At 70.1% G+C, this 56,175-nt stretch carries 52 protein-coding genes (1 of these 52 only partly in view); 22 read left to right on the top strand and 30 right to left on the bottom strand.

The window, feature by feature from the left end; translation table 11 throughout:
- From folD to VF592_RS08865, 7 genes are all read right to left on the bottom strand, one after another.
- Positions 1–844 carry the 5' portion of a bifunctional methylenetetrahydrofolate dehydrogenase/methenyltetrahydrofolate cyclohydrolase FolD gene (gene folD, locus VF592_RS08895; RefSeq protein WP_331005264.1) on the bottom strand. Its footprint begins 32 nt before the window's first position, so only the first 844 of its 876 coding nucleotides appear in the window; it begins with the start codon at positions 842–844; its stop codon lies beyond the left edge, outside the window.
- A 1-nt stretch (position 845) separates the two neighbouring features.
- A complete protein-coding gene (locus VF592_RS08890; protein WP_331005263.1) occupies positions 846–1,148 on the bottom strand; it encodes a YggT family protein in 303 nt (100 codons plus the stop codon).
- A gap of 175 nt (positions 1,149–1,323) precedes the next feature.
- Complete coding sequence (gene argB / locus VF592_RS08885) at positions 1,324–2,223, bottom strand: acetylglutamate kinase (protein ID WP_331005262.1); 900 nt, start codon at positions 2,221–2,223, stop codon at positions 1,324–1,326.
- 82 nt (positions 2,224–2,305) lie between these two features.
- Complete coding sequence (locus VF592_RS08880) at positions 2,306–3,034, bottom strand: class I SAM-dependent methyltransferase (protein ID WP_331005261.1); 729 nt, start codon at positions 3,032–3,034, stop codon at positions 2,306–2,308.
- Positions 3,031–4,158, bottom strand: a complete 1,128-nt coding sequence (gene prfB, locus VF592_RS08875; protein WP_331005260.1) for a peptide chain release factor 2 — start codon at positions 4,156–4,158, stop codon at positions 3,031–3,033. The genes VF592_RS08880 and prfB overlap by 4 nt, the downstream gene beginning before the upstream one ends.
- Positions 4,159–4,250: 92 nt before the next feature.
- Entirely contained in the window at positions 4,251–6,758 is a 2,508-nt protein-coding gene (locus VF592_RS08870; protein WP_331005259.1) for a penicillin-binding protein 1A, read from the bottom strand.
- Between the two features lie 47 nt (positions 6,759–6,805).
- Positions 6,806–8,032 carry an N-acetylmuramoyl-L-alanine amidase gene (locus VF592_RS08865; RefSeq protein WP_331005258.1) on the bottom strand — a complete coding sequence of 409 codons (1,227 nt, stop codon included), beginning with the start codon at positions 8,030–8,032 and terminating at the stop codon, positions 6,806–6,808.
- Positions 8,033–8,498: 466 nt separating this feature from the next.
- Between VF592_RS08865 and VF592_RS08860 the strand changes: the two genes are divergently transcribed.
- From VF592_RS08860 to VF592_RS08840, 5 genes are all read left to right on the top strand, one after another.
- Positions 8,499–11,291, top strand: coding sequence for a ribonuclease E/G (locus VF592_RS08860; protein ID WP_331005257.1), 2,793 nt, complete (start codon positions 8,499–8,501; stop codon positions 11,289–11,291).
- 136 nt (positions 11,292–11,427) lie between these two features.
- Positions 11,428–12,768 (top strand): M48 family metalloprotease, encoded by a 1,341-nt coding sequence (locus VF592_RS08855; RefSeq protein WP_331005256.1) that lies wholly within the window; start codon positions 11,428–11,430, stop codon positions 12,766–12,768.
- Positions 12,768–13,472, top strand: coding sequence for a DsbA family protein (locus tag VF592_RS08850; RefSeq protein WP_331005255.1), 705 nt, complete (start codon positions 12,768–12,770; stop codon positions 13,470–13,472). Before VF592_RS08855 ends, VF592_RS08850 begins: the two co-directional genes overlap by 1 nt.
- A gap of 8 nt (positions 13,473–13,480) precedes the next feature.
- Complete coding sequence (locus VF592_RS08845; RefSeq protein WP_331005254.1) at positions 13,481–14,422, top strand: ABC transporter ATP-binding protein; 942 nt, start codon at positions 13,481–13,483, stop codon at positions 14,420–14,422.
- On the top strand, positions 14,419–15,183 hold the full coding sequence (locus tag VF592_RS08840) for an ABC transporter permease (RefSeq protein ID WP_331005253.1): 765 nt from the start codon (positions 14,419–14,421) through the stop codon (positions 15,181–15,183). Before VF592_RS08845 ends, VF592_RS08840 begins: the two co-directional genes overlap by 4 nt.
- A 4-nt stretch (positions 15,184–15,187) precedes the next feature.
- Here the strand turns inward: VF592_RS08840 and VF592_RS08835 are convergent, their stop codons facing one another.
- From VF592_RS08835 to VF592_RS08805, 7 genes are all read right to left on the bottom strand, one after another.
- Positions 15,188–17,035, bottom strand: a complete 1,848-nt coding sequence (locus tag VF592_RS08835; protein ID WP_331005252.1) for a M61 family peptidase — start codon at positions 17,033–17,035, stop codon at positions 15,188–15,190.
- A 60-nt stretch (positions 17,036–17,095) separates the two neighbouring features.
- A complete protein-coding gene (locus tag VF592_RS08830) occupies positions 17,096–17,845 on the bottom strand; it encodes a CPBP family intramembrane glutamic endopeptidase (protein WP_331005251.1) in 750 nt (249 codons plus the stop codon).
- Positions 17,845–18,825 (bottom strand): class II fructose-bisphosphatase, encoded by a 981-nt coding sequence (gene glpX / locus VF592_RS08825; RefSeq protein ID WP_331005250.1) that lies wholly within the window; start codon positions 18,823–18,825, stop codon positions 17,845–17,847. The genes VF592_RS08830 and glpX overlap by 1 nt, the downstream gene beginning before the upstream one ends.
- A gap of 61 nt (positions 18,826–18,886) precedes the next feature.
- Entirely contained in the window at positions 18,887–19,645 is a 759-nt protein-coding gene (locus tag VF592_RS08820; protein ID WP_331005249.1) for a hypothetical protein, read from the bottom strand.
- Positions 19,642–20,211 carry a DUF1993 domain-containing protein gene (locus VF592_RS08815; RefSeq protein ID WP_331005248.1) on the bottom strand — a complete coding sequence of 190 codons (570 nt, stop codon included), beginning with the start codon at positions 20,209–20,211 and terminating at the stop codon, positions 19,642–19,644. Before VF592_RS08815 ends, VF592_RS08820 begins: the two co-directional genes overlap by 4 nt.
- Positions 20,212–20,492: 281 nt before the next feature.
- A complete protein-coding gene (locus tag VF592_RS08810; RefSeq protein ID WP_331005247.1) occupies positions 20,493–21,290 on the bottom strand; it encodes a 2,3,4,5-tetrahydropyridine-2,6-dicarboxylate N-succinyltransferase in 798 nt (265 codons plus the stop codon).
- Positions 21,287–21,952, bottom strand: coding sequence for a pyrimidine 5'-nucleotidase (locus VF592_RS08805; protein WP_331005246.1), 666 nt, complete (start codon positions 21,950–21,952; stop codon positions 21,287–21,289). The genes VF592_RS08810 and VF592_RS08805 overlap by 4 nt, the downstream gene beginning before the upstream one ends.
- Before the next feature lie 90 nt (positions 21,953–22,042).
- On the opposite strand from VF592_RS08805, the gene VF592_RS08800 reads away from it, so the two are divergent.
- Complete coding sequence (locus VF592_RS08800; RefSeq protein WP_331005245.1) at positions 22,043–23,041, top strand: LLM class flavin-dependent oxidoreductase; 999 nt, start codon at positions 22,043–22,045, stop codon at positions 23,039–23,041.
- On the opposite strand, the gene VF592_RS08795 is transcribed toward VF592_RS08800, so the two are convergent.
- The 3 genes from VF592_RS08795 to VF592_RS08785 form a co-directional block, all read right to left on the bottom strand.
- Positions 23,038–24,345 carry a HAMP domain-containing sensor histidine kinase gene (locus VF592_RS08795; RefSeq protein WP_331005244.1) on the bottom strand — a complete coding sequence of 436 codons (1,308 nt, stop codon included), beginning with the start codon at positions 24,343–24,345 and terminating at the stop codon, positions 23,038–23,040. The two genes, VF592_RS08800 and VF592_RS08795, sit on opposite strands and share 4 nt — an antisense overlap.
- Positions 24,346–24,418: 73 nt before the next feature.
- Positions 24,419–25,081: a response regulator transcription factor gene (locus VF592_RS08790; RefSeq protein WP_331005243.1), complete on the bottom strand. Its 663-nt coding sequence runs from the start codon at positions 25,079–25,081 to the stop codon at positions 24,419–24,421.
- 13 nt (positions 25,082–25,094) lie between these two features.
- Positions 25,095–25,397, bottom strand: coding sequence for a PepSY domain-containing protein (locus VF592_RS08785; protein ID WP_331005242.1), 303 nt, complete (start codon positions 25,395–25,397; stop codon positions 25,095–25,097).
- Positions 25,398–25,495: 98 nt separating this feature from the next.
- On the opposite strand from VF592_RS08785, the gene VF592_RS08780 reads away from it, so the two are divergent.
- Positions 25,496–27,271, top strand: a complete 1,776-nt coding sequence (locus VF592_RS08780) for an ABC-F family ATP-binding cassette domain-containing protein (RefSeq protein ID WP_331005241.1) — start codon at positions 25,496–25,498, stop codon at positions 27,269–27,271.
- Here the strand turns inward: VF592_RS08780 and VF592_RS08775 are convergent.
- The 5 genes from VF592_RS08775 to VF592_RS08755 are packed head-to-tail and all read right to left on the bottom strand — an operon-like array spanning position 27,268 to position 34,803.
- Positions 27,268–28,065: a DUF815 domain-containing protein gene (locus VF592_RS08775; protein WP_331005240.1), complete on the bottom strand. Its 798-nt coding sequence runs from the start codon at positions 28,063–28,065 to the stop codon at positions 27,268–27,270. The genes VF592_RS08780 and VF592_RS08775 overlap by 4 nt on opposite strands.
- A 49-nt stretch (positions 28,066–28,114) precedes the next feature.
- Positions 28,115–30,064: a tetratricopeptide repeat protein gene (locus VF592_RS08770; protein ID WP_331005239.1), complete on the bottom strand. Its 1,950-nt coding sequence runs from the start codon at positions 30,062–30,064 to the stop codon at positions 28,115–28,117.
- The gene (gene prsR, locus VF592_RS08765; RefSeq protein WP_331005238.1) at positions 30,057–31,409 is read right to left on the bottom strand and encodes a PEP-CTERM-box response regulator transcription factor; all 1,353 of its coding nucleotides are present in this window, start codon (positions 31,407–31,409) and stop codon (positions 30,057–30,059) included. The genes VF592_RS08770 and prsR overlap by 8 nt, the downstream gene beginning before the upstream one ends.
- Positions 31,406–33,418, bottom strand: coding sequence for an XrtA/PEP-CTERM system histidine kinase PrsK (gene prsK / locus VF592_RS08760; RefSeq protein WP_331005237.1), 2,013 nt, complete (start codon positions 33,416–33,418; stop codon positions 31,406–31,408). The genes prsR and prsK overlap by 4 nt, the downstream gene beginning before the upstream one ends.
- On the bottom strand, positions 33,415–34,803 hold the full coding sequence (locus VF592_RS08755; protein WP_331005236.1) for a TIGR03013 family XrtA/PEP-CTERM system glycosyltransferase: 1,389 nt from the start codon (positions 34,801–34,803) through the stop codon (positions 33,415–33,417). Before VF592_RS08755 ends, prsK begins: the two co-directional genes overlap by 4 nt.
- 154 nt (positions 34,804–34,957) lie before the next feature.
- Here VF592_RS08755 and VF592_RS08750 point away from each other — a divergent pair, with 154 nt between their 5' ends.
- The gene (locus tag VF592_RS08750) at positions 34,958–36,001 is read left to right on the top strand and encodes a mannose-1-phosphate guanylyltransferase/mannose-6-phosphate isomerase (protein WP_414714189.1); all 1,044 of its coding nucleotides are present in this window, start codon (positions 34,958–34,960) and stop codon (positions 35,999–36,001) included.
- A gap of 132 nt (positions 36,002–36,133) precedes the next feature.
- Positions 36,134–36,478 (top strand): hypothetical protein, encoded by a 345-nt coding sequence (locus tag VF592_RS08745; RefSeq protein WP_331005234.1) that lies wholly within the window; start codon positions 36,134–36,136, stop codon positions 36,476–36,478.
- Positions 36,479–36,664: 186 nt separating this feature from the next.
- Here the strand turns inward: VF592_RS08745 and groL are convergent, their stop codons facing one another.
- The 3 genes from groL to VF592_RS08730 all read right to left on the bottom strand — a co-directional run bounded on the left by groL (position 36,665) and on the right by VF592_RS08730 (position 40,202).
- On the bottom strand, positions 36,665–38,311 hold the full coding sequence (gene groL, locus VF592_RS08740) for a chaperonin GroEL (protein WP_331005233.1): 1,647 nt from the start codon (positions 38,309–38,311) through the stop codon (positions 36,665–36,667).
- A 70-nt stretch (positions 38,312–38,381) separates the two neighbouring features.
- Complete coding sequence (gene groES, locus VF592_RS08735) at positions 38,382–38,672, bottom strand: co-chaperone GroES (RefSeq protein ID WP_331005232.1); 291 nt, start codon at positions 38,670–38,672, stop codon at positions 38,382–38,384.
- A gap of 126 nt (positions 38,673–38,798) precedes the next feature.
- Complete coding sequence (locus tag VF592_RS08730) at positions 38,799–40,202, bottom strand: MATE family efflux transporter (protein WP_331005231.1); 1,404 nt, start codon at positions 40,200–40,202, stop codon at positions 38,799–38,801.
- 274 nt (positions 40,203–40,476) lie between these two features.
- Between VF592_RS08730 and sppA the strand changes: the two genes are divergently transcribed.
- Positions 40,477–42,357 (top strand): signal peptide peptidase SppA, encoded by a 1,881-nt coding sequence (gene sppA, locus VF592_RS08725; protein ID WP_331005230.1) that lies wholly within the window; start codon positions 40,477–40,479, stop codon positions 42,355–42,357.
- A 16-nt stretch (positions 42,358–42,373) separates the two neighbouring features.
- Positions 42,374–42,889 carry an arsinothricin resistance N-acetyltransferase ArsN1 family B gene (locus VF592_RS08720; protein ID WP_331005229.1) on the top strand — a complete coding sequence of 172 codons (516 nt, stop codon included), beginning with the start codon at positions 42,374–42,376 and terminating at the stop codon, positions 42,887–42,889.
- On the opposite strand, the gene VF592_RS08715 is transcribed toward VF592_RS08720, so the two are convergent.
- Complete coding sequence (locus tag VF592_RS08715; RefSeq protein ID WP_331005228.1) at positions 42,886–43,515, bottom strand: trimeric intracellular cation channel family protein; 630 nt, start codon at positions 43,513–43,515, stop codon at positions 42,886–42,888. The two genes, VF592_RS08720 and VF592_RS08715, sit on opposite strands and share 4 nt — an antisense overlap.
- 151 nt (positions 43,516–43,666) lie before the next feature.
- Between VF592_RS08715 and VF592_RS08710 the strand changes: the two genes are divergently transcribed.
- Both VF592_RS08710 and VF592_RS08705 read left to right on the top strand, forming a co-directional pair.
- Entirely contained in the window at positions 43,667–43,975 is a 309-nt protein-coding gene (locus tag VF592_RS08710) for a glycine zipper 2TM domain-containing protein (protein WP_331005227.1), read from the top strand.
- A gap of 163 nt (positions 43,976–44,138) precedes the next feature.
- Positions 44,139–44,621 (top strand): glycine zipper 2TM domain-containing protein, encoded by a 483-nt coding sequence (locus VF592_RS08705; protein WP_331005226.1) that lies wholly within the window; start codon positions 44,139–44,141, stop codon positions 44,619–44,621.
- Between the two features lie 55 nt (positions 44,622–44,676).
- Here VF592_RS08705 and VF592_RS08700 read toward each other — a convergent pair whose 3' ends face one another.
- Positions 44,677–44,898 carry a hypothetical protein gene (locus VF592_RS08700; protein ID WP_331005225.1) on the bottom strand — a complete coding sequence of 74 codons (222 nt, stop codon included), beginning with the start codon at positions 44,896–44,898 and terminating at the stop codon, positions 44,677–44,679.
- A 130-nt stretch (positions 44,899–45,028) separates the two neighbouring features.
- Here VF592_RS08700 and VF592_RS08695 point away from each other — a divergent pair, with 130 nt between their 5' ends.
- The 3 genes from VF592_RS08695 to VF592_RS08685 are packed head-to-tail and all read left to right on the top strand — an operon-like array spanning position 45,029 to position 47,276.
- On the top strand, positions 45,029–45,775 hold the full coding sequence (locus VF592_RS08695) for a hypothetical protein (protein WP_331005224.1): 747 nt from the start codon (positions 45,029–45,031) through the stop codon (positions 45,773–45,775).
- 44 nt (positions 45,776–45,819) lie between these two features.
- Positions 45,820–46,191, top strand: a complete 372-nt coding sequence (crcB, locus tag VF592_RS08690; protein ID WP_331005223.1) for a fluoride efflux transporter CrcB — start codon at positions 45,820–45,822, stop codon at positions 46,189–46,191.
- On the top strand, positions 46,188–47,276 hold the full coding sequence (locus VF592_RS08685; RefSeq protein WP_331005222.1) for an RluA family pseudouridine synthase: 1,089 nt from the start codon (positions 46,188–46,190) through the stop codon (positions 47,274–47,276). Before crcB ends, VF592_RS08685 begins: the two co-directional genes overlap by 4 nt.
- 23 nt (positions 47,277–47,299) lie before the next feature.
- Here VF592_RS08685 and VF592_RS08680 read toward each other — a convergent pair whose 3' ends face one another.
- Positions 47,300–47,602 (bottom strand): endonuclease domain-containing protein, encoded by a 303-nt coding sequence (locus tag VF592_RS08680; protein WP_331005221.1) that lies wholly within the window; start codon positions 47,600–47,602, stop codon positions 47,300–47,302.
- Between the two features lie 235 nt (positions 47,603–47,837).
- On the opposite strand from VF592_RS08680, the gene VF592_RS08675 reads away from it, so the two are divergent.
- From VF592_RS08675 to VF592_RS08665, 3 genes are read left to right on the top strand one after another with little or no spacing between them, the layout of a single operon-like run.
- Positions 47,838–48,506: an HAD-IA family hydrolase gene (locus VF592_RS08675; RefSeq protein ID WP_331005220.1), complete on the top strand. Its 669-nt coding sequence runs from the start codon at positions 47,838–47,840 to the stop codon at positions 48,504–48,506.
- Positions 48,503–48,724: a hypothetical protein gene (locus VF592_RS08670; protein ID WP_331005219.1), complete on the top strand. Its 222-nt coding sequence runs from the start codon at positions 48,503–48,505 to the stop codon at positions 48,722–48,724. The genes VF592_RS08675 and VF592_RS08670 overlap by 4 nt, the downstream gene beginning before the upstream one ends.
- Complete coding sequence (locus VF592_RS08665; protein ID WP_331005218.1) at positions 48,721–49,413, top strand: ATP12 family chaperone protein; 693 nt, start codon at positions 48,721–48,723, stop codon at positions 49,411–49,413. Before VF592_RS08670 ends, VF592_RS08665 begins: the two co-directional genes overlap by 4 nt.
- Here the strand turns inward: VF592_RS08665 and gmk are convergent.
- On the bottom strand, positions 49,397–50,050 hold the full coding sequence (gene gmk / locus VF592_RS08660; RefSeq protein WP_331005275.1) for a guanylate kinase: 654 nt from the start codon (positions 50,048–50,050) through the stop codon (positions 49,397–49,399). The genes VF592_RS08665 and gmk overlap by 17 nt on opposite strands.
- Before the next feature lie 116 nt (positions 50,051–50,166).
- Between gmk and VF592_RS08655 the strand changes: the two genes are divergently transcribed.
- From VF592_RS08655 to VF592_RS08645, 3 genes are all read left to right on the top strand, one after another.
- Positions 50,167–51,906 carry a DEAD/DEAH box helicase gene (locus VF592_RS08655; protein ID WP_331005217.1) on the top strand — a complete coding sequence of 580 codons (1,740 nt, stop codon included), beginning with the start codon at positions 50,167–50,169 and terminating at the stop codon, positions 51,904–51,906.
- Positions 51,903–52,400 (top strand): YaiI/YqxD family protein, encoded by a 498-nt coding sequence (locus tag VF592_RS08650; RefSeq protein WP_331005274.1) that lies wholly within the window; start codon positions 51,903–51,905, stop codon positions 52,398–52,400. The genes VF592_RS08655 and VF592_RS08650 overlap by 4 nt, the downstream gene beginning before the upstream one ends.
- A 72-nt stretch (positions 52,401–52,472) precedes the next feature.
- Positions 52,473–53,882 (top strand): hypothetical protein, encoded by a 1,410-nt coding sequence (locus VF592_RS08645; RefSeq protein WP_331005216.1) that lies wholly within the window; start codon positions 52,473–52,475, stop codon positions 53,880–53,882.
- Between the two features lie 236 nt (positions 53,883–54,118).
- On the opposite strand, the gene glf is transcribed toward VF592_RS08645, so the two are convergent.
- On the bottom strand, positions 54,119–56,175 hold a 2,057-nt coding region (gene glf, locus VF592_RS08640), incomplete at its 5' end, for a UDP-galactopyranose mutase (protein WP_331005215.1).

The following is a 56,175-nucleotide window of genomic DNA, read 5'->3' as shown; positions in this document are numbered from 1 at the left end:
CGCGCCGGCCCGCCGAAACGAGGGTGTTGCGCAGCAGGCAGGCGATTGTCATCGGGCCGACGCCGCCGGGCACGGGGGTGATCGCGCCCGCCACCGCGCTGGCGCTGGGGAAGTCGACATCGCCGACCAGCCCCGCCTCGGTGCGGTTGATGCCGACATCGATCACCGTCGCGCCGGGTTTCAGCCACTCGCCCCGGATCATCCGCGCGCGACCGACCGCCGCGACGACGATGTCAGCGCGGGCGAGATGGCCGGCGAGGTCGCGCGTGCGGCTATGCGCGACGGTGACGGTGCAGCTTTCCGCGAGCAGCAATTGCGCCATCGGCTTGCCGACGATGGTGGAGCGGCCGACGACGACCGCTTCCAGCCCGCTCAGATCGCCGCGCGCCTCGCGCAGCAGCATCAGGCAGCCCAGCGGGGTGCAGGGCACGAAGCCGGGCAGCCCCGTCGCGAGGCGTCCCGCGTTGACCGGGTGGAAGCCGTCCACGTCCTTGTCGGGGTCGATACGGTTGGTGACGTGGGTAGCGTCGATATGCGCGGGCAAAGGCAATTGGACGAGGATGCCGTCGATCACCGGGTCGGCGTTGAGGCGGTCGACGAGCGCGAGCAGCTCCGCCTCGGGCGTGTCGGCGGGCAGGCGGTGCTCCGCCCCGCACATCCCGGCCTCGGCGGTCGCCTTGCCCTTGGAACGCACATAGACCGACGAGGCGGGATCCTCGCCGACGAGCACCACCGCCAGCCCGGGCGGGCGGCCGGCGCGGGCGGAAAAGGCCGCGACCTCGCGCGCGACGGCGGCGCGCAACCGGGCGGCGCGCGCGCGGCCGTCGATCGGCGCGGCGGTCACGTCAGATCGCGCCGGCGGAGACTTGCTGGATGAGCGCGGTCGTCACCAGCCGGTCGAGCAGCCCGACGAGCAGCAGCACGACCAGCGGCGACAGGTCGAGCGCCCCGAAATCGGGGAGCACGCGGCGGATCGGGCGATAGATGGGGTCGGTCATCTTTTCGAGCGCAACCCAGATCTGCCGCACCGCGCCGTTCGAGGTGTTGATGACGTTAAACGCGATCAGCCAGGACAGAATCGCCTGGACGATGATGATCCACCACAAGACGGTGAGCACGAACTGGACGATTTGCAGAAGGTAGATCAAGGCGGGGCTCCGAGCGGGACGACGTGCTCTATAGGGCTGGTACGGCGATGGGAGAACCCTAGTCTTCTCCCCTCCCTGGAGAGGGAGGGGTCGGGGGTGGGTGGACGGGATGCGCTCTCCGACGGTCGCACGTCGACCCACCCCCAGCCCCTCCCTTTCCAGGGAGGGGAGAGGGTCACGCCCGGACCAGCGTGCCCGCGCCGCGCCGGGTGAAGATTTCCAGCAGCATCCCGTGCGGCACCCGGCCGTCGAGGATGACGGCGGCGTCGACCCCCGCCTCGACCGCGGCGACGCAGGTTTCCAGCTTGGGGATCATGCCGCCCTTGATCGTCCCGTCGGCCCGCAATCGGGCGATACGCGCGGGGTCGAGATCGGTGAGGAGGTCGCCCCCCTTGTCGAGCACGCCCGCGACATCGGTCAGCAGGAAGAAGCGCGCGGCGCCCAGCGCCCCCGCGATCGCGCCCGCCATCGTGTCGGCGTTGATATTATAGGTGTGGCCGTCGCGCCCGGTGGCGATCGGCGCGATGACGGGAATGATGCCGTCCGCCACCAGGGAGTGGAGGATGCGGGTATCGACCGCGACGGGCTCGCCGACGAAACCCAGGTCGACATGCCGCTCGATTCCCTGGAGCCGATCGGGCGCGCGCGCGCCGACCTTTTCCGCCGTGACGAGATTGGCGTCCTTGCCCGATATGCCGACCGCGCGTCCGCCGGCCTGGCCGATCCAGCCGACGATCTCCTTGTTGATCGATCCCGCCAGGACCATCTCCGCGATCCGCGCGGTCTCCGCGTCGGTGACGCGCAAGCCGTCGACGAAGCGCGATTCGACGCCCAGCCGCTTGAGCATCGACCCGATCTGCGGCCCGCCGCCATGGACCACGACCGGGTTTATGCCGACCGCCTTCAGCAGGACCATGTCCTCCGCGAAGTCGCGCTGGCGCTCCGGATCGCCCATCGCGTGACCGCCATATTTGATGACGAAGGTCTTGCCCGCATAACGCTGGAGATAGGGCAGCGCCTCGGTCAGCGTCTCCGCCTTGGCGAGCAGCGCGGGGTCGGGGGCATGGTCGGTCATGCGCGGGGGCTTTAGCGGGAACGCGACATCGCGCCAGTCCTGCCGTCCTCCCCTCCCTGGAACAGGGAGGGGAGAAGGGAGGTCAGACCCGGCAGGCCTTGATCGCCTTCGGTTCGGGGCGGGCGCCCGTCGCGCGGAAGGTAGCGAGATAGCCGCCGGCACCGGGCATGGCGGTGAAGCCCGCCTGTTCGTATCCGGTCGCGGCGAACTCGCAGCGGAGCAGCGCGGGCGGGGTGCCGTGGTTCTGCGTCGGGCGATCGGCATCGACGACGACGACCAGCCCGCCGGGCTTCAGCGAGGGCCGCAGCCGCCAGAGGAACTCATAGGGCTGCCCGATCTCGTGATACATATGGACCAGCATCACCCGGTCGAAGCTGTTGGCGGGGAGCTTGGGGTCGGCGGGTTCGCCCAGCCGCACGCTGACATTGGCCAGCCGCTCGCGCGCGACGCGCTCGGCCAGCGCGTCGCGGACTTGGGGCATGATGTCCTGGCCGACGACGCGGCCCTTTGCACCGACGCGCTGCGCGAGGCGGACGGTGTAATAGCCCTCGCCCGCGCCGATATCGGCGACGGTCATGCCGGGTTCGATCCGGGCCAGCGTCATCACGCGGCCGGCCTCGTTCACCCGGTCGCGCGCTTCCTCGGTCGACCAGCGCGACGACACGATGGTCGCGACGGGGCGGTCGGCGGCCGGAAAGGCCGGCGCCTTGTCCTCGCGCTTGAGAAGCGGCTGCGAGCCGTCGCAGGCGCTCGCCAGAAAGGCGAGCGCGACGGCGGCGGCGCGGAGCGGGACACGAAGAACGCGCGTCATTCCACGTCCTCGACCTCGACCTTTTCGCCCGTCACGCGCTGCGACAGCGCGGCGGCCATGAAGGCGTCGAGATCGCCGTCGAGCACGTCGCCCGGCGCGGTCGACGTCACCCCGGTGCGCAGGTCCTTGACCATCTGATAGGGCTGGAGGACGTAGGAACGGATCTGGTGGCCCCAGCCGATATCGGTCTTGGCCGCGTTCTCGGCGCTCGCCGCCTGCTCGCGGATCGCCAGTTCGCGCTCGTACAGGCGGGCGCGGAGCTGGTTATACGCCTCCGCCTTGTTCTTGTGCTGCGATCGCTGATTCTGGCACTGGACGACGATGCCGGTGGGGATGTGCGTGATCCGCACCGCCGAATCGGTCGTGTTGATGTGCTGCCCGCCGGCACCGGACGCGCGATAGGTGTCGATGCGCAGGTCGGATTCATTGTAGTCGACCTCAATATTCTCGTCGACGACCGGATAGACCCAGACGCTGGCGAAGGAGGTGTGGCGCCGGGCCGCGCTGTCATAGGGACTGATGCGGACGAGGCGGTGGACGCCGCTTTCGGTCTTGGCATAGCCATAGGCGTTCTCGCCCTTGAGCAGCAGCGTCGCCGACTTGATCCCGGCCTGCTCGCCCGAATGCTGGTCGACCAGCTCGACCTTCAGGCCGTGACGCTCGCCCCAGCGCGAATACATGCGGCTGAGCATCCCCGCCCAGTCCTGGCTTTCGGTGCCGCCGGCGCCGGCATTGACCTCGATATAGGTGTCGTTGCCGTCGGCTTCGCCCGCGAGCAGCGCCTGGACCTTGTCGCGCTGGGCACGCTCGGCCAGTTCGGCGAGCGCGGCGACGCCGTCATCGGCCATCGCCGTGTCGCCCTCCGCCTCGGCCATCTCGATCAGCTCGGCGGTGTCGGACAGCTCGCTCTCGATCGCGCGCGTCGCGGTGATCGCCTCGTCGAGGCGGCGACGCTCGCGCATGACCGCCTGCGCGGCCTTGGGATCGCTCCACAGCGCCTGATCCTCGACGCGCGCGTTGAGCTCGTCGAGGCGGCGGAGCGCCTGGTCCCAGTTCAGGAAACGGCGAAGCAGCTGGAGCGCGTCGTTGATCCGGTCGATATAGGCCTGCGCTTCGGCGCGCATGGGATTACCCTCTCATTGAACGATCCGTGGCGGAACGGAACCGCGATCCGGCGCGACCCCGGCCCGTGCCGGGATGACGATATGGCCCCCGGCTAGTAGATTCCGCCCTGCCTTTGCAAGAAATCGCTGTCCTGGGCACGCTCTACCCGTTTCGGGCCGGCGGTGGGACGCGCGGTGGGCGCGGCGGCAGGACCCGTGCGACGACGCGCGCGGCGTTCCTCGGCCTGGGGCTTGAACGCTTCCCAGATCACCGCGGGCTTGGGATCGGTGCCCGTCGGCCAAACGCCGTACACCGGGCGGCCCGAGCCACGGTCGACGCGGACCATGCGGATGCCCGGCGGCGCACGGAACACCTTCTTCTCCAGCCCCTCATAGGCCTTGACCGCGAACTGCTTGAAGATCGGCGCGGCGAAGGTGCCGCCCTGGACGCCGCCCAGATTCTGCGGCTGGTCGTAGCCGACATACAGCCCGCCCACGAACTGGGGCGTACCGCCGATGAACCAGACATCGGTCGGCCCCGTCGTCGTTCCCGTCTTGCCGAAGATCGGGCGATCCAGGTCGCGCAGGGTCGTCGCGGTGCCGCGCTGGATCACGCCTTCGGTGATGTGGACCATCTGGAACGCCGTCTGCGCGTCGATCACCTGGCGCTGGCGCGAGGGCGGGCGCGGCATGGCGCGGCCGTTCCAGTCGGGGGCGTTGCACCCGTCGCAGGGGCGCCACCGCTCGGGCAGGATCACCTTGCCGCGCCGGTCCTGGACGAAGTCGATCACGGTGGGCGCGTTGCCCCGGCCCCCGTTCGCCAGGATCGCATAGGCGTTGACGATGCGCGCGACGGTGGTCTCGCCCGCGCCCAGCGCGTTGGCGAGGAAGGGCGGGTAGCTGCCCAGCCCCATGCGCTTCATGGTGTCGACGACGTGCGGCATCCCGACCTGCGACGCGGCGCGCACCGTCATCAGGTTGCGCGACTGCTCGATCCCCCAGCGCATGGTGTGCGGGCCCGATCCGCCCCCGTCGAAATTGCGAAAGCATTTCTGCCCCAGCCGCGCCCCCTGATAGACGCAGAACGGCCCGTCGACGATGATCGACGAAGGGGTCATCCCCCGCTCCAGCGCCGCCGAATAGACGATCGGCTTGATCGTCGAGCCGGGCTGGCGCAGCGCCTGGGTGGCGCGGTTGAACGACTGGAGCCGGCTGTCGAAGCCGCCCTGCATCGCCAGGATGCGACCGGTCGCCGGCTCCTCGACGACAAAACCGCCCGACACGCGCGGGATCGAGCGGAGCGACCAAGCGCCCCCCTCCGGCGCGACGGCGATGACGTCGCCCGCCTTCAATGCGGCAAAGGCGGTGCCGCCCTGGCCGCGCACCGGTATCTGCGCGGCGTAGGCGGGGAGCGTGCCCGTCTGGCCGTTCGCGAAGCCGATCTCCCACGCAGCTCCCGCCCGCGCGATCGCGATCGCCGCGCGCCAGTCCTTGTGGTCGAGCGCGATGTTGGTGCCGACCAACGCCTGGAGCCAGTCGCCGCCGTCAATATCGAGTTGCTTGATCGGCCCCGACCAGCCGCGCCCGCGATCATAGCGCAGCAGGCCGTCGCGCAACGCTTCCTGCGCATAGCCCTGGAGCCGGGGGTCGAGCGAGGTGCGCACCCATAATCCGCCGGCATAGACGCTATAGGGACCGTTCTCGCTATTCTCGCCGTAGCGGTCGACGAGCTGGCGGCGCACCTCCTCGACGAAATAGCCCCCCACCGGGTCGAGCCGCGCGGTCTGCGACGCGATCAGTCCCAGCGGGCGCGCAGCCGCGTCGGCGCGCTGCGCGGGGGTGATGAAGCCGTTGCGCTGCATCTCCGACAGGACGAAGTTGCGGCGGGCGATCGCGCGGTCGGCGTTACGGGCGCGACCATAGGTCTCGGGCGCCTTGGGCAGGATGGCCAGGAACGCCGCCTCGTGCACCGCCAGCTGGCCGACATCCTTGCCGAAATAGGCGCGCGCCGCCGCCTGGACGCCGAAGCTGCGCCGGCCGAGCGGAATGCCGTTGAGATAGAGTTCGAGGATCTGCTCCTTGGAGAGCGCGTCCTCGATCCGGTAGGCCAGGATGGCCTCGCGCGCCTTGCGGATATAGCTCACCTCGTTGGTGAGGAGCAGGTTCTTGGCGACCTGTTGCGTGATCGTCGACGCGCCGATCGGGCGGCCATCGTTGCGCAGGTTGCTGATCAGCGCGGAGACGATGCCGGGATAATCGACCCCGCCATGCTCGAAAAAGGTCCGATCCTCCGCCGCCAGGAACGCGCCCACGAGCAGCGACGGATATTCGGCATAGGACAATTCGACCCGCCGCTCGCGCGCATAGGCGTGGACGGGAGCGCCGTCGCCCGCGCGGACATTGGTGGGCAGCGGCTGCTCGTAGGAGCGCAAGCTGTCGACCGAGGGCAGGCCGCGCCCGACCGCGACGATGAGTGCGAGCAGCGAGATCAGCCCCAGCGCGGCGAGCGCGGCCAGCCAGCGCACCCAGCGGTGGGTCCACGCCGAACGCAGCAGGGTGGCGGCACGGCGGGCGAACCGGTGCAGCGGCGGGCGGGCGATGGGAGGAGTGTGGGACGCCATGGTTACAGGCGCCGCTATCTAGCAGGTTCGGCGGGACGGGGAAGCCGCTACCGCGCGGCCATGCGGCGCGCGAAATGGACCTCGACCGCCCGGCGGACGCTTTGGGCGACGCGCTCGCGGCCGTCGTCGCTCGCCAGGAAGGCGGCGTCGGCCGGGTTGGAAATATAGCCGGTCTCGAACAGGACGCTGGGCATGTCGGGGGCTTTCAGCACCATCAGTGACGCCATGCGGTGGAAATTGGCCTTGACCGGGATGAGCGGCCTGGCCTCGCGGCCCAGCAGGCGGGCGAAGCCGGCGGACAGGTTCATCGTCTCGCGCTGGGCGAGGTCGATCAGGATCGACGACACGTCGCCCGCGGCCTCGCCCAGGTCGACGCCCGCGATCACGTCCGCCTTGTTCTCGCGCGCCGCGAGCCGCGCGGCTTCCTTGTCGGACGCGACTTCGGACAGGGTGTAGGCCGAAGCGCCGGTCGCGATCGCGGCGCCCGCCGCATCGCAATGGACCGAGATGAACAGGTCCGCCTTGAGCCGCCGGGCGATGCCGTAGCGCTCGCGCAGGACGAGGAACCGATCGTCGTCGCGCGTCAGCGCCACGCGCACCCGCCCGCCCTTCAGCAATTCGTCGCGGATCGCCTTGGCGATGCGCAGCGTCACCTCCTTTTCGCGAAGGCCTTCCGGGCCGATCGCGCCGGGATCGGCGCCGCCATGGCCCGCGTCGATCACCACCAGCGGGCGGTCGGCGTCGCCGCGTATCTCGGGCAGCCTGGCCCGGCGCGCGGGCGGGACCGCCTGGGTCACCTTGTACCGGGGCGCGCGCGAGCCGAGGCCGGGGATGAAGCTGAGCGGCCCCGTCAGGCTCGCCCTGGCGAAGCGGCGGGCGTCGACCTCGCGCAGTTTCAGCGTCAGCTCGCGGCCGTCCTCGCCCAATTCGCCTTCGGACACGATCGCGGGCTCGGCCAGGTCGAAGACGATCCGGGTGCCGCCCTTGCGCGCGGCTTGGCGGACGGCGGCGACCGGACCGGCGGCGGTGGCGACCGATCCGGGGTTTGCGCCGTTCACGTCCACCGCGATACGGCGCGGGCCGTCCAGGATGAAGCTGGCGGCGCGCTCGACGGCCTCGTCGAAGCGGATCACGATGCGGTCGCCAGCCACGTCGATCCGCGCGACGGTCGCCGCGAGCGCATGGGCCGGCAGCAGCCACGCCAGCAGGGCCAATGGCATCAGCATGGCGCGACCATGAAGCGGGTGCGCGGCGCCGGTCCAGCGAAATTGCATCGAAACCCCTTGGCCGACCAACGACATCGGCCCGTTCCTCTACTTCGACCGACCGAATCCATGGTTTCCAACCACGGTTAACGGGCCGTCAGGGTTTTCGCGCAAGAAGAAGCGGCGCGGACCACCGGTTGCGGCACCCGATGGGTGGTGCTACCGATGAAGCGCACCAGTGTGTCGCGCGCGGTATCCGTCGCGAGCCTCCCTGGTCGTTCACGGCGCGGGCGCCCTTCATGCCCCGCCATTCAGGTTGACGCCCGCATGACGTATCTTCCCCTTTCGCATTCCCGATCGGCTCCGGCCGGTGGGAACGCGACCGGGGAGCAGCGGAGCCCCAGGCTCCGCCATGCGCCGCGGGCGGACGCATCACCCACCCCAGCGGCGGGCCCCAGGCCCCCCGCCCCACATCGCGCGCGGCCCCCAGCTCCCCCGGGAGCGGCAGGCGGCCTGCGCGCGTGGAGACCCATTCATGACCACGCGTATGCTGATCGACGCACGCCACCGGGAAGAAACCCGCGTTGCCGTCGTCAAGGGAAACCGGATCGAGGAGTTTGACTTCGAATCCGCCGAGCGAAAGCAGCTCAAAGGCAATATCTATCTAGCCAAGGTCACCCGCGTCGAGCCGTCGCTCCAGGCGGCGTTCGTCGATTATGGCGGCAACCGGCACGGCTTTCTGGCCTTTTCCGAAATCCACCCCGATTACTACCAGATCCCCAAGGAGGATCGCGAGGCGCTGCTGCGCGAGGAGGCCGAACACGCCGCCGAGGAAGCCGCGCTGCTCGCCGATCTGGACGACGACGAGGACGATTCCGAGTCGGGCGAGACCGCCGGCGACGACCACGGCCATGACGACGATCTGGACGACGCCGCCGACGAGGAGGGCGCGTTCGACGACGAGGGCGAATCCCGCCCCGCGCGCACCAAGGGCAAGAGCGACCCCCAGGTCGAGGCGCTGCGCGAGCGCCGCTCGAACCTGCGCCAGCGCTACAAGATCCAGGACGTCATCCGGCGGCGCCAGGTGCTGCTGGTCCAGGTCGTCAAGGAGGAGCGCGGCAACAAGGGCGCGGCGCTGACCACCTATCTGTCGCTCGCGGGCCGGTATTGCGTGCTGATGCCCAACACCTCGCATGGCGGCGGCATCAGCCGGAAGATCTCCAATGCCGGCGACCGCAAGCGCCTGAAAACGATCATGGCCGAGCTGCAGCTGCCGCCCTCCATGGGCTGCATCGTCCGCACCGCCGGGCTCCAGCGGACCAAGGTCGAGATCAAGCGCGACTTCGATTACCTGGCCCGGCTGTGGGACGGCATCCGCGAGAAGACGCTGCAATCGGCGGCGCCCGCGCTCGTCTACGGCGATTCGGACCTGATCAAGCGCGCGATCCGCGACATCTACAACCGCGATATCGACGAGATCGTGGTCGAGGGCGAGGAAGGCTATCGCCACGCCCGCGAGTTCATGAAGCTGCTGATGCCCAGCCATGCGCGGCGCATCCAGCATTATTCGGACCCGATCCCGCTCTTCCAGCGCGCCCATGTCGAGGATCAGTTGGCGGCGATGTACCACCCGGTGGTGCAGCTGAAATCGGGCGGCTATCTGGTCATCAACCCGACCGAGGCGCTGGTATCGATCGACATCAACTCCGGTCGCTCGACCCGCGAGCATAATATCGAGCAGACCGCGACCGCGACCAATTTGGAAGCCGCGGCCGAGATCGCGCGTCAGCTGCGCCTGCGCGACATGGCGGGGCTCGTCGTCATCGACTTCATCGACATGGACAACGGGTCCAACGTCCGAAAGGTCGAAAAGGCGATGAAGGAGGCGCTCAAGAATGATCGCGCCCGCATCCAGGTCGGCCGCATCTCGTCCTTCGGGCTGATGGAGATGAGCCGCCAGCGGCTGCGCACCGGCGTGCTGGAGGCGTCGACGCGGGGTTGCCCGCATTGCGAGGGCACCGGGCTGGTCCGCACCGCCTCGTCGGCCGGGCTATCGGCGCTGCGCCTGATCGAGGACGAGGCCGCGCGCGGGCGCGGCTCGCTGCTGACGCTGCGCGCGAGCCAGGAAGCCGCGATCTACGTGCTCAACCGCAAGCGCGCCGACATCGCCGAGATCGAAGATCGCTACGGCGTCTCGATCGAGGTCTTCCCCGACCGCGAGGAGGAAGGCGCGCGCATGTCGGTGGAGGCGTCGGGCCCGCCCCCCGCCCACGCCCCGCGCTTCGAGGCGCCGATCCAGGAGCTGGACGACGACCTGCCCGAGGAGATCGAGGAAGAGGAGATCGAACTCGAGGCCGAGGAGGAGCCCGAGACCGAGGCGCGCGGCGAGGAGCGCCAGGCGCGGCCGCCGCGTCGCGATCGCGAGGAGGGCGGAGAAGGCCGCGGCAAGCGCCGTCGCCGTCGCGGCCGGCGTGGTCGTGGTCCCGACGAGCCCCGGACGGGCGACCAGGACGCGCCGGTCGGCGATGCGGAAGGCGAACTCTCCGAAGTCGAGCCGGAGACCGACGAGCAGGTCGGGACCGTGGCCGACGTCGCCGCGGCACCGGTCGCCGAAACGGGCGAGGGCCGGCGTCGGCGCGGACGCCGCGGCGGTCGTCGTCGGCGCGGTGAAAGCGGAAGCGAGGGTGGCGAGGCCATGGGTGGGTCCGCCGGTCAGGACGGTACGACCGACGAGCTGGACGTCGCCGCGACCGACATCGACGCCGACGATGTCGTTGAGCCGATCGAGGCGGCGGATGCGGGCCATATCGTCGACGCGCTGACGCTCGCCGATGTCGATGCGGACGCGGCACCCGCGCCCAAGCGTCGCCCCCGTGCCCGCAAGCGCGCGGTTGACGTGACCACCGAGGTCGAACCCGTCGCCGGGGAAGCCGCGTCCGCCGCCGAGCCGGAAATGCCGGTCGAGGCGGAGGAGCCTGCACCCAAGCCCCGGCGCTCGCGTCGCAAGGCGCCGACCACCGAGGCGGCTCCGGAGATGCCGGTCGCCGATGCTGCGCCCGAGATCGGGCCCGAGGTGGAAGCCGAGAAGCCCAAGCGCCGCGCGCCGCGTCGCAAGGCCGCGGCCGCGGGCGAGGCGACGGACGCCGCGCCCGCCGACGATATCGGGGAGATGGAACCCCGGGTCGAGGCGGCGACGCTGGAAGCGGGCCAGGACGGGATGGTCGATCCCGCCGAGGCGCCCGACGCCCCCGCCGATGATGCCCCCGGCGCGTCGGAGGAGGCCGGATCGCCGCGCCGCGGCTGGTGGCAGCGCACCTTCGGCGCATGATCCGGTGCCCGGCCGGGCTTCATCGCGGGTTCACCCGAACCTGCCGATGGAGCCCGGCCGCCATCGCCCGTGCGGGAGTTCGTAAACCGTTCAGGCGTTATGCGACCGACATGAGGCCGTCTTTTCGGGGTATCGCATGAAGCGTGTCGTTTCCGCCCTGGCCGTCGCGGCGGTCCTGTTCGTGCAGCCGGCGAGCGCGCAGTCGATCCTGCGTGACGCGGAGACCGAGGCGCTGTTCGCCGAGATGTCCAACCCGCTGATCAAAGCGGCGGGGCTCAGCACGCGCGACGTGCGCGTCGTGCTCATCAACGACGAGTCGATCAACGCCTTCGTCGCGGGCGGCCAGACCGTGTACGTCCATTCGGGGACGCTCCAGAACGCCGATACCGCCAACGAGGTGCAGGGCGTGATCGCGCACGAGATCGGCCACATCACCGGCGGCCACGTCCCGCTGGGCGACCGCATGTTCAAGGGCGCGACGGGCATCTCGCTCCTGACCATGGTGCTCGGCCTGGCGGCGATCGCCGCGGGCGGGGGCGCCGCGGGCGCGGGGATCATGGCGGCGGGCCAGCAGGCCGCGATGGGCAGCTATCTGGCCTTTTCGCGCCAGCAGGAGGCGTCGACCGACGCGGCCGGCGCGAAGTTCCTCAACGCCGCCGGAATCAGCGGGCGCGGTTACATATCCTTCTTCGCCAAGCTCCAGCAGCTCGAATATCGCTACGGCATCACGCGCAAGATGAGCTTCATGCTCGACCATCCGGTATCGAGCGAACGCATCGCCAACCTCAACGACACGCTGAAATCCGCGCCGAGCTGGGGCAAGCCGTCCGATCCCGGGCTCGAGGAGCGGTTCCGGCGCGTCAAGGCCAAGCTCGCGGGATACGTCAACAAGCCCGACCGGACGCTCCAGGCCTATCCCGAAACCGACAAGTCCATCTATGCCCGCTATGCCCGCGCCTATGCGTGGCACAAGGCCGGTTATCCCGACAAGGCGAACGCCGAGGCCGACGCGCTGGTCGCGGCAAGGCCCAACGACCCCTATTTCCTGGAAGTGAAAGGTCAGATCCTGCTCGAATCCGGCCGCCCGCGCGAGGCGCTGGCACCCTTGCGGGTGGCCGCCGAGGGATCGCGCAACAATCCGCTCATCTCGACGACCCTGGGCCATGCGCTGATCGCCACCGAGGATCGGACCAACTATCCCGAGGCCGTGCGCGTGCTGCGCACCGCCGTCGGCCGCGACGACCAGAACCCGTTCGCCTGGTATCAGCTCGGCACCGTGTACGAGCTGTCGGGCGACACGGCGCGCGCCGCGCTCGCCACCGCCGAACGTGCGAGCATGACGGGCGACGCGCGCACCGCCGTCGCCTCGGCGCGTTACGCCATGGCCAATATCCCCGCCAATTCCGCCGACTGGGTCCGCGCGCAGGACATCGCCATGACCTCCGCCGACGCCGCCGCCGACAAGAAGAAGCGGTGATGCGCTGGCTGCTTCCCGCGGTCGCGCTCGCCGGGATCGCGGCCGGCGCCGGGGCGATGTGGGCAGCGGCGGGCGCCCCCGCCCCGACCGAGCGCGCGCGGATCGAGCGCGTAGTGCGCGAGTACATGCTCGCCCATCCGGAGATCATCCCGGAGGCGATGGGCCTCCTCCAGTCGCGCGAACAGGGCCAGGCGGTCGCCAAGGCCGGGGACGCGATCACCCGGCCCTATCACGGCGCGTGGATGGGCAACCCACAGGGCGATGTCGTGCTGGTCGAATATTACGACTATAATTGCGGCTATTGCCGCGCCAGCCTGCCGGTGATCGCCAAACTGATCGCGCGCGACCCCAAGCTTAAGGTCGTGTTCCGCGAACTGCCCGTGCTGGCCGAGTCGAGCCGCGACGCCGCGCGCGCCAGCCTGGCCGCGGCGCGGGCGAACCGGTTCAAGCTGTTCCACGACGCGCTTTATGCCGGTGGGCGCGTGACCCCCGCCAGCATCGCCGCCGCGGCGCAAAGCGCGGGCGTGACCCTGCCCGCCACCGACGAGTCGGCCGATGCCGAGATCGCCGGCAATTTGCGCGCCGCGTCGGACCTGGGCATCACCGGCACGCCGAGCTGGGTGGTGGGCGACCAGGTGCTGATCGGGGCGCAGCCGCTGGACCAGCTCGAAGCCGCGATCGCGCAAGCGCGACGCACCGGGTGATCCCGGACTTGGCCGACGCGATCCTGACCGTCTCCGGCATTTCCAAGATCTACAAGAGCGGGGTGGTCGCGCTCAAGCCCGTCGACCTCCAGATCCGGCGCGGCGAGATCTTCGCGCTGCTCGGCCCCAATGGCGCGGGCAAGACGACGCTGATCTCGATCATCTGCGGCATCGTCACTCCGACGACGGGAACGGTCACCGTCGAGGGGCATGACGCGCTGCGCGACTACAAGGCGGTGCGCCGCCGCATCGGGCTGGTGCCGCAGGAATTGTCGACCGACGCGTTCGAGACGGTGCTGGCCACCGTCACCTTCTCCCGGCGGCTGTTCGGGCGGTCGGGGCATGACGCCTATATCGAAGGCGTGCTGCGCGACCTGTCGCTCTGGGACAAGCGCCACAGCCGCATCATGGAACTGTCGGGCGGCATGAAGCGCCGCGTGCTGATCGCCAAGGCGCTCGCCCATGAACCCGATATCCTGTTCCTCGACGAACCCACCGCCGGAGTCGACGTCGCGCTTCGCCGCGACATGTGGAAGCTCGTCCACCGGCTGCGCGCGGACGGGACCACCGTCATCCTCACCACCCATTATATCGAGGAGGCCGAGGAGATGGCCGACCGGGTCGGCGTCATCAGCCGGGGCGCGCTGCTGCTGGTCGACGACAAGGCCGCGTTGATGAGCAAGCTGGGCAAGCGCGAGCTCCTCCTGACGCTCGCGGAGCCGATGGCCGCGATCCCCGCCGAGCTGGGCGACTGGTCGCTGACGCTGGAGGACGAGGGTCACCGCCTGCGCTACAGCTTCGACGCCAAGGCCGAACGGACGGGTGTGCCCTCGCTGCTGCGCCGGCTCGCCGATCTGCATGTCGGGTTCAAGGATCTGGAGACGTCCAAGTCGAGCCTGGAGGATATCTTCGTCGACCTGGTCGGCGCCGGGGACGGGAAGCTCCCATGACCAACTGGCACGGCATCTGGGCCATTTACCGCTTCGAGATGGCGCGCGCGCTGCGAACCCTATGGCAGAGCCTGGTCACGCCCGTGCTCACCACCTCGCTTTATTTCATCGTCTTCGGCGGCGCGATCGGGAGCCGGATGCAGTCGATCGAGGGGGTGGATTACGGGACCTTCATCGTCCCCGGCCTCATCATGCTGTCGCTGCTGACCCAGTCGATCGCCAACGCGTCGTTCGGCATCTACTTTCCCAAATTCAGCGGCACCATCTACGAACTGCTGTCGGCGCCCATATCACCGTTCGAGATGGTGCTGGGCTATGTCGGCGCGGCGGCGACCAAGTCGGTCGCGCTCGGGCTCATCATCCTCGCCACCGCCGCGTTGTTCGTGCCGCTGCGCATCGAGCATCCCCTCGCGATGATCGGCTTCCTGCTGCTGACCGCGGTGACGTTCAGCCTGTTCGGCTTCATCATCGGCATCTGGGCCAACGGGTTCGAACAGCTCCAGATCGTCCCCGCGCTCCTCGTCACGCCGCTGACCTTCCTGGGCGGGGCCTTCTATTCGATCGACATGCTGCCCGAACCGTGGCGGACGGTCAGCCTGTTCAACCCGGTCGTCTATCTCGTCTCGGGCTTCCGCTGGAGCTTCTTCGGCCGGGGCGACGTGGCGGTCGGCGTCAGCCTGGGCGCGACCGCCCTGTTCCTGCTGCTGTGCCTGGGCGCGGTCGCGTGGATCTTCCGCACGGGATGGCGGCTGAAGAACTGACCGCTCAGCCGCCCGCGTCGGCCCCCAGCCACGCGGCGCGGAACGCGCGCTGGGCCGGCGTCACCGCCTTGCCCGCCATCTCGTCGCGGACGATCTCCACCGCCGGGTCGGCCGCCGCGACCAGGATCGCCCGCTGCTCCCGGCCAAGCTGGCGAAAGACTAGCTCCACCCGCTCGCCGGGACGCAGCCGGTCCAGCGCCGCCGTCCAGCCGGGCACGTCGGCGACAGCCGCACCGCCCAGCGACAGGATCATGTCGTCCCGCTCGACCCCGGCCTTGTAGAGCGAGCTGTCCGGCACCGGCGGCTCGGCCAGCGTCACCCCGCCGGCCCCGGCCGCGACGCGGGTCGCGCCCAGCCAGCCCCGCCCCGCCCGCGCTGGACGCAAGGTCAACCCGGCCTGCGCGAGCAGCGGCGCGAAATCGGGCAGCGACGATCCCTCGACCGAGGCCGTGAAAAAGGCGCGCGCGAACGCCTCGTCGCCGGTGACCTGGGCCAGCGCGACGCGGAGATCGTCGGGCCGATAGGGCTTCTCCGGCTCGCCATGCGTCCGCCACAGCGTGCGCATGTAATCGTCGAGCGACCGCTCCGGAAACCGCGTCCGCAGCGACAGGTCGAGCGCCAGCGCGACTACCGCGCCATAGGGATAATAGGACACGAAGATGTGGGGGTTGACCGGATCGATCGACCGCGCCGCGTCGACGAAGGGCGCGCGCAGGCTCATCTCCTGCGGCGATCCGTAACGCCGCGCGGGGGCGTTGACGACGCCGCTCAGCGTCGCGCCCAGCTCCGCCAGATAGTCGTCGACCGGCGTCTCGCCCGCCCGGCGCACCGTCAGCGGGCCGTAATAGGAGGTGAAACCCTCCGCCAGCCAAAGCGACGGCGTCGGGTTGGCGCGGGTGAAGTCGAACGGTTCCAGCTCGGCGGGGCGGATGCGCTCGACGTTCCAGGCATGGGTGAATTCATGCGCCAGCGTCTGGATTTGCGCGAAATCGGCCTCGGCGAGCGAGCGGGTGTCGGTGATGATCGTCGAGTTGCGATGCTCCATCCCGTCGCCCGTCGCCCAGGGCAGATAATCCGCGATGAAGGTGTAGCGGCCATGGTCGAAGCGGGGCGGCCCGCCGAAAATGGCGAAATGCTGCTCGATGACGCGCCTGGTCTTGGCCGCGAAGCGATCCAGGTCGGCGGCGCTGCCCTGGTGGTGGACGGCGAGCCGGATCGTCTGCCGCCGCGCGCCCTCCCCCACCTGCCATTCGCGCATGTCGAAGTCGCTGAGCTCGGTCGGGCTGTCCATGAAATAGTGCAGGTCGGGCGCCCAGAAGCTGTTCGCCTCGCGCCCCTCGGGCAGCTGCGTCGCGGTCTTCCATTTCGGGTCGGGCGCGTGGAAGCGGACCCGGATCGGTCGCTCGTCATAGCCCGCCGCCCACAGGAAGGTCGCGGGCATGTTCAGATGCGCGTGGCTCCCGTCGATCTGCGCATAGGTGCCGTCGCCCTTGTCGCCGTAGAGCGTGTAGGCGACCGACACGGTGCCGTCATGCCCGGCGACCGACCACCCGTAAGGGTCGGTGCGCGTGACGGCGAGCGGCCGCCCCGCGCCGTCGGTCGCGGAGACCGAATAGACGTTCTTGGCGAATTCGTGGAGCGCGTAACGGCCGGGCGAGGAGCGCGCCATCTGGAAGCGCGCCGGCCCCGCGCGCAGCCCGCGATAGGTGACGGTGATCCGCGCTTCGTGATGGACCGCGTTGGGGAAACGGACATCATATTGGATCGGTCCGGCCGGCCCGGGGTCCTGCGCCTCCGCACCGGTCGCACCGGCAAGCATCGCTCCCGCCATTAGCCATGCGCGCATCATCATGCCGACCTCCGATCCCCCGTTCGTTCCTCGTCTAGCGCGACGCGGGCCGAACGGCACCCCCTACATCCGGCCCCTCGACGGGCGCACCCGCATCGCCAGCCACGGGCGGACGACCAGCCCGTTGAGGTCGATCGCGAGGTGGCAGAGGATCGCCAGCCACAGTGACCCGCTGGCGAGATAGATCGCCGTCAGCAGCAGCGCGCCCACGCCCGTCGCCGCGATGCCGACCGCTCCCTGATAGCGGTGCAGCGCCGCGAACGCCGCCGCCGCCGCCAGAAATCCCAGCGCCGCCGACCCGGACACCAGCGTCACGAGCAGGGGCAGCGCGAGGCGGAAATACAGCTCCTCCGCCACCCCCGCCGACAGCGCGAGCAGCGCCGCGGCGGGCAGCTCGCGCGGTGCGCGCGGCAGGCGCGGGGGACGACCGAGATGCGCCGGTCCCCGCCCCCGGCGCAGCCGCCGCCAGGCGAAGAGCGCGCCGCCGACCGACCCGAGCGCCAGCCCGAGCATCACCGACCAGGGCTCCACGGTCCCGAACCCGCGCGTCCAGCGCGCGACGGCGGCGAATTCGGGCGGCATCGTCCCGATCGCCCCGCCGCGCCCGAGCAGCAGCAGCGCCGCCAAGGCCGGCAGTCCGAAGGCCGGCCAGAGCCGCAGCGCCCAGGCGAGATGCGGCGCCCGGCCTTCGCGCGGGGGCAGTAGCCGGGCCGACAGGCTGGGCCACCCCAGCACCCGGCCCGCGATCTGGACCATCGCCAGCAGCAGCAACGGCGCGGCCAGCGACGCCGACCCCGACCCGGAGCACGGCATCAGCCGATGCGGTGCTCGCCCTTGACCCAGCGCACCGTGCCCGACGAGGCGCGCATCACGACCGACTCGGTGGTCATCGTCCCGCCGCGCCGCTTGACCCCGTCGAGCAGCGACCCGTCGGTGACGCCGGTCGCGGCGAAGATGCAGTCGCCTTTGGCGAGTTCGGTCAGATCGTACTGCTTGTCGAGATCGGTCACGCCCCATTTCGCCGCGCGCCCGCGCTCGTCGTCGTTGCGGAACAGCAGCCGGCCCTTGAACTGCCCGCCGATGCAGCGCAGCGCGGCGGCCGCCAGCACGCCTTCCGGGGCGCCGCCCGATCCCAGATAGATGTCGACGGTGGTGTCGGGGTTGGTCGTCGCGATGACGCCCGCTACGTCGCCGTCGCCGATCAGCATGATGCCGCAGCCCAGCGCGCGCAGCTCGGCGATCAGCGCCTCGTGGCGGGGCCGGTCGAGGACGCAGGCGATGATGTCGCCGGGCTCGACGCCCTTGGCGGCGGCGACCGCGCGGACATTCTCGCTCGGCGAGCGGTCGAGGTCGATCACGCCGTCGGGATAACCCGGCCCGACCGCGATCTTGTCCATATACACGTCCGGGGCGTTGAGCAGCCCGCCCTCCTCGGCGATGGCGAGCACGGCCAGCGCGTTGGGGCCGGCGGTGGCGCAGATCGTCGTGCCCGCCAGCGGATCGAGCGCGATATCGATGCGCGGCCCGGACCCCTGCGCCGATCCGACCTTTTCCCCGATGAACAGCATCGGCGCCTCGTCGCGCTCGCCCTCGCCGATGACGACGGTGCCGTCGATCGGCAGCTCGTTCAGCGCCTCGCGCATCGCCTCCACGGCGGCGGCGTCGGCCGCCTTTTCGTCGCCGCGCCCGACCAAAGTGGCCGCGGCGATAGCGGCGGCCTCGGTCACGCGCACCATTTCGAGCACGAGCACGCGGTCGAGGATGTTGGATTGGGCGGTCTGGTCGGTCGGCATCGGCATCTCCCTGTTGGCCCGGGCGATATGCGCGGGATGCGACGGGAGCAAGGCCGCCTCGTCAGGCGATCGCGTCCAGATGCGCCGCCACATAGCCGGTCACGTCGCCCACCAGCGACCCGCCGAAGCGCGGGTTGAGTTCCAGGATCATCGGACGATCCGCCTCCAGCTTGTAGTTGAAGCAGCATGTGCCCTCGAAGCCGAGCGCGTCGAGAATGGCGAGGCAGGTCGCCCGGGCTGGTTCCGGGTCGGCCGGATGGATGCCGCGCGCGCCCTGCGCCCCGCCCCGGATCGCGAGCGGATCGCCCATGTCGTAGCGATAGCAAAGCGAATAGCGCACCGCGCCGTCGACGCGCAGCAGGTGGAGCACATATTCGTCCATCCCCGCCACCGCGACCTGCGCGAAGCTGTCGGGAACGGGGGCGTCGTCCCCGGCCCCGCGCACCATGCGGATGCCCGCCCCGAAATCGCCCCGCCGCACCTTGCGGACGAACGGATAGGCGTCGGTGTCGTCGGGCAGCAGCGCCGGGATGGCGTCGCCGAAGCCGAGCGCGATCAGCCGCCGGTTGAACAGCAATTTGTCGTCGCACAGCGCGACCAGCTCGGGCGACGGCAGCACCGCCCGCCGCCGGTCGGCATTGGCCCGGCGCGCGGCGGCGAATTCCTCCAGCCGCAGCGGCACGACCAGGTCGAAGGGCGCGAAATCGGCCCCGTCGAACGCGGCGAACGCCACGTCGAAACGGTCATGGTCGACCAGCCGCTCGATCGCCGGGCGCTGGGTGCTGTGCTCGCCGAACAGGATGCGGGGTCTGCGGGTCATCGAGCGGAGGGCATCGTGCCCGGACGCAGATAGGCGAACATGTGGTTCACATAATCCGCCTTGCCGACATCGACCCCGTTGCCGCGCAGGATGGCGTAGGCGATCATCAGGTGGAAATAGAATTGGGGCAGCGTCCAGTCGCGGGCATAATCGTCGGCCGTCAGATCGAAGATCATGCCGTTCGGCAGGCCATGCTCGATCGGCCGGTCCGGCTCCCCGTCGAGCGCCGCCGGTTCCAGGCCGTCGAGCAGCGCGATCGTCTCCGCGATCCTCCCTTGCGCGTCCCTGATGGTGCCCGGCCGCTCCCCGCCATTCCGTCCTTCGTCGAGCAGCATGCCGATCGAGGGCGGCAACGCCTCTCCCCTCAACCTGAACACGGCTTCCTGCGCCTGGACGCAGGCGAACCGGACCTGGGTGGACAGGGGAAACATATCGGGCGCGAGACGCGCGGACAGCAAATTCTCCGCGTCACCTTCCGGCATCTGCGTTCGGGCCTTCTCCAGCCAGCCCGACAGCGTTCGCAGCATCTGCCGATAGGTCGGGACGAGCAGGTTCGTTAGCGACATGGCGATCTTCTTCCGATGGGGGTTGAGACGATGGTTGCGTGACGAAGCGCCTGCGACACCGTGTCCGCTTCCCAAGGCGACACGCCGAAAACCCTGTCCTACATCCGGCCATCTTGCCAAGGCTCGTGCTCGGGACACCCCCGCGCTCCTTGACAGCCGTGCATCAACCGCCCCACCGCCGGGAAGCCGGCGTCACCGTCATTCCCGTCGCGTCCGTCCCGTCGCGTCCGCGCCGACGATGCGTTTACGCCTGAACTTCCAGTGAACTTCCGCGGGCCCGCTCAGTCGCGCAGCAGGTCGTTGATGCTGGTCTTGCTCCGCGTCTGCGCGTCCACCCGTTTGACGATCACCGCGCAATACAGGCCCAGATTCCCGCCCGTCGATCCGGGCACCACCACCGAATAGGGCGGCACGTACCCCCGGTGGACCTCGCCCGTCGCGCGGTCGATGATCTTGGTCGACGCGCCCAGATACACGCCCATCGACAGCACCGCGCCCTCCCCGACGCGCACGCCTTCCGCGACTTCGGACCGCGCGCCGATAAACGCGCCGTCCTCGATCACGACCGGATCGGCCTGGAGCGGCTCCAGCACCCCGCCGATCCCCGCGCCGCCCGACAGGTGGACGTTCCGCCCGATCTGCGCGCAGGACCCGACGGTGGCCCAGGTGTCGATCATCGTCCCCTCGCCCACATGCGCGCCGATGTTGACGAAGCTGGGCATCAGGATCGCGCCCTGGCCGATATGCGCGCCGCGCCGGACCACCGCGCCCGGCACCGCGCGAAAGCCCGCCTGGCGGAACTCGGCCTCGCCCCAGCCTTGCCATTTGGACGGCACCTTGTCGAAGCCGCCGGGCATGACCCGGTTGTCGTTGAGGCGGAAGGACAGCAGCACCGCCTTTTTGAGCCATTGGTTCACCCGCCAGCCGCCCGCCCCATCCGGCTCGGCGACGCGCGCCTCGCCCCGGTCGAGCAGGTCGAGCGCCGCCTCGACCGCGTCGCGCGTCTCGCCCGTGGTGGCGAACCCCAGCGTGTCGCGCGCCTCCCAGGCGGCGTCGATCGTGACGGCGAGGTCGGTCATGCGGTCTCCAATATTTCGTTCAGCCAGGGGCCGAGCTCCGCGATGCGGTAGTCGATACCCTCCGGCGTCTTCCCAGGTGCCTGCTCCGACCCGTTATCGACCCACACCGTCGTCATCCCGATCGCCTTGGCCGGCGGCAGGTTGCGCGCCATGTCCTCGACGAACAAGGCGGCGGTCGGGTCGATCGCAAAGGCCTCGCACAGGCCCCGATATGCGCTCGGCTCGGGCTTGGGCGACAGGTTCATCGCCACGATGTCGTGGATGCCCTCGAAGCTTCCGCCCAGCCCCAGCCGGTCGAGGACCCTCAAGGCATAGGGCTTGTCGCCATTGGTGAAGACGAGCTTGCGTCCGGGCAGCCGCGCCAGCGCGGCGGCGAGCGGGGCGTCGTGCTCGAGCACGTCCATCTCGATGTCGTGGACATCGGCCAGGAAGTCGTGCGGATCGACCTGATGTTCCGCCATCAGCCCGGCCAGCGTGGTGCCGTGGCCGTGGAAGTACAGCTTCTGCACCCGCCGCGCCTCGACCTCGTCGACCGACAGCAGCCGCGCGATATAGGCGGTCATGCGCTGGTCGATCCGCGCGAACAGGTTCGACCGCGCGGGGTAGAGGGTATTGTCGAGATCGAAGATCCAGGTATCGATATGGGCGAGCGCAGGGACCATCGAGGGCGGCGTCTAGGGCGCGGGCGACGCGGCGGCAAGGCCGGCGGAGAGCCTCTCCCATCGGCTCATCGCCCGCCCTATATCGGCGACATGACCCCTTTCTCCTTTCTCGATCTCGTCCCCGTCGTCGAGGGCGGCACCGTGTCGGGCGCGCTCGCCCGCGCCGCCGACCTCGCCCGCCATGCCGAGGCGCTCGGCTTCAACCGCTATTGGGTGGCGGAGCATCACGGGATGGAAGGGATCGCGTCCGCGGCCACCGCCGTCGTGATCGCGCATGTCGCCGGGGCGACCACGCGCATCCGCGTCGGCGCGGGCGGCATCATGCTCCCCAACCACGCGCCGCTGGTCATCGCCGAACAGTTCGGCACGCTGGACGCGCTGTTTCCGGGCCGGATCGACCTGGGGCTGGGCCGCGCGCCGGGATCCGACCAGCGCGTCGCGCGCGCGATGCGGCGGACGCTGGCGAGCGATGCGAACGACTTCCCGCGCGACGTGATGGAGCTGCAGAGCTACTTCGCCGACGATGGCGCGACCGGCATCCGCGCGACGCCCGGCGCGGGGGCGCGGCCCGACCTGTGGATATTAGGATCGAGCACCTTCGGCGCGCAGCTGGCCGCCGTGCTAGGGCTGCCCTTCGCCTTCGCCTCGCACTTCGCCCCCGATTCTCTAGACATGGCCCTGGCGATCTATCGCCGCGATTTCCGGCCCTCGCCCGCGTTCGCCAAGCCGTACGCGATGGCGGCGTTCAACATCTTCGCGGCGGATACCGACGCGGAGGGCGAATATCTCGCCAGCTCGCAGCAACAGGCCTTTGTGGCGCTGCGCACCGGCAACCCGCGCCAGCTACCCCCGCCGATCAAGGGTTACCGGGAGAGCATCGGCGCGCAGGGGGCGGCGATCCTCGACCATGTGCTGCAATGCTCGGCGGTCGGATCGCCCGCCACGGTGGCGCGCGGGATCGACGCGTTCCTGCGGCGCACGGGCGTGGACGAGCTGCTGGTCGCCAGCGCGATGTTCGATCACGAGGCGCGCAAGCGCAGCCTGGCGATCACCGCCGAGTTGATGGGCGAGGTCCGCGCGGCCGCCTAGGTCGCCGCCGGCAGCCGCAATCGCACGAGCAGCCCGCCCAGATCCTCGCTCTCCTCCAGCGCGACCGTGCCCCCGTAGATCTCAGCCACGTCGCGTACGATGGCGAGGCCCAGCCCCGTCCCCGGCTTGCCGCTGTCGAGCCGGACGCCGCGGTCGAAGATGCGGTCGCGCTCCTCCGCCGGGATGCCCCGGCCGTCGTCCTCGACCAGGAATTCGACGAACCCAGCCTGCGCCGACACGGTGGTGAAGACGCTGCCGCCGCCATATTTTGCGGCGTTCTCGATCAGGTTGCCCAGCATCTCGTCCAGGTCCTGCCGCTCGACATGGACCTGAAGATCGCGCGGGCCGTCCACGTCGATGCGCACGTGGCGATAGAGCCGTCCGACCGCGCGCTCGACCGACTCCAGACTGGGCCAGACATCGGCGCGGCTGTGCGCGGAGCCCCGCCGGCCGACGGCGCGGGCGCGCGCCAGATGATGGTCGACCTGGCGGCGCATCGTCCGCGCCTCGCGCACCACCGTCTCCGCCAGGTCGTCGGCATCGGCCGTCGCGGCGTTCATGATGACCGTCAGCGGGGTCTTGAGCGCATGGGCGAGGTTGCCGGCATGGCGCCGCGCCTCCTCCGCCTGGCGCTCGTTATGCTCGACCAGCGCGTTCAGCTCGTCGACCATCGGCGCGACCTCGTCGGGCATCGCCGAGCCGATGCGGGTCGACACCCCGGCGCGCATCCGGGCGATCTCGTCGCGCACCTTGCGCAGCGGCCACAGCCCGTACAGCGTCTGGAGCGCGGCCAGGATGATGAGTCCCAGCGCCAGCAGCGCGAAGGAACGCACCAATGTGCGCCGCAGCGTGGCGATCTGCGCGTCGAGTCCGTCGCGGCTCTGCGCGACCTGGAACCGCCATTTGGCCGCCGAGCCGGGCAGGGTCGCGTCGCGTTCGGCGATGCGCAGCTTCTCGTCGGCGAATTGCGCGCTGTCATAGATATGGACGTCGCGATCGTCGTGCACGCGGCCATAGGCGAGCTGGCGATCCCAGAGCGAGCGCGACGGAAACGCCTCGCGCCCGCGCGCCGACACCTGCCAATAGGCGCCCGAGCCCGGCTCCAGGAAACGCTGGTCGGCGGGCTCGCGGTTGAAGATCACCTCGCCGTCTGGTCCGACCTCCGAGGTCAGGAGCAGCGACTGGAGCACATATTCGAGCTGGTCGTCGAAATTGCGCGTGATCGCGGTGGTGAGCACCCGGTCGAGCGCGAACCCGCCGCCGACCAGAAGCAGCGTGATCCAGGCCGCCGCGGTCAGGATCATGCGGCGGGAAAGCGAACCCGTCTTGCGCGACGGGGTCGCGTCCGGCGCTAGCTCCGCCACGGGCGGCCGTGCGTCACGCCGGCTCGTCGAGGCTATAGCCCAGCCCGCGAATGGTGGTGATCACGTCCTGGCCCAGTTTCTTGCGGATGCGCGTGACGAAGACCTCGATCGTGTTCGAATCGCGGTCGAAATCCTGGTCGTAGATATGCTCGATCAGCTCGGTGCGGCTGACCACCTTGCCCTTGTGGTGGAGCAGGTAGCTCAGCAGCTTATATTCCTGCGCGGTGAGCTTTATCGGCTCGCCCGCGCGGGTGACCTTGCCCGAGCGCGTGTCGAGGCGGATGTCGCCGGCATTGAGTTCGGACGAGGCGTTGCCCGACGCGCGGCGGATCAGCGCGCGCAGCCGGGCGATCAGCTCCTCGGTCTGGAACGGCTTGGCCACGTAATCGTCGGCGCCCGCATCGAGCCCGGCGACCTTGTCCGACCAACTGTCGCGCGCCGTCAGGACGAGTACCGGGGCCACCCGCCCCTCTTTCCGCCACCGGTCGAGCACCGTCAGCCCGTCGATCTCGGGCAACCCCAGGTCGAGCACGATCGCATCGTAATTCTCGGTGGAGCCCAGGAAATGCCCCTCCTCGCCATCGGTGGCGAGGTCGACGGCATAGCCGGCACCTTCCAGCGTGTTCTTGAGCTGCGTTCCGAGCGTGGGCTCGTCCTCGACGATCAATACGCGCATCAAATCCCTCTCGTCAGCGGCCGGTACGGCCGAGCACCTGGCCCGTGCGGCCATCGACCTCGATCCAGATCACTTTCCCATCGCGCAGGAATTTGAGCGTGTAAACCGCAGGGCCGTCGTCGAAGTCGAAGCCGAGATATTGCGCGCTGCCCATGGCGGGGATCACGCGCCGCTCGATCTCGCGCACGGGCAAAACCCGGCCCTCGCGCCGCGCCTCGAACGCGCGCCGCTGGTCGCTGTGATGCTGAGCGGGCTCGGGCGCGGCCGGAACAGGCGCGGAGACGATCGCGAACAGGAGAAGGGCCGACTTGATCATGGGGTGTGTTCTAGGGGCAACGCTTTGAACAGGCAGTGAATGACCCGTGCAACAACCCGCAACTTGCCGCGCGGGTCCCGCCACCCTAGCTGGCGCGCATGGCCGCACCGATTTTGTCGTATGAAGATCTGGGACTCGTTCAAGGATCGGGGTGGCTGTTCCGCCATCTCGACCTGTATATCGGCGCGCGCGACCGGCTGGCGCTGATCGGCCGCAACGGCGCGGGCAAGACGACGCTGCTGAAACTGATCGGCGGCGCGATCGACAGCGACGAGGGACGGCGCACCATCGTGCCGGGAACGCGCGTCGTGCTGCTGGAGCAGGAACCCGACCTGCGCGGGCATTCCACGCTGGGCGATTACGTCGCGAGCGGCGCCGACGCCCCCGAGCCGCACGCGGCGGCGGCGATCGCCGACCAGCTGGGCATCGACCTGGCGCGCGATGCCGCGTCGGCCAGCGGGGGCGAACGCCGTCGCGCGGCGATCGTCCGTGCGCTGGCGCAGGACCCGCAGGTGCTGCTCCTCGACGAGCCGACCAACCATCTGGACGTCGGCGCGATCGAGTGGCTGGAGGACTGGCTCCAGCGCTTCAAGGGCGCGTTCGTCGTCATCAGCCATGACCGCACCTTCCTGACACGGCTGACCAGGCAGACCCTGTGGCTCGACCGGGGCGGACTGCGCCGCGCCGAGCTGGGGTTCGGCGGGTTCGAGGCATGGACCGACCAGGTCTATGCCGAGGAAGCGCGCCAGGCCGAGCGGCTCGACGCGCGGCTGAAGCTGGAGGAGCATTGGCTCCAGCGCGGCGTCACCGGGCGGCGGCGGCGCAACCAGGGCCGCCTCGCCAAGCTCCACGACATGCGCGCCGAACGCGCGGCGATGATGGGGCCGCAAGGATCGGCGGCCCTGTCGATCGGGTCGGACGATGTCCGCACCAAGGTGGTGATCGACGCGCGCGCCGCCAGCAAATCCTATGGCGACCGCGCGATCATTCGCGACCTGACCCTGCGCGTCACGCGCGGCGACCGGATCGGCATCGTCGGGCGCAACGGCGCGGGCAAGACCACCTTGCTCCGGCTGCTGACGGGCGAGCTCCAGCCCGATAGCGGCGAGGTGAAGCTCGCCAAGACGCTCGACGGCATCGTCATCGACCAGCAGCGCTCGCTGATGGCGCCTGAGAAGTCGGTGCGCGACGTGCTGGCGGACGGCGGCGACTGGATCGAGGCGCAGGGGGTGCGCAAGCATGTCCACGGTTATCTGAAGGAGTTCCTGTTCGACCCCAGCATGATCGACGCCAAGATCGGCTCGCTGTCGGGCGGGGAACGGTCGCGACTGCTGCTGGCGCGCAAGTTCGCGCGGCCGTCGAACCTGCTGGTGCTCGACGAGCCGACCAACGACCTCGACCTGGAGACGCTCGACCTGCTCCAGGAGGTGATCGCGGATTATGACGGCACGGTGCTGATCGTCAGCCATGACCGCGACTTCCTCGACCGTACGGTGACGGTGACGCTGGGGCTCGACGGGTCGGGCAGCGTCGACGTGGTGGCGGGCGGTTACGAGGACTGGGTCGCGAAGCGCCGGCCCAGGGTCGAGGCGAAGCGCACGGCCGCGAAGCCGAGCGCCGCGCCGGCTCCGGTGTCGCGCACGAAATTGTCCTACAAGGACCAGCGCGACTATGAACTCTTACCCAAACGCATCGAGGAGATCGACGCCGCCATCGCGCGCGACGAGGCCAGGCTCGCCGATCCCGACCTGTATGTCCGCGACCCCGCCGCCTTCGACAAATTCATGAAGGCGATCGAGCGCGCCCGCGCCGACAAGGACGCCGCCGAACTGCGCTGGCTGGAACTGGCGGAGCAGGTGGAAGGGCTGGGCTAGAGGGTCCGGCCCGCGCGCCCGGCCAGCTCGACCGCATATTGCCAGGCGACCCGCCCCGAGCGCCCGCCGCGCTGCACCGCCCAGCGCACCGCGTCGGCGGGGTCGAAGGGCAGCTCGCCCGCCTGCGTATAGGCGCGCACGATGGCGAGATAGCCGTCCTGATCAAGTGCGTGAAAGCCGAGGCTGAGCCCGAACCGGTCGGCGAGCGCGAGCTGGTCGTCGAGCGCGTCGCGCGGCGCGACCGCCTCCCCGTCCGGATGGTCGCGCGCGACGAGGTGGCGGCGGTTGGCGGTGACCAGGAGCCGCACGTTGGCGGGCCGCGCCTCCGCCCCGCCCTCCAGCAGCGACCGGAGCGCGCGAGCGTCGGCGGGCGCGTCGAAGCCGAGATCGTCGACGAACAAGGCGAAGGCGCGGGGGATATCGGCCAGCCTCGCGAACAGGGCTGGCAGGCCGGGCAGGTCGGCGACCTCGACCAGCGCCAGATCGCCGCCCTCGCGCCGGACGCGGTCGACCGCGCTGCCGACCAGCGCCGATTTGCCCGACCCGCGCGCACCCCAGAGCAGCACGTCATGCGCCGCATGCCCGCGCGCGAGCCGATGCAGATTGTCGAGCAGCGTCGCCTTTTGCGCATCGATCCCGATCAGCGCGTCGAGCGGGCGCGGCGCCCATCCGCGCGCGACCTCGAGCACGCCGCCGCGCCACAGATAGGCGGGATGGACCAGCGGATCGGCGATGGGCGGCGGCGGGGGCGCGAGCCGCTCCAGCGCGGCGGCGATACGGTCGAGCGGGTCCATGGCCTTGTGGTCTAGGTCGCGCCCGCGTCCCGGTCACCCCCCGACCGGATCAGCGCGGGAGTTGACGCAATTTGACGAGGAGCTGGCGCGCGCCGTCCGCCTGCCCGTCCGCGTCGAGCGCGGCGGCATAGGCGGCGACCACGCCCGCGTTCATCGGCGCGAGCCTATAGGCCGCCGCGGCATAGCGGCGCGCGACGGGGCCGTCCCCGTCACCCGCATAGGCACGCGCCAGGTCCGCGAGCAGCCCGGCGTCGCCCGAGCCGAGCCGGCCGCGCACGCCCTCCAGCGTCTCGATCGCGGCGTTCCAGTCGGCGCTCGCCATCTGCCATTGGGCGAGCAGGCGCTGCGCGACGAGCGAGCGCGGATTCTGGGACAGGTAGAGTGACAGCGCCCCCGCCGCGTCGCGCGCGGCCCCCGCCCGGCCGAGCGCGTCGACCAGGCGCAGCATCACGGGTTCGTCGAAGCGGAGGTCGGCCGCGCGACGATAGGCTTGGGCCGCCTCGCGCCAGCGGCCGCGCACGGCATGGATATCACCCAGCGCGACCTGCGCGGCGGGGGCGCCCGGCGTCGCCCGCGACAGGGCCTGTGCCCGTGCCAGCGCGGCGTCGAGGCGGCCCGTGCTCGCCAGGCCGCGGATCAGGCCGATAGCATAGGTCGGGTCGCTGGGGGCGGCACCCGCGGCCGCGGCGAGCGCGGCGGGATCGGTGTCGCTGGCGAAGATCGCCGCCACGCCCTGACGCGCGATCGCGGCGCGGTCGAGCAGGCGCGCGGCGGCGACGCGGTCGCCCAGGCGCTCGACCGCGCGCGCCGCCAGGGTCAGCGCGTGAGGATCGGCGTCGTCCCGCGCGACGACCGGCCGCATCGTCTCGATCGCGCCGGCCGCATCGCCCGACCGCAGCAGCGCCGCGCCGAGCAGCACCCGCGCGCGCAGGTTGAGCGGCTGGATCCGGAGCAGCGCGCGCCAGCGCTCGATCGCCTGCTCCCCCTGTCCCGATCGGTGGTCGAGCATGCCCCAGAGCAGCATCGTGCCCGGAATCGCGTCCGCCGCCGTGCCGGCATGTCCCAGCAGCGCGCGCGCCAGCCCCGCATTGCCCGCGCGCGCGGAGAGCACCGCCTGAAGATAAAGGGCCTGGGGATCGCCGGGTCTGGCGAGGAGCGCGGCGCGGCTGTGCGCCAGCATCTCGCGGTGCCGACCGAGTTCGCCCGAGGTTGCGGCCTGCTCGATCAGGGCAGGATAATGATAAGCGTCGCGCGCGAGCGCGGCGGCGAACCAGGGCAGGCTCGCCAGCGGGCCGAAACGGCTGCGCACCAGCTCGCCCTTGAGGGTCAACGCCTCCGGGTCGCCCGGCGCCAGCGCGGCGGCGCGGCTGGCGGCGATGTCGGCGGTGCCCACCTCGCCGCCCGAGAAGCGCAGGCGGCCGAGATCGGTCCAGGCGCGCGCATCGTTCGGCGCCGTGCGCACTAGGGATTCCAGCAACCCCGCCGCGTCGCCGCGCCGCCCCTGCGCAGCATAGGCGCGTGCACGAACGCGGGTTGCCTCGGCGGCATGGGCCGGTCCGGCGCGCGCGATATCGGCGAGCGCACCATCGGGGTCGCCCCCGAGCAGCCGTGCCTCGCCGAGCAGGATATCGAGGGATCGAGCGGGCACCCCGAGTTCGCGCGCGCGGGTCAGCTCGGCGAGTGCATAACCGCCCTCCCCCAGCCGCAGATAGGCGCGCGCCAGGAGCAGATGGCCCTGAATCGATGCCGGATCGGCCCGCAATGCCGCCTGCGCGTTGCTGCGCGCGGCGTTGAAGTTGCCCGCCGCGAGCGTGGCGCGACTCGCCGCCAGCGCCGCCGCGCCATCGATCGGTGCCGGTCTGGTCGCGGCGAATACCCCCGTCATGACGCCCGCAAAGGCGATCAGCCCGATCGCGATCGGCCGCGCGCGCCGGCCGAGCGTCGGCAGGGCGAAGCCACGGCGGCGGCGCTGGAGCATCGGATAGACGGTGTCAGCCATGGAGATCGTAGCTTTTCAACAGATCGTAGAGCGTCGGACGGCTGATCCCGAGCAGGCGCGACGCACCGGAGATGTTGCCCTCGGCACGGGCCAGCGCACGCGCGATCGCGCGGCGGTCCGCCACCTCGCGCACTGCGCGCAGGTTGAGGAGCGCATCGTCGGCGGCCCCAGCTCCCAGATCCAGGTCGGCGGCGGTGACGCGCTTGCCCTCCGCCATGATCACCGCGCGCTTGATCCGGTTCTCCAGCTCGCGGACGTTGCCGGGCCAGGGCCAGGCATCGATCGCCGCGGCGGCATCGGCGGACAGGCCCGTCACCGCGACGCGCAACGCCTGGGCATGGCGGGTGACGAAATGCCGCGCAAGCAGCGCCGCGTCCCCCGACCGTTCGCGCAGCGCGGGGATGCGCACCACGATCTCGGCGAGTCGGTAATAAAGGTCCTCGCGAAAGCGCCCGTCGGCGACCATCGCGTCGACGTCCTGATGCGTCGCGCAGACGATGCGGGTATCGACGGGGAGGGCCTTGCGCCCGCCCACGCGCTCGATCACGCGCTCCTGGAGAAAGCGCAGCAGCTTGACCTGGACGGGAAGCGGCACGTCGCCGATCTCGTCGAGGAACAGGGTGCCCCCCGCCGCCCGCTCGATCTTGCCCTCGACCGCGCGCACCGCCCCGGTGAACGCGCCCTTTTCATGCCCGAACAGCTCGGATTCGAGCAAGGTCTCGGGGATGGCGGCACAGTTGATCGCGACGAACGCGCCGCCGCGCCGGGGCGAAGCGTCGTGAAGCCCGCGCGCCAGCAGCTCCTTGCCCGTCCCGCTCGCGCCGAGCAGCATCACCGAAACGTCGGCGGGCGCGACGCGCTCCAGCGTGCGCGTCACCGCCGCCATCTCGGGCGAGGCATAGACCAGTCCGCCGAACCGGCCCTCGCCACCGCGCTTGGCCAGGCGGCGATTCTCCGTCTCCAGCGCATGGACGTGAAAGGCGCGCGCGACGATCAGCCCCAGCCGATCGATATCGATCGGCTTGGCGTAGAAATCCCAGGCACCGCCGGCGATGGCGCGCAGCGCGCTCTCGCGCGCGCCGTGGCCGGTCGCGACGACGATCTTGGTGTCGGGCTTGGCCGCCAATATCTCGGCCAGGCAGGCGAACCCTTCCGCGGTGCCGTCGGGATCGGGCGGCAGCCCCAGGTCGAGCGTGACCACGGCGGGCTCGTGCAGCCGGAGCGCGTCCATGGCGGCCCGGCGGTCGCCCGCGACGACGACCTCATAGCCCTCATAGGCCCAGCGGAGCTGGCGGGCGAGACCGGGATCGTCCTCGACGACGAGGAGCACGGGCTTGGTCGTCATGCGGCCTGCTCCATGGCGGGCGCGGCGGGAAGGGAGATGCGAAAGCGCGTGCCCTCGCCTTCGCGGCTATCGACATCGATCGTACCGCCCATCGCGCGGACGAGTTGGCGTGCCTCATGGGCGCCCAGGCCGAAGCCGGCGGGCTTGGACGAACTGAAGGGGCGGAAGAGGTGGTCGCGGACAAAGGCGGGAGACATGCCGCATCCCCGGTCAGTCACTTCGATGACCGCGCGGCCCCCCTGGCTCGACACCGATACCAGCACCGGCCCGTCGGCATGGCCCGCCTCCACCGCGTTGCGGACCAGATGGCCCAGCGCCTGGGCAAGCCCGGCCGCGTCCGCCGTCGCGTGCACGTCGCCGTCGACGAGCAGGCGAACGACACGCCGGTCGGGCTCCCGCTCGACCGCACGCGCGACCAGCGCCGCCAGATCGACTACCGCCGCCGGCTCGGCGGACGCGGCCTCGCGCGAAAGGCGGGCGATCAGCGCGGTCATGCGATCGGCCGACTCCTTCAACGTCGCGATCATGTCGGTGCGGAAATCGGGATTGTCGGCGTGGCGTTCGGCGTTGCGCGCGACGAGGGTCAACTGGCTCACCAGATTCTTGATGTCGTGAAGGATGAAGGCGAAGCGGCGGTTGAACTCGTCGAAGCGCTCGGCATCGGCGAGCGCGGCATGGGCACGGTCCTCGGCGAGATAGCTGGCGGCCTGCGCCCCACCGACGCGGAGCAGATCGAAATCCTCCCAATCGAGCGCGCGCGCGACCGGCGGTCGGGCAAGCAGGATTGCACCGACCAGCGCGCCGACATGGACCAGCGGCACCAATATCCAGCTTCGCGGGTCGGCGATCATCCAGGCGGGAACGCCCGCCCGGTCGGCGGCGGAGGCCGTGCCGTCGCGCACCGTGTCGAGCTCGACGATCCGACCGGTCGCCGTGAGGTGACCGGTCAGCATCTCGCCCGCATCGCCGGTGTCGCCATTCCAGCTCCATTCGGCGCCGACGGCCAGCCGGTCGCCATCGACGGTCAGGAGCACGCCGGCGGGGGCGTCGACCAGATCGGCGGTGGCCTGGACGACGCGGCTGCCCAGCGGCCCGTCCTCGCCGGGACGGCCGAGCGTGGCGGTGAAGCGTCGCCAGGCGGTCCGGTAGTCATAGCGGTGGCCGAATAGGTGCTTTTCGACCACCACGCGCGTCCAGGCGCGCAGCCAGGGCGTGGACAACAAGGTCGCCAGCGTCGTGGCGGCACCGATCACGATAGCGGTCTGGACGACCCGGACATGCGGCCCGCCGAACCCGGCGGCGAGCCCGGTCGCCGCGACCACGGCCGAACAATAGCCGAGCAGTCCGGCCCCGGCGAGAACACGCAGGCGCAGGCTCCGCGACGGCAGAAAGCGCCGATCGATACGCGGGGCGGCCGCGAGCGCGAAAGCGAGGCCGGCCAGCAGGACACCGACCCCCCGCGCAAGATCCAGCGTCGCGGGCCAGCCCGTGAGGGGCCCGGCCGCAATGGCGAACAGATCGACGCTCCACAGCATCGCCAGCGCCGCCGCCAGCGGAACCGAGGTCCGCATCGGCATGGCCGCGAGCAGCAGAATGAGACCCGCGAGCGCGGTCAGCAGCCGCAATGCCCAAAGCGAAAGGATCAGAGCCGGTGCCTGCGCCGCCTCGTCGATGACCTGCGCCAGCGCCACCGTCATCAGCGCGACCGGCAGGCAAGCCGCCGCCGCAAAGGCCGTGCTCCGCGCCGGGCCGACGCCGCGACCATGCCGAGCGAGCGTCATCGTGACCCACAACCATGCCAGATCGCGTGCGGCCTCCATCACCAGCGCGGCGACGTCGCCGACGCCGATGCCGGCGGCCGCCAACGCCCACAGGGCCGTCGCGGCGTGCGCGATCACGATCGCGCCCTCGCCGCCACGCCGCCACGCGCCGATCGCCAGCGCGACAAAGGCCAAGCTGGCGAGCGCATAGGCCCAGAGGATCGGCATGGCGGTCAGAGCCGGATTCATCGGACCCCCTCCGGCCAGAGCACGACCCGCAACGTCTGGAGCAGGATCAGCAGATCGAGGAAGGGCGAATAATTCTTGGCGTAGTAAAGGTCGTATTCGAGCTTGTTGCGCGCATCCTCGATCGACGCGCCGTACGGATAGTTGATCTGCGCCCAGCCGGTGATGCCCGGCTTCACCATGTGCCGCTCGGCATAATAGGGCAGATGCGTTTCCAGATCGGACACGAATTGCGGGCGCTCGGGCCGGGGGCCGACGAAGCTCATCTCGCCTTTCAGCACGGTCCAGGTCTGCGGCAGTTCGTCGATGCGGACGCGCCGGATGAAGCGGCCGACGCGGGTGACGCGCGGATCGTCCTCCGCCGCCCAGACCGCGCGTCCACCGACCTCGGCATCGATGCGCATCGACCGCAGCTTGATGATGTCGAACTCCTCCCCGTAAAGCCCGACCCGACGCTGGCAGTAAAGGGCAGGCCCCTTGGATTCGAGCTTGATCAGGACGGCCGCGGCCAGGATCACCGGCAGCGTCAGCAGCAGCAGCAGCAGACTGGCGGCGATGTCGAAGGCGCGCTTGAAGGTGCTCGACAGGATCTCGCCCGACGCGAAGCCGTCGGAAAAGATCAGAAAGGAAGGATTGACCGATTGAAGGTCGATCCGGCCCGTCTCGCGTTCCAGGAAACTCGACAGGTCGACGACCTGGACACCGGTGGTCTTGACGCGGAGCAGGTCACCGACGGGCAGCGCGTTGCGGCGCTCCTCGATCGCGAGCACGACCTCGACCGCGCCGAGGTCGGTCACATAACTCGCTAAATTGGCGATCTCCTCACGCTGCACGGCGCCGTCCGCGACCGGCCCCGCTTCTCCCATCGCGACGATCCCGGCGACGATGAAATTCACTCCCGGCACCCGCGACAGCGCCGCGACCCTAGCGCCCCGCGCGCCCGCACCCAACACCACGACGCGGCGCTTGAAAGTATCACCCCCAAGTGCCCGGCCCAGCGCCGCGCGCACCGCGACCAGCAGCAGCACCGCGATCGCCATCGCGTAAAGGAGATTGGATCGCCAGAAGCTCAGTGCCGGAATGAAGAAGAAGATCAGCGACAGGGCGATCACGCCGATCGACACCGCGACCGCGAGCCGGGCGGCGGCGAAGCGCAGCGACCGGAACGACGCCGCACTATACGCGCCGACCGCGACCAGCGCGATCTGGAGCGCGACCGCGAAGGTCAGCAGCTGCGGCCAACGGGCCCAGGTCGCGCCCGGATCGATGCCGATCTGCCAAGCCCGCAACAGCCAGGCCAGTTCCCCCGCCAGCAACAGGCACAGCATGTCGACGAGGCCGAGAAGCATCGTGGCATGTGGCACATAATGTTTGAACAGCCTGATCACCGCCGCGCCCCCGACAGGTTCCGTGTAAGCGATCCCGACACCCGGACGCCCTTTCTGACAGGAGCCGGATAACGAAAGGTGAATCGGTCGCAATCGGTCGCGTCGCGGGCTAAAGGCTAATCCAGGTCAGTAGGGGAGAACAAGGCCGGTGAGCATCGCGATCATTCCGGTGATCCTCTCGGGGGGATCGGGAACGCGGCTATGGCCGATGTCACGGCCCGAGCGGCCCAAACAGCTACTCGCCCTGACAGGCAAGGAGACGATGCTCCAGCTGACGGCTCAGCGGACGACCAGCGACCGGTTCGGGGCACCCATCGTGGTCGCCAATGCGGCCCATGCCGATCTCGTGGACGAGCAGCTAGCAGCCACCGGCGCGCTGCCCCGCCTGGTCATTCTGGAACTGGGTGCGCGCAACACCGCGCCCGCTATCGCGCTCGCCGCGCTGGCACCGGGAAGCGGGTCGGACGCGCTCCTGGTCATGCCGTCCGACCATGTGATCGGCGACCTCACGGCCTTTTACGCGGCGATCGAGGCGGCGATGCCGTTCGTCGAGCGCGGTTGGCTGGTCGCGTTCGGCATCACGCCCGACAAGCCGGAAACGGGCTATGGCTGGATGCAGGTGGGCGCGGCGGTCGGCGAGGGCGTCCACCGGGTCGCGCGCTTCGTCGAGAAACCTCCGCGCGAACAGGCGGAGGCCATGCTGGCGGCGGGCGACCATGTGTGGAACGGCGGCATCTTCCTGTTCCGGGCGGACGCCTATCTCGCGGCGCTCGCGGTCCATGCGCCGGGAATCCTGGTCGCCGCACAGGACGCGATGAACGCGGCGCGGGTGCAAGGCGGCCGCCTCTACCCCGACGCGGCCGCCTTCGCGACCTCCCCCGACGAGTCGGTGGACTATGCGGTGATGGAACATGCCGAGCGGGTCGCGGTCGTGCCCGTGTCGATGGAATGGAGCGATGTCGGAAGCTGGGACGCGCTCCACGCGATCAGCGACACCGACGCGGACGGCAACGCCCATGCCGGCCCGGTGCTGGCGATCGACACGCGCAACTGCTTGGTGCGCAGCGACGGTGTGCGCATCGCGCTGGTCGGGGTCGAGGACCTGATCGTGGTCGCGAGCGGCGACGACCTGCTCATCATGCCGCGCGGTCGCAGCCAGGAGGTGAAGAAACTGATCGAGGCGATGAAGCGGAACTAGAGGAAGCGGAAATAGGCGCGGGCGACGCGATCCGGTCCACCAGGCGTCATGTTCCGCCCGCACGGTGCCGTCTTGTAGGACAAGGCATCTGCGGGGCCGGGGGCCGCGTCGGTCGCGAGCGACAATCTCGGAATGTGGAACCGCAAGTTCCAGCGAGGGCAGTTCGACGTCCGATCGGGCGTCGAGCCAGCGATCCGTCCGGCCGTTCGGCCCGGTCCGACACACCAGGCGCACCTGCTCGCGTTCGGGATCAACCAGCAGGATTTCGCGAACGCCAACCAGACCGCGATATTCCTCCGGCTTTATCTCTGGTCGAGCGAGGAGGTCGATGGCGAGAGCAGCTCCACCACGACCTGCGGATCGCCGAGCAGCTGCTTGCGCCCGTTTCCCGGAGCGGCGACGCTGTCGAAACAGACGCTCACCTCCGGCAGGCGAACCGTCCGCTCGGCGGTACGCGCCGCCAGGTCGGAGCCGTAGGGGCGGCACCCGCCGCCGCGTCCAACAAACAAAGGGCCGGAGCGGGTGCTCCGGCCCTTCTGCCTGAACAGCGGGTGGGCGCGGGTGGAGCCCGCGCTTTCGTCGGACGGAATCGACGGCGTTGCCGCCGACCTGTCGGCCGTTCCGATTTTCTGTCCGGGGCAGCTTGGCCGCCCCGGCCGAAAATCAGAAGTCCATGCCGCCCATGCCGCCGCCCATGCCGCCGCCGCCCATGGGCATCGCCGGCTTGTCCTCGGGAAGCTCGCTCACCGCCGCTTCGGTGGTGATGAGCAGACCCGCGACCGAGGCCGCGTCCTGGAGCGCGGTGCGCACGACCTTGGTCGGGTCGATCACACCGGCGGTGACGAGGTTCTCGTACACGTCGGTCTGGGCGTTGAAGCCCATATTCTGGTCGTCGCCGTCGAGCAGCTTGCCCGAGATCACCGCACCATCATGCCCGGCATTCGCCGCGATCTGACGGACGGGCGCGTAGAGCGCCTTGCGGATGATATCGATGCCGCGGGTCTGATCGTCATTGGCGCCCTTGAGCCCCTCGATCGCGCGCGTGGCATAGAGCAGCGCCGTGCCGCCGCCGGGGACGATGCCCTCCTCGACCGCCGCGCGGGTCGCGTGAAGCGCGTCGTCGACGCGGTCCTTGCGCTCCTTGACCTCGACCTCGGTCGAACCGCCGACCTTGATCACCGCGACGCCGCCCGCGAGCTTGGCCAGGCGCTCCTGGAGCTTCTCGCGGTCGTAATCGCTCGACGTGTTCTCGATCTGCTGGCGGATGGCCTCGGTGCGGCCCTTGATCGCATCGGCATCACCCGCGCCATCGACGATGGTGGTGTTGTCCTTATCGATCGACACGCGCTTGGCGGTGCCCAGCATGGCAAGCGTGACGCTCTCCAACTTGATGCCGAGATCCTCGGAGATCACCTCGCCCTTGGTCAGGACCGCGATGTCCTCGAGCATCGCCTTGCGGCGATCGCCGAAGCCCGGTGCCTTCACGGCCGCGACCTTGAGGCCGCCGCGCAGCTTGTTGACGACGAGCGTGGCCAGGGCCTCGCCCTCGATGTCCTCGGCGATGATCAGCAGCGGACGGCCCGACTGGACGACGGCTTCCAGGATGGGGAGCATCGCCTGCAGGTTCGACAGCTTCTTCTCGTGGATCAGGATGTACGGGTCGTTTAGCTCGACCGACATCTTCTCCGGGTTGGTTATGAAATAGGGCGACAGATAACCACGGTCGAACTGCATGCCCTCGACGACGTCGAGCTCGAAATCGAGACCCTTTGCTTCCTCGACGGTGATGACGCCTTCCTTGCCGACCTTCTCCATCGCCTCGGCGATCTTCTCGCCGACGACGGTGTCGCCGTTCGCGGAGATGATGCCGACCTGGGCGATCTCCTGCGTGCCCGCGACGGGCTTGGACCGGCCCTTGAGGTCCTCGACGACCTTGAGGACGGCGAGGTCGATGCCGCGCTTCAGGTCCATCGGGTTCATGCCGGCCGCGACCGACTTCATGCCCTCGCGGACGATCGCCTGGGCCAGGACGGTCGCGGTGGTCGTGCCGTCACCGGCGACGTCGTTGGTCTTCGAGGCCACTTCGCGCAGCATCTGCGCGCCCATGTTCTCGAACTTGTCCTTGAGCTCGATCTCCTTGGCGACGGTGACGCCGTCCTTGGTGATGCGCGGGGCGCCGAAGCTCTTGTCGATGACGACGTTGCGGCCCTTGGGGCCCAGCGTCACCTTGACCGCGTCGGCGAGGATGTCGACGCCGCGCAGAATGCGCTCACGGGCGTCGCGGCTGAATTTCACGTCCTTGGCTGCCATGTGGCTACCCTTTCAGATGAGTGGAAGTTCACTAAAGATCACGCCCGGAACGGGCGGGAGCGGATCGAAATCAGCCCTCGACGATGCCGAGGATGTCCGATTCCTTCATGATCAGCAGGTCCTCGCCGTCGACCTTGACCTCGGTGCCCGACCATTTGCCGAACAGCACCTTGTCGCCGGCCTTGACCTCGAGCGGATGGACCTCGCCGGACTCGGAACGCGCGCCGGTGCCGGCGGCGACGACCTCGCCCTCCTGGGGCTTTTCCTTGGCGGTGTCGGGAATGATGATCCCGCCCGCGGTCTTCTCTTCAGCCTCGACGCGGCGAACGAGGACGCGGTCGTGCAACGGACGAAAATTCATGCGTTGGCCCTTTGCTATGAATGTGAAAGTTTCTTGGCACTCCCGGATCGGGAGTGCCAGCGAGGCGCATATGTGCCCGGTGCGCCGGCTCGTCAACAGGTGCGGCCGCATTTTCTGAACGGATCGTCAGGCGGGCAGCAGCCCTAGCCGCTCGCGCGCGATCCAGCGCCAGCCGAGCAGCACCGACACGACCGCCAGCCCGACCGCCAGGCCGGTCCAGATGCCGACTCCGCCCCATCCCGTCCCGAAACCGAGCAGCACCGCGACCCCGAACCCGGCTACCCAATAGCCGAACAAGGCGATCAGCATCGGCACGCGCGTGTCCTGCAGGCCGCGCAGCACCCCCGCCGCGACCGCCTGGGCGCCGTCGAAAAGCTGGAACATCGCCGCCAGCGTCAGGAATTGTAACGCGAGCGCGACGGCGCGGGCGTTGGCGGGCGCGTCGACATCCAGATACACGGACACGAAGGGGCGCGGCGCGAGCACGATTGCGCCCGCGGTCACCGCCATGAACCCGATCCCGACCGCCAGCGACACCCAGCCCGCTAGCGCGATCCAGCGGCGGTCGGCCGCCCCATACGCCATGCCGACGCGGATCGTCGCGGCCTGGGCGATGCCGAACGGCACCTGAAAGGCGATGGCGGCGATGTTGAGCGCGACCGCGTGCGCCGCGACCTCCGTCACCCCGATCAGCCCCATCAGGAACCCCGCCCCGCCGAACAGCGCGCCTTCGAAGGTGAGAGTGAAGGCGATGGGGATGCCCAGCCGCACGATCTCGGCGATGCGCGTCCGCTCGACGCGCCACCAGCGGCCGAACAGGCGGTAGCGCCGGAGCTTCGGGTCGACCAGCAGGATGACGACATAGGCGAGCATCATCGCGACGCTGGTCACCAGGCTGGCGAGCGCCGCCCCTTCCAGTCCCAGCGCGGGGACCGGCCCCGCACCGAAGACGAGCAGCCAATTGGCGAGCACCGCGACGCCCAGCGCGACCGCTGCGACCGCCAGTGCATAGGCGGGCCGGCCCAGCGCCGCCGCGACGGTGCGCATCACGCCCGTGGCGATGGCGGGGATCAGCGCCCAGAGCAGGATGTCGAGGAACGCATCGGCGCGCGCGGCGACGCGGGGGTCCTGCCCCGCCGCGCCCAGCAGCCACTCGCCTTGTGCGAGCAGCAGCAGGAAGGGCGCTCCCGCCAGCACCGCCAGCCACAGCGCCATGCGGAACGATCGCCTGACCTCGCGCACCGCGTGGCGGCGCTGGCCGAGTTCGGCGGCGATCAGCGGCGCGACCGCCCCGGTCAGCCCGGTCAGCGCCCACAGGACCAGCCCGTAGAGATAGACGCCCAATGTCGCCGCGGCGAACTCGACCTCGCCCAGTCGCGCCACGAATATCACGTCGACCGCATAGACCGCCATCTGCAACAGGTTCGCCCCGACCAGCGGCATGGCGAGCCGCACCAGCGCACGCAGTTCCTCGCGCCAGTCGGTAGGCACGGCGGTGTTCGAAGGGGTCGGAAGGACGGCTGCGGACATGGCGCGCGCGGCCTAGCGGAGGCGGGACGGGTTGGACAGGGCGGGCATGACCTCCCCTCCCTGGAATAGGGAGGGGTCGGGGGTGGGTGGACGTGAGACCCTGTCGACCATTCCGCCCTGGCATTCCTCCCGAACCGCATCCCGTCCACCCACCCCCAGCCCCTCCCTGAATCCAGGGAGGGGAGAGCGAAACCGTATTGCTCGATTACGACACTTACGCCTAGAGTGGCGGGAACGAGCGACCGGCTTTCGCCCGGCGCGGGGGATAGCGAACGTGAAGCTGGTACGCGGCGCCTGGCGGCTGTTGGTGGGGATCAAGGACGCGCTCGTCCTGCTCGCCATGCTGTTGTTCTTCGGTCTCCTGTTCGCCGCGCTCGCGGCGCGTCCGGGCGGCAAGGCGGTCGGCGAGGGGGCGCTGCTGCTCGACCTGGACGGACCGATCGTCGAGCAGCCCGCCGAGCCCGCGGCGCTGGCGGCGCTGTCCAACCAGGAGGTACCCGTCGAATACCGGCTGCGCGACGTGATCCGCGCGCTCGACGCCGCGCGCACCGATGCGCGGGTCAAGGCGGTGGTGCTCGACCTGGACGGGTTCGGCGGCGGCTATCCCGCGACCCTGGGCGAGGTCGCCGACGCGCTGATCCGCGTGCGCAACGCGGGCAAGCCCGTGCTGAGCTACGCCACCGGCTATACCGACGCCGGCTACCGCCTCGCCGCCGCGTCGAGCGAGATCTGGGTGGACCCGATGGGCGGCACGATCTTCACCGGCCCCGGCGGTAGCCAGCCCTATCTGAAGGGGCTGCTCGACCGGCTCGGCGTCAACGCGCATATCTACCGGGTCGGGCGCTACAAGGCCGCCGTCGAGCCGCTGCTGCTGACCCGGCAATCGCCCGAATCGCGCCAGGCGAGCGAGGCGCTCTACGGATCGCTGTTCGGGCAATGGCGCGACGCGATCCGCCGGATGCGGCCCCGGGCGCAGATCGACGCGTTCCTGAGCCAGCCCGACCGGGTGATCGTCGCCGCGGGCGGCGATATCGCGCGCGCCAACCTCCAGGCGGGGATCGTCGACAAATTGGGCGACCGGATCGCCTTCGGCAAGCGCGTGGCGCAGCTTGCGGGGACGGATACGGCGAAGCCGGCGGGCTGGTTCAAGCGCATCGGCTACGACCAGTGGCTCGCCGCCAATCCGATGAAGACGGGCGGCGACGCGATCGGCATCGTCACCGTCGCGGGCAACATCGTCGACGGCCAGGCGGGGCCCGGCACGGCGGCGGGCGACACCATCGCCAAGGCGGTGCTCGACGGGCTGGCGACCAACAAGCTCAAGGCGCTGGTCGTGCGCGTCGACTCGCCCGGCGGCTCGGCGCTGGCGAGCGAGCGCATCCGCCGGGCGGTGCTCGAGGCCAAGCGCCGGGGGCTGCCGGTCGTGGTGTCGATGGGCGGGCTGGCGGCGTCGGGCGGCTATTGGGTCGCGACGGCGGGCGACACGATCTTCGCCGAACCCACCACCATCACCGGGTCGATCGGCATCTTCGGCGTCATCCCGACCTTCGAGCGGACGCTCGCCAAGATCGGTGTGACCTCGGACGGGGTACGCACCACGCCGCTGTCGGGGCAACCCGACATCATCGCGGGAACGAACACGGCGGTCGACACCGTGCTGCAATCGGCGATCGAGAACGGCTATCGCCAGTTCATCGCCCGCGTGGCGACCGCGCGCAAGCTGACGCCGCAACGGGTCGACGAGATCGGCCAGGGCCGCGTCTGGGACGGCGGCACCGCGCGGCAGATCGGGCTGGTCGACCGGTTCGGTGGCCTGTCCGACGCGATCGCCGAGGCGGCGCGACGTGCCAAGCTCGATCCCAAGGCGGTGCGCACCGTGTATCTGGAGAAGGAGCCCGGCTGGGCGGCGCAGCTGGCCTCCTCCTTCCGCTCCGATCCCGAGGAGGCGGGCGGCGCACCGACGGGCGACGCGTTCGGGCGGATCGCGGCCGACCGGCGGATGCTGCTGGCGCGCGCGGTGGCGGACGCGCGAATGCTGGCGACCGGCGGATCGGTGCAGGCGCGCTGCATCGAATGCGCCGGGTTGGGGCCGGTCACCGCGTCGGCGGGCGATGTAAAGCTTCTCGACCTGATCCTCGCCAGACTCGGCTGGTAGGGGCGACGGTCCCCTCGTGACCGCGGTTGGCCGGGCACGACCGGGCGACGCCGTCGCGATCGCGGCGATCTACGCCCCCCATGTCACCGACGGGGTGGTGTCGTTCGAGCTCACCCCGCCCGATGCGGCCGAGGTGGCGCGGCGGATGGCCGATGGCGGCACGCGCTATCCGTGGCTGGTAGCGGAGGATGACGGGCGGGTGCTCGGCTATGCCTATGCCTCCGCTTTCCGGGCACGCGCGGCCTATGATTGGGCGGTGGAGACGACGGTGTACATCGCGACCGCGGCGCAGGGGCGCGGGGTGGGGCGTTCGCTGTACGGCGCGCTGCTGGCGGAGTTGATCAGGGCGGGCTTTACCCAGGCCGTGGCGGTGATCGCGCTGCCGAACGACGCGTCGGTGCGGCTGCACGAGCGGCTCGGCTTCGCGCCCGTCGGGGTCAATCCGGCGATCGGGTATAAGCATGGGCGGTGGATCGACGTCGGGATATGGCAGCGCGCGCTGGCCACCCTCACCGCGCCGGTCCCGCGTTAGGCGCGATCGCCGTAAGCCGGGAGGGCTAGGTGCCATCGGATCGCCGCCGCCCGCAGCGCGAAGCCCGAGGCGGCCGCGATCCCCGCCGCGAGCACCGCCGGCACGCCCAGCATCGCGAGCGTCACATAGAAAGTGGCGGCGAGCGCGGCGGCGGTGACATAGAGTTCGGGCCGCATCAGGATCGACGGCTCGCCCGCCAGGATGTCGCGGATGATCCCGCCCACACAGGCGGTCACCACCCCCATCAGCGCGGCGGGGACCGGCGGCACGCCCAGGTTCAGCGCCTTGGCCGCCCCGAACACCGCATAGGCGGCGAGTCCGACCGCATCTAGCCAGTCGAGCGCGGCGCCGCGCCACCAGCGATGCGGGGTGACCCAGATCAGCACCGCCATCGCCAGGCACACGACCGCCGGCCAGGGGTCGCGCACCCAGAAAACCGGCGCATCGATCAGCAGGTCGCGCACCGTGCCCCCGCCCACCCCGGTCGCTAGCGCAAAGAAGGCGAGCGTCACGATCGTCTGCCCCCGCCGGGCCGCCGCCAGCGCGCCAGACGCCGCGAACACCGCCAGGCCGGCGGTGTCGAGCCAGGGAATAGCGGCCGGCAGCATCGCGACGGGAGTGAGCATGACTCCGGGTTAGCGCACCCTGGCGCGCAGACAAGCAGCCGCGACCCGGCTCCTTGCGTACGGCTTACGGGTTCGTTGTTTTGGGTTCATGCAACCTGCGCCACAAGCGGGTCGTTACTGATCCATACCGGTTCCAAAAAAGGAGTGTTTCATGCGTAAGTTCCTGCTCGCCCTGGGCTGCACCGCGATGGTGGCACCCGCGCTCACCGTTCCCGACGTCGCCGACGCGCAGCGTCGCTACAAGTATGGCGAGTGGCGCGACGATCGCGGGCGTACGCGCTGCCGCAAGCCCGACGGCACCACCGGCCTGGTGGTCGGCGGCATTGCGGGCGCGTTGCTGGGCCGGACCGTCGACACGCGCGGCGACCGGACGATCGGCACGCTGGGCGGCGCCGCCGCGGGCGCGCTGGCCGGCCGCGCCATCGACCGGGGCGGCAGCAACAACCGCCGCTGCCGCTAAAACCCGACTGCCGAGGATGGGGGCGTCGCGACAGGGTCGCGGCGCCCCTTTTCATGTCCGATCGCCTGAGGCGCGGATGAACGGGACGTAGTTTTCGGTTCACGCAACCCGGCCCCATGATCGCGGGTTATCTGATCAGCGTCCATTTGAACGGAGTAAGATCATGCGTACCGTCCTGTTATCGGCCGCGCTCGCCGCGACCGGCTTCGCCGCCCTCCCCGCCGCCCCCGTCCAGGCGCAGAGTGCCGAGCGCGAATATCGCCGCGACGTCCGTCAGGCCAATCGCGAATATCGCCGCGACACGCGCCAGGCGCAGCGCGATTACCGCCAATATCGCAATTACGACTATAATCGCCTGGAGCCCGGTCAGCGCGGCTATTATGCCGATCAATATTACCGCGACGGCAGCAACTATCAGCAGCGTCGCCTGAGCCGCAACGACCGCATCTATCGCGGGCAGAACGGGCGCTATTATTGCCGCCGCTCGGACGGCACGACCGGGCTGATCATCGGTGGCTTGGCGGGCGGCGTCGTCGGCAATCTGCTCGACAATGGCCGGTCGTCGCTGCTCGGCACGTTGCTCGGCGGCGCGGGCGGCGCAGTGATCGGCCGCTCGGTGGATCGCGGGCAGGTAGTCTGCCGCTAAGATCGGAACCGAAGGATGAAAGGGCTCGGCGGGCTACCGCCGGGCCCTTTTCGCGTCAGATGATCCCGCCGCCCAGCATCAATCGCAGGCCGAAGATCAGGATCAGCACGAGGTTGAGGTTGCGTCCGGCCTTGCCCGACGACATCGCCCCGATACCGGCGCCCAGGATCCCGACCGGGATCACGAACCAGTTGAGCCAGCCGAGCAGCGGGACGAACGCGACCAGCCCCGCGGCCAGCGTGACGAGACCGATCAGGACCGAGACGATGTTGAGCATCGCGTGAAAATGGCGCACGCCATGGCATGATGCAACCGGCGGTTAAGCACGCTTGGATACGGTTCGTTAACGCTTGCCCTTCCACGGTGATCGGCGAATCGTGGTTGCCCGTGTGTTAAGGATTTCGCCGATGCGCCTTCTCGCCATCCTGACCCTTTCGGTCGCGCTCGCCGGGTGCGGGGGCGGTGCGCCGGCGCCCGACGAGCTGGCGCAACTCGACCGCGAGCTGGCGGAGGCGAATGGCGCCTCGCCTGCGCGCGATCCCGCGGTCGCGGCGGCGCTGGGCGATCAGATCATGGTCGACCCCCGCCTGACCCAACAATCGAACGCCAATGCGATCCGTCCACCGAACCGCCCCGATGGCGGCGCGGTGGCGCCCGTCGACATCGCCGCCCGGCCCGATAGCACGCCGCCGCAAGGGCTGGCTTCCGCGCCCGCCACCAAGGCCGATTGCCCCGAATGCCGCGCGCGCGGCGGCGCGCTGACGTTGGGCGCGCTCGCGGAGCGCCAGCCGGATCGCCGGACCGCCGATTGCGCGGGACGGCTCCGCTATTCGGCAGGATGGGCGAACCGCCTGCCCGCCGCCGCCCCGCTCTACCCCGATGCGCGGGTGATCGAGGCGGCTGGGGTGGACGAGGAGGGCTGTTCGCTGCGCGTGGTCAGCTTCCGCAGCTCGGCCCCGCTTCAGCGGCTGGCGGACTGGTACGCCACCAGCGGGCGTCGCGCGGGCTATGGCGCCGAGCACCGGGTCGACGGTGCCGTCCATGTCGTCGGCGGCACACGGGGGGGCACGCGCGACGGCGCGGCCTATCTCGCCTATCTGCGCGCGCGGGCGGACGGCAGCACCGATGTGGATCTCATCGCCAACGGGGGATGACGCCGCACCTCGCGCCCGCGGCCGATTCAGGCTAACGGGCGGCGATGTCCTTGTTTCTCGTCATGGCCGGCGGGGCGATCGGGTCGGGTGCACGCTATTTGAGCGGGCGCGCGGCCTTGGTGATCGCCGGGCCGGATTTCCCTTATGCCACATTGTTCGTGAACCTGCTCGGCGGGCTGCTGATGGGCGTACTCGCCGGGCTGGTCGCGCGCGGCACGCCGGCCGAGGGATGGCGCCTGTTCGCAGGCGTCGGCCTGCTCGGCGGCTTTACCACCTTTTCCGCCTTTTCGCTCGACACGGTTCAGCTGTTCGAGCGCGGCGCCGTGGCAATGGCGGCGGGTTACGTGCTGGTGTCGGTACTGGGCTCGATCGCGGCGCTGGTCGCGGGACTCCAGCTTGCAAGGGCGATCGGATGAGCGACGGCGTACGGCAATTTCCGGTCGGCTATGACGATGACGGCATCCGCGTCGACCGCTGGTTCAAGCGGCACCTGCCCGACACCAGCTTCACCGTCGTCGCCAAATGGGCGCGCACCGGCCAGCTCCGCCTGGACGGCTCGCGCGTGGGACCGGGTGACCGCATCGCCGCGGGCCAGGTGCTGCGCGTGCCGCCGCCCGAGCCGGTGCGCGTCGACGAGAAGCCCCAGCGCGAACGCGTGCCGCTGACCGAGGACCAGATCGCCTTCGCCAGCGAGATGGTGATCCACCGCGACGCGGCCGCCCTGGTGCTCAACAAGCCGCCGGGCCTGGCGACGCAGGGCGGGACCAAGACGGTCGAGCATGTCGACGGGCTGCTCGACGCCTTCGCCGAAGGAGAATCGCGGCCCAAGCTCGTCCACCGGCTCGATAAGGACACGAGTGGAGCGCTGCTCGTCGCGCGGTCGGCGCGGGCGGCGGGCTTCTTCGCCAAGGCCTTTTCCAGCCGCACCGCGCGCAAGACCTATTGGGCATTGGTCGTCGACGTACCCTCGATCGACGACGGCATGGTGGAACTGCCCATCGCCAAGCAGCCCGGCACCGGCGGCGAGAAGATGCATGTCGACGAGGCCGAGGGCCTGACCGCGCGCACCCGTTACCGCGTGATCGAACGTGCGGGCAACCGCACCGCCTGGGTCGAGCTCCAGCCCTTCACCGGCCGCACCCACCAGCTCCGCGTCCACATGGCCGCGATCGGCCACCCGATCGTCGGCGACGGCAAATATGGCGGCCAAGCGGCGTTTCTGACCGGCGGGATCAGCCGCAAGATGCACCTCCACGCCAGGCGCATCCGGGTCGACCACCCCGATGGCGGGGCGATCGACGTCACCGCCGAGCTGCCGACGCACTTCGCCGAGTCGCTGGCCGTGCTGGGGTTCGAGGAGATGAACGGCAACTTCCTCCCCGACGACAGCGAAAAGGCCCCGCCGTCGAAGGAGCTGATCAAGACGCGCGCCAAGGCCCACGCGAAGTCGGTGCGGAAAGCGCGCAGGGGCGAGCGGCGGGGACGGGGCGGCGAGCGTTAGGCGGTAACGCGTTCGCCGACCCGCTAGAGAACGAACGTCGCCGCGCCTTCCGGGTTGGCGAGCACGTCCGAATTCCGTAGCCGGATCACGCGCCCACCTCCCCGTTCGAGCCAGGCGGTCCTTCGGGTATCGTAATCGAGTTGATCGTGGTGCTGACTGCCGTCGAGCTCGACCGCGACCCTGGCCTGCCGGCAGGCCAGGTCGATGATGAAGCCGCCGACCCGGAGTTGACGCGTGAAGCGTGGCCGGGTGGATGCGAGCAAGCGCCATAGCGCCCGCTCCGCCGGGGTGGCCTCCCGGCGAAGCGCGCGGGCGCGTTCGGTCATGAATTCAGGGACGCGTCACCGCATCGGTGGATGATAATCGGAGGAAGGATGACCGCAACTCCCCTCCCTGGAAAGGGAGGGGTTGGGGGTGGGTGGACGGGAGAACGTCGGCGATCATCCCCTCCCCGTCCACGCTCACCCGATCAGAGCGCATCCCGTCCACCCACCCCCGGCCCCTCCCTGTTCGAGGGAGGGGAGAGTTCCCTTCGTGCCTTGCTCCTTATAAGGAGCGGCCATGCCCGCCCCCATCCGCCTCGCCCTGTTCGACTGCGACGGCACGCTGGTGGACAGTCAGGCCAATATCTGCCGCGCGATGGAGCATGCCTTCGACCGGCACGGGCTCGCGCCGCCGCCGCGCGCGGCGATCCGGCGGATCGTGGGGTTGAGCCTGGTCGAGGCGGTGGCCGCGCTGACGCCGGAGGCCGACGACGCGTTCCATCGGCGGGTCGCCGCGGATTACAAACAGGCGTTCCACGCGCTCAGGAGCGAGAACCGGCTCGACGAGGAGCCGTTGTTCGACGGAGTGGCGGCGGTGCTCGACACGCTCCGCGCAGGCGGCTGGACGCTCGGCGTGGCGACGGGGAAGTCGGACCGGGGGCTTGCTCATATCCTTGCCCATCACGGGATCGCGGGCCGGTTCGCGACGCTCCAGACCGCCGATCGCCACCCGTCCAAGCCCGACCCGGCGATGGCGTTCGCCGCCATGGCCGAGGTCGGGGCGCGGCCGGAGCATTGCGTGATGATCGGCGACACCAGCTTCGACATGGCGATGGGCAAGGCCGCCGGCGCGAGGGCGGTAGGCGTCGCCTGGGGCTATCACGGCGTCGCCGAGCTGATCGACGCGGGGGCCGATGTCGTCGCGACCGAGGCGCACGCGCTGCCGCATCTGCTGGAGGCCCCATGACCGATCCCGAGCTGCTGGCGCGGACGCGTTACTACACCATGATGGCGGTCGAGCTCGCCGGGGTCGCGGGGGCGGTGTTCGGGCTGGTGCTGATCGGGCGGAGCACCGGCACGGTGCCGCGCGTGATCGGGGCGGCGATCGTCTTGTCGGCGTTGCTGATGATCGCGTCGGTGCCCCGCGCCATGGCCCGGCGCTGGCGGACGCCGCCCGGTTCATGAAGCGTTTCTGGACGGAGGTGACGATCGGCGCCGACCGGGTGGTGGCGCTCGACGGGCGGCCGGTGCGCACGCCCGGACGCGTGCCGCTGGCGCTGCCGACCGACGCGCTGGCGGAAGCGGTGGCCGGTGAATGGCGCGCGGTGGGGGAGACGGTGGACCCGCGCGCGATGCCGCTCACCGGGCTGGCCAATGCCGCGATCGACCGCGTCGCACCCGATCCCGCGCCCTTCGCGGCCGGACTGGCACGCTACGGCGAGTCGGACCTGCTCTGCTACCGCGCCCCCGCGCCCGCGCCGCTCGTGGGGCGCCAAGCCGCGGCCTGGGACCCGCCGCTCGACTGGGCGCGGGGACGGTACGACGTGCATCTCGCGGTCGCGACGGGGGTGATGCACGTCGCCCAGCCGCCCCTCGCGATCGCGCGGCTGGGCGAAGCGGTGGCGGCGCGCGACCCCTGGACGCTGGCGGCGCTGTCGCCGATCGTCACCATCACCGGCTCGCTCGTCCTCGCGCTCGCGCTCGCCGAGGAGGCGATGACGGCGGCGGCGGTCTGGAGCGCGTCGACCGTCGACGAGGACTGGCAGATGGAATTATGGGGCGAGGACCCGCTCGCGACCCAGGCGCGCGCGGTCCGGCGCGACGATTATGATGCGGGCGTGCGCTTCCTGGAGGCGGTCAGAGCGCCCTGGTGAGCTTGCGGATGAAGCCGATCAGCCCCGTCTGACGCGACCGCTTCAGCCGCTCGGCCGCCAGGATCGTGCGGACGCGCTCGAAACATTGCTCCACATCGTCGTTGACGAGCACATAATCGTAACCGTCCCAGTGGCTCACCTCGGCGGCGGCCCGCGCCATGCGGGCGTCAATCACCTGCGTCGTGTCGGTGGCGCGGCGGAGCAGCCGTTCGTGGAGCTCCTCCATCGAGGGCGGGAGGATGAACACGCGCACCACGTCGCCGCCGGCGATCTGGTGGAGCTGTTGCGCACCCTGCCAGTCGATATCGAACAGCACGTCGCGCCCCGATTTCAGGATCGCCTCGACCGGCGCGCGCGGGGTGCCGTAACGCTCGCCGAAGACATGCGCCCATTCGAGGAATTCATGGTCGGCGACCATGCGCCGGAACCGGTCGAGATCGACGAAATGATAGTCGCGCCCGTCCTCCTCGCCCGCGCGCATCGGGCGGGTGGTGGCGGAAACCGACATCTCCAGTTCGGGCTCGACCGCCAGCAGCTTGCGCGCGATGGTCGATTTGCCCGCCCCCGATGGCGAGGACAGGACGAACAGCACGCCGCGACGATGCATGCCGTGCGGGTCGGTGGGGTGGCGGTCCATGCGCGCCCATGACGTGCGCGAGCGGCCCGCGTCAAGACGCACGATCACGCCCCGCTCCTGCTCCATCCAGCCGCCCCCTTGCCCCAAGGGCCGTTAAGGGCCATTTGCTGCCATTCATGACATTCCCCAATCTACCCGCCCCGCTTGCCGCGGCGCTTTCCGCGCGCGGTTATGCCGACCCCACTCCCGTCCAGGCGGCGGTCCTCGACGCGGTCGCGCGCGGGCGCGACCTGCTCGTCTCCGCGCAGACCGGCTCGGGCAAGACCGTCGCCTTCGGGCTCGCCTTCGCTGACGAGCTGATGGACGAGGAAGGCCGCCTGCCCCCGGCCGCCAAGCCGCTGGCGCTGGCGATCGCGCCGACGCGCGAGCTGGCGCTGCAGGTCGCGACCGAGCTCAACTGGCTCTACGAGGGCGCACGCGGGCGCGTCGTCACCTGTGTCGGCGGCATGGACGCGTCCAAGGAGCGGCGCTCGCTGAACCACGGCGCGCATATCGTCGTGGGCACGCCCGGCCGGTTGCGCGACCATCTGGAGCGCGGCAGCCTCGACCTGTCGAGCTTACGCGCCGCCGTGCTCGACGAGGCGGACGAGATGCTCGACATGGGGTTTCGCGAGGATCTGGAGCAGATCCTCGACGCGACGCCGGCCGAGCGGCGGACCCTGCTCTTCTCCGCGACCATCCCCCGCCCGATCGTGGCGCTGGCGCGCACCTATCAGCGCGACGCGCACCGGATCGAGACCACGGCGGGCGAGCGCGGCCACGGCGACATCGCCTATCAGGCGGTGACCTGCGCGCCCGCGGATATCGAGAATGTCGTCGTCAACCTGCTCCGCCTCCACGAGGCGGAGACGGCGATCCTGTTCTGCGCGACGCGCGACAATGTGCGCCACCTCCACGCGTCGCTCAACGAGCGCGGCTTCGGCGCGGTCGCGCTGTCGGGCGAGCACAGCCAGTCGGAGCGCAACCACGCGCTCCAGGCGCTGCGCGACGGCCGGGCGCGGGTCTGCGTGGCGACCGACGTCGCCGCGCGCGGGATCGATCTGCCCGGTCTGAGCCTCGTCGTCCATGTCGAGGTGCCGCGCGACGCCGAGGTGCTCCAGCACCGGTCGGGCCGCACCGGCCGCGCGGGCGCCAAGGGCACCGCGGTCATCATCGTCCCCTATCCCCGCCGCCGCCGCGTCGAGGGGATGCTCCGCGGCGCGCGGATCGAGGCCGAGTGGATCCAGCCGCCCACTCCGCAAGCGATCCGCACCGCCGACCGCGAGCGCCTGCTCGTCAAGCTGCTCGCCCCCGTCGAGGTCGACGAGGAGGATCAGGCGCTGGCCGAGCGGCTGCTCGCCGAGAAGACCCCCGCCGAGATCGCCGCCGCCCTGGTCCATGCGCACCGCGCGTCGATGCCCGCGCCCGAGGAGCTGATCGCCGCCGAACAGCGCGCCGAGCGCCGCCCGCCGCGCGACGATTTCGGTCCCTCCGCTTGGTTCCGGCTCGATATCGGGCGCCGCCAGAACGCCGATCCGCGGTGGCTGCTGCCGCTGCTCTGCCGTCGCGGCCATGTGTCCAAGGACGAGATCGGCGCGATCCGCATCGGCCCGAGCGAGACGCAGTTCGAGGTGCGCGGCGATGTCGCGGCCCGGTTCGCCCAGGCGCTGGACCGGACCGCGCCCAGTGACGATAGCGGCATCACCATCCACCCGATGGACGGCATCCCCTCCGGCCCGCCGCCGCGGTCCAACGACGCGCCGCGTTATCAGGCGCGGCCGACCGGGCAGCGCCCCGACGGCCCGCGCGGACCCCGCACCGGGCCACCGCATCGCGGCCCGTCGCGCGGTGCGCCGGGGCGGGGCGGCCCGCGCTGAGCGTCGGCGATAAGACCGGGCGGCGCGTCCTGGTCGACGCGGACGCCTGCCCGGTCAAGGACGAGATATACCGCGTCGCGCTGCGCCATGGCGTCGCGGTGACGATCGTCAGCAACGCGCCGATCCGCGTGCCCGATCACCCGCTGATCGGGCGGGTCGTCGTGAGCGACGCCTTCGACGCCGCTGACGACTGGATCGTCGAGCGCGCCGGCCCCCGCGCGGTCGTGGTGACGGGCGACATCCTCCTTGCCGACCGCGTGCTGAAGACGGGTGCCGCCGCGCTGTCGCCGACGGGCAGGCCCTTCACCGCCAATTCGATCGGCGGCGCGATCGCCACCCGCGCCATCATGGCCGATCTGCGCGCGGGCGGCGACGCGATCGGCGGCCCCGCGCCGTTCGGGAAAGCGGACCGGTCGCGGTTCCTGCAGGCGTTGGACGAGATGCTGGTGCGGTCGGGGCGGGGTGGTGGAGGTGCCACGATCGTTCGGCTTTAACCCGGCGATGAGCCGCATGGGGCCAACAAATGGTCAATCGGTCGTTCAGCCGATGCGCTTCATCGTCGGGGCATGATGATGTGGTTCTCGAGCGCAGTAGGCACGATTCTAGCCGGCATCGTGTTGAGCGCGCCTGCGCCCGCGCCGGCTCGGCCATTGTCGGACGCGCCCGCGGCATCGCGGATGATCCAGGACGTGCAGGTTCCAAAGGCGCTGTTCTACGCATCGCTCGACGCGAGCGGCTATTGGTTGTGCGACCGCGAGCTGAAGCGGACCCAGGCCCGGCGCTTCGACCGGCTTTATGGCGATCGCGTCGTCAGATTAGCGGGAGCGATCACGACGCGCGAGGGAAGCGGCTGGAGCAACGATGCGATACTCACCCCATGTCGGCGCTATGCGGACAAGCGAAGCGCCCGGAGCGACGGAGACGCGGCCATGCAGCGGTTCGAGTCCGTGCTGTCGGGCATGGAGAATCGCTACGGCTTGAGCGTGGCCGCGACCGGTATGGCTTCGTCACCTGTCCCGCACGGCGCGACAATCAATCCTTCCGGTTACGCCACCATCCTTTCCGCGCCGCCGACCGGTCCCATAACGGCTCCACCTATCGCCCCTCCACCGCCGCCCGCCGATGGGCGGCCCACCCCGCTGCCAATGACCAGCGAGGCGCGCGCGGCCAGGGAGCGCATGATGAATCCTGACGACGCGACGCGGGAAGCCGCGCAGGCGCTGGATCGCCGCATCGGCCGGGCCGAGCGCGGCAATTATGTCGGCATGCGCATCGTCCGCGACCCCGGCCCGCGCTTCGCTTTCCAGTTTCGCCGGGACGCGGCGGCGACGCTCGCGCGCTATACGCGCGATGCCCGGTTCACGTCGCGCGAGGGCGGGCTGACCAGGGCGGAGCTGCAACCCGTCTTCGATGAATGGTGGAAGCGGTTCGAGCCGTTCCGCTTGGTCGGGGGCGGGTCCGTGTATGAGTTCGACGGCGTGGTCCGCTTCGATATGAATATAGACGAGGCCGGTTTTCGCGAGATCGCGGCGCGCGAGCGGTGGACCTTGCCCGAACGGCTGACGTTGCGCTTCTCGCCACCCCGCAACCTGCGTTCAATCGACCCGGCCTTGGCGCGCTACGTGCGCGTGTTCGCGCGCGCGGACCGGCACCCCGCGATCATCAACCAGGCTCTTCTCAGCGGACGCATTGTTCTTCGCGACGGCTGCTTCCGCGTGACCGGAGGCGAGGAGGGCGGCGAGGCGCTCGTAATCTTCGGCCGTGACGTGGAGCTTGGACTAGACGCCCAGGGCTACATGGTTCTGAAGCACCCAGATTCCGGCCGCGCCGCGCCCCGGATCGGCGAGCGCATGATGTGGGCGGGGCCGCTTGGCTATTCCGAAGCTGACCCGAACGTAAAGACGCTCCGGGCGAGGTGCGGAGCGGGTCCGATCGTCGCCATGGGCGTACCTGACAGCGCATTTCGCTCCGAATAGTCGGGGCGACAACCGGCCGGTTTCCACACATCGTTTCACACCACCGTCTCTGCGGACATGGTAGCGTCAGAACCGCAGGTCGAAGCTATCGCCCTGCAATGGATAGGGTGCGAGGGGTAGGACAGCGGTCGCGTTGAGAGTCCATGCTCGTCATGGGAAACCGCGTCCCGGCAAAGCCGCGTCGTCGGACGAGCGGGCGGGTTGGACCCGCCCGCGCGCCGGCCCGGCTGGGCGGCTTACGCCGCCACCGCCGCCGTCTTGGCCTTACCCAGCAGCTTGGCTTCCAGCTTGCGGTGCGTCGCCAGGGCCTGGCCCACCACCTGGTCCATATTGTAGTAGCGGTAGGTCGCGAGCCGGCCGACGAACGTCACGTCGCCCTGCACCACCGCCAGCGCCTCGTATTTCTTGAACAATGCCTGGTTCTCGTCGCGCGGGATGGGGTAATAGGGATCGCCCTCCGCCGACGGGATCTCGTAGGTGATACTCGTCTTGGGATGCACCTGGCCGGTCAGATACTTGTACTCGGTGATGCGGGTATGTGGGGTCGATTCCTTCGGATAGTTCACCACCGCGACGGGCTGGAACACCTCGGTGTCGTGCGTCTCGTGGACGAACTGGAGCGAGCGGTAGGGCAGCTTGCCGTAGCGATGCCCGAAATATTCGTCGATCGGCCCGGTGAAGACGAGATGGTCATGGGCATAGGCCTCGCGCACCTCCTCGTAATCGACGCCCAGCAGCACGTCGATATTGGGGTGGTCGAGCATCCGCTCGAACATCCGCGTATAGCCCTCCAGCGGCATCGCCTGGAAAGTATCGGTGAAATAGCGGTCGTCGATATTGGTGCGCGTCGGCACGCGGCTGGTCACCGACTTGTCGAGCTCGGACGGGTCCATGCCCCATTGCTTGCGGGTATAGCCCTGGAAGAAGGTCTCGTAGAGCTCGCGCCCGACCTTGGAGATGACGACGTCGGCGCTGGTCTTGACCACCGCGACGGGTTCGGCGCGGCTTTCCAGATAGGCCTCGGCCTCCTCGTCGGTCTTGAGGTCGAGATCGTAGAGGACGTTCAGCGTCGTGCGGTTGATCGGCATCGGCACCAGCTTGCCGTCGACATCGGCGAGCACGCGATGTTCGTATTGACGCCACTCGGTGAAGTTGGACAGGTAATCGAACACATCGGCCGAATTGGTGTGGAAGATGTGCGGGCCATATTGATGGATCAACAACCCCGCCGCGTCGAGATGGTCGAAGGCGTTGCCCGCGATATGCGGGCGGCGGTCGACGACGAGCACGCGCAGATTGGACTGCGACGCCAGCCGCTCGGCCATCACCGACCCGGCGAAACCCGCGCCGACGACGAGCACGTCATATTGGTTGCCGCGATCGGGCCAGCCGGTCGGCGACACCACCGTCTCCAGCTTGCCATGCTCGGCGACCGCCCGGCCGATCAGCGCCGACATGTCGGCGAAGGTCCGGTCCCAGGATCCGGTCGCGAGCTGCGCGTCGGCGCTGGCGAGCCAGCGGTGATCGTCGCTCTTGGCCATGGCGAAGGCGGCCTCGCACGCGCGCACAAAGGCGTCCGGCGTGTCGGCGATGTGTACCGCGTCCAGCGCGCCGTAATGCCGCACCACGTCGATCACCGGCGTGGACACGACCGGGCGGCCCGCCGCGAGATATTCGGGGGTCTTGGTCGGGCTGATGAATCGGGTCGCGTCGTTGATCGCGAACGGCATCAGCGCCACGTCCCAGCCGCTCATATAACCGGGCAGGTCGGCATAGTCGCGCCCGCCTAGATAATGGAGGTTGGCGCGGCGCGGCAGATCGGCCTCGGCGATCTTCACCACCGGGCCGATCACCACCAGCGACCATTCGGGATGGGCGTCGGCCACTGCGGCGAGCAGGTCGATGTCCATCCGCTCGTCGACCACGCCGGCCCAACCGAATTTCGGGCCGGGAATCGACGCCTGGTCGGCGGGCTCGACCGCGATCGAGCGGGCACGGGCGAAATGCGCCACGTCGACGCTCGACGGGAAGGCGTGGACGCTGGAATGCCGGTCGCGCTTGGCCTCGTACAGGCTGGTGCCGCCGGTGAAGACCAGATCGGCGATGCGGATCAGCCGCTCCTCCAGCTCGAGCAGCTCGGCCGACGCGCCCTTGAAATTGGCGAGTTCGTCCATGCAGTCATAGACGGTGCAATCGGCGTCGAGATGCTCCGACAAAGGCAGCATCATGGGGGTGTAATACCAGCGCACCAGCGCGCCCTCGGCCGGATTGGCGGCGAGCCACGCGTCGAGCA

The sequence above is a fragment of the Sphingomonas sp. genome, from assembly GCF_036388435.1.
Classification (GTDB): domain Bacteria; phylum Pseudomonadota; class Alphaproteobacteria; order Sphingomonadales; family Sphingomonadaceae; genus Sphingomonas.
The sequence above is the reverse complement of the archived record's forward strand: the minus strand, read 5'-3'. Positions and strand labels throughout refer to the sequence as shown.

Excerpts from the sequence above, each read along its gene's own strand:
- VF592_RS08840 (WP_331005253.1), top strand. The coding sequence starts at position 14,419 with ATGACCAACTGGCACGGCATCTGGGCCATTTACCGCTTCGAGATGGCG.
- VF592_RS08805 (WP_331005246.1), bottom strand. The coding sequence starts at position 21,952 with ATGGTCCCTGCGCTCGCCCATATCGATACCTGGATCTTCGATCTCGAC.
- VF592_RS08710 (WP_331005227.1), top strand. The coding sequence starts at position 43,667 with ATGCGTAAGTTCCTGCTCGCCCTGGGCTGCACCGCGATGGTGGCACCC.
- gmk (WP_331005275.1), bottom strand. The coding sequence starts at position 50,050 with ATGGACCGCCACCCCACCGACCCGCACGGCATGCATCGTCGCGGCGTG.
- VF592_RS08770 (WP_331005239.1), bottom strand. The coding sequence starts at position 30,064 with ATGGCTGACACCGTCTATCCGATGCTCCAGCGCCGCCGCCGTGGCTTC.
- VF592_RS08790 (WP_331005243.1), bottom strand. The coding sequence starts at position 25,081 with ATGCGCGTATTGATCGTCGAGGACGAGCCCACGCTCGGAACGCAGCTC.
- VF592_RS08835 (WP_331005252.1), bottom strand. The coding sequence starts at position 17,035 with ATGATGATGCGCGCATGGCTAATGGCGGGAGCGATGCTTGCCGGTGCG.
- VF592_RS08675 (WP_331005220.1), top strand. The coding sequence starts at position 47,838 with ATGCCCGCCCCCATCCGCCTCGCCCTGTTCGACTGCGACGGCACGCTG.
- VF592_RS08695 (WP_331005224.1), top strand. The coding sequence starts at position 45,029 with ATGCGCCTTCTCGCCATCCTGACCCTTTCGGTCGCGCTCGCCGGGTGC.
- VF592_RS08870 (WP_331005259.1), bottom strand. The coding sequence starts at position 6,758 with ATGGCGTCCCACACTCCTCCCATCGCCCGCCCGCCGCTGCACCGGTTC.
- prsK (WP_331005237.1), bottom strand. The coding sequence starts at position 33,418 with ATGAATCCGGCTCTGACCGCCATGCCGATCCTCTGGGCCTATGCGCTC.
- VF592_RS08685 (WP_331005222.1), top strand. The coding sequence starts at position 46,188 with ATGAGCGACGGCGTACGGCAATTTCCGGTCGGCTATGACGATGACGGC.
- argB (WP_331005262.1), bottom strand. The coding sequence starts at position 2,223 with ATGACCGACCATGCCCCCGACCCCGCGCTGCTCGCCAAGGCGGAGACG.
- glpX (WP_331005250.1), bottom strand. The coding sequence starts at position 18,825 with ATGCCGACCGACCAGACCGCCCAATCCAACATCCTCGACCGCGTGCTC.
- groL (WP_331005233.1), bottom strand. The coding sequence starts at position 38,311 with ATGGCAGCCAAGGACGTGAAATTCAGCCGCGACGCCCGTGAGCGCATT.
- VF592_RS08810 (WP_331005247.1), bottom strand. The coding sequence starts at position 21,290 with ATGACCGACCTCGCCGTCACGATCGACGCCGCCTGGGAGGCGCGCGAC.
- VF592_RS08860 (WP_331005257.1), top strand. The coding sequence starts at position 8,499 with ATGACCACGCGTATGCTGATCGACGCACGCCACCGGGAAGAAACCCGC.
- VF592_RS08680 (WP_331005221.1), bottom strand. The coding sequence starts at position 47,602 with ATGACCGAACGCGCCCGCGCGCTTCGCCGGGAGGCCACCCCGGCGGAG.
- VF592_RS08780 (WP_331005241.1), top strand. The coding sequence starts at position 25,496 with ATGGCCGCACCGATTTTGTCGTATGAAGATCTGGGACTCGTTCAAGGA.
- VF592_RS08880 (WP_331005261.1), bottom strand. The coding sequence starts at position 3,034 with ATGACGCGCGTTCTTCGTGTCCCGCTCCGCGCCGCCGCCGTCGCGCTC.
- VF592_RS08655 (WP_331005217.1), top strand. The coding sequence starts at position 50,167 with ATGACATTCCCCAATCTACCCGCCCCGCTTGCCGCGGCGCTTTCCGCG.
- VF592_RS08800 (WP_331005245.1), top strand. The coding sequence starts at position 22,043 with ATGACCCCTTTCTCCTTTCTCGATCTCGTCCCCGTCGTCGAGGGCGGC.
- VF592_RS08670 (WP_331005219.1), top strand. The coding sequence starts at position 48,503 with ATGACCGATCCCGAGCTGCTGGCGCGGACGCGTTACTACACCATGATG.
- crcB (WP_331005223.1), top strand. The coding sequence starts at position 45,820 with ATGTCCTTGTTTCTCGTCATGGCCGGCGGGGCGATCGGGTCGGGTGCA.
- VF592_RS08795 (WP_331005244.1), bottom strand. The coding sequence starts at position 24,345 with ATGATCCTGACCGCGGCGGCCTGGATCACGCTGCTTCTGGTCGGCGGC.
- prsR (WP_331005238.1), bottom strand. The coding sequence starts at position 31,409 with ATGACGACCAAGCCCGTGCTCCTCGTCGTCGAGGACGATCCCGGTCTC.
- VF592_RS08645 (WP_331005216.1), top strand. The coding sequence starts at position 52,473 with ATGATGATGTGGTTCTCGAGCGCAGTAGGCACGATTCTAGCCGGCATC.
- VF592_RS08815 (WP_331005248.1), bottom strand. The coding sequence starts at position 20,211 with ATGTCGCTAACGAACCTGCTCGTCCCGACCTATCGGCAGATGCTGCGA.
- VF592_RS08775 (WP_331005240.1), bottom strand. The coding sequence starts at position 28,065 with ATGGACCCGCTCGACCGTATCGCCGCCGCGCTGGAGCGGCTCGCGCCC.
- VF592_RS08850 (WP_331005255.1), top strand. The coding sequence starts at position 12,768 with ATGCGCTGGCTGCTTCCCGCGGTCGCGCTCGCCGGGATCGCGGCCGGC.
- prfB (WP_331005260.1), bottom strand. The coding sequence starts at position 4,158 with ATGCGCGCCGAAGCGCAGGCCTATATCGACCGGATCAACGACGCGCTC.
- VF592_RS08745 (WP_331005234.1), top strand. The coding sequence starts at position 36,134 with ATGTGGAACCGCAAGTTCCAGCGAGGGCAGTTCGACGTCCGATCGGGC.
- VF592_RS08730 (WP_331005231.1), bottom strand. The coding sequence starts at position 40,202 with ATGTCCGCAGCCGTCCTTCCGACCCCTTCGAACACCGCCGTGCCTACC.
- VF592_RS08865 (WP_331005258.1), bottom strand. The coding sequence starts at position 8,032 with ATGCAATTTCGCTGGACCGGCGCCGCGCACCCGCTTCATGGTCGCGCC.
- VF592_RS08700 (WP_331005225.1), bottom strand. The coding sequence starts at position 44,898 with ATGCTCAACATCGTCTCGGTCCTGATCGGTCTCGTCACGCTGGCCGCG.
- VF592_RS08665 (WP_331005218.1), top strand. The coding sequence starts at position 48,721 with ATGAAGCGTTTCTGGACGGAGGTGACGATCGGCGCCGACCGGGTGGTG.
- VF592_RS08830 (WP_331005251.1), bottom strand. The coding sequence starts at position 17,845 with ATGCCGTGCTCCGGGTCGGGGTCGGCGTCGCTGGCCGCGCCGTTGCTG.
- VF592_RS08705 (WP_331005226.1), top strand. The coding sequence starts at position 44,139 with ATGCGTACCGTCCTGTTATCGGCCGCGCTCGCCGCGACCGGCTTCGCC.
- VF592_RS08855 (WP_331005256.1), top strand. The coding sequence starts at position 11,428 with ATGAAGCGTGTCGTTTCCGCCCTGGCCGTCGCGGCGGTCCTGTTCGTG.
- VF592_RS08715 (WP_331005228.1), bottom strand. The coding sequence starts at position 43,515 with ATGCTCACTCCCGTCGCGATGCTGCCGGCCGCTATTCCCTGGCTCGAC.
- groES (WP_331005232.1), bottom strand. The coding sequence starts at position 38,672 with ATGAATTTTCGTCCGTTGCACGACCGCGTCCTCGTTCGCCGCGTCGAG.
- VF592_RS08820 (WP_331005249.1), bottom strand. The coding sequence starts at position 19,645 with ATGACCCGCAGACCCCGCATCCTGTTCGGCGAGCACAGCACCCAGCGC.
- VF592_RS08785 (WP_331005242.1), bottom strand. The coding sequence starts at position 25,397 with ATGATCAAGTCGGCCCTTCTCCTGTTCGCGATCGTCTCCGCGCCTGTT.